Below are 57,671 nucleotides of genomic sequence, written 5' to 3' on the forward strand. Positions count from 1 at the left end.
AATGGCCTTTGAATATGAAGCGGATGCAGTCATTAACTGTCATTTCGAAGAAAAATTCATCGAAAAAGATGGTCGAAAATACGTAGAGATTTTCGCCTATGGAACCGTTGTTCAGTTCACACAGACAACGATTGGATAATACTAAAACGCCCGCTGACAATGACGTCAGCGGGCGTTTTTTATAGAATTAATACCATTTAATCTCATACTCACAGGTCACTCTATGATGAGCAGACCCTATATCATCTGAATCAATTTCGAATTCTGTATCTTTTTCGATTGTCATTATTAATGTCTTCGCTTCTGCCGGAATATTCGTGATGTAGAATATATCATCTCTAACGACTGTATTCACTGCCACACCTGTATTTGTTTTAACCGTCAGCTGTGCATTCGGCTGATTTGCAAAGTGTGTGGAGTAGATAATAGGATTTGCCATTACCAAAGCTTTGTTATTTCTTGAAACACCTATTACACCGCTAGTTGTCGCTTCATCAAAGGTCATTCCTTCAATACTGATTCTTTCAATTGTTGTAACGGAATCGAAAACCGATAAATCAGTCACATTTGTAACCATATGAAAATCCTTCAGCTTTGTAAAACCATCTAAAAAGCTTAAATCTACAGCATTTGCGTAGTCACCACCACTATAGTTATCAATTTTTTCTACACTTTCCTTTGCACCACGTAACGGCCTATAATCAATTACCGAACCAGTACCATTCAAATAAATGGTCTTCACATTTTTCACATAATCCAAGCCCTCTAACGATTGACTAACTCTATCTTCTCCCATAGCAGCATTAATCAATAAATACTCATTATCAATTGTCTCAAGTTGAGAAGCTAAAGGCGTTTGGTTTTCCTCCAAACTCGGATCGAGACCTACACCTTGTAAAATATACTGTCGGACATACGGATCGGGAATGTATACCTTCTGTTCGTCCGCATTTGAAACTCCAGCCAGACCCAGCATACCAACAGCCAACAAACCAACACCTAAAACTTTTTTTATTTTCATATAAATACCCCTTTCTTCAGATAAAAAAAGTATATCATATCATTAGTAGAAAAAATCTATTCAATTGGATTGTTATTTATCATATTTATGGAAAAAAATTACCTTTTATGAACAAAAAAACACCCGATTCATAAAGAATCGGGCTGGGAGAAGCATTGCTGCTTCAACTACTTTATCATCGTATTTGTGTACGCTGATAAGAATGATTTCGTATAAAATATACTTCGTTTAAGCGCTTTTGTCAATGTGTTTCGGGAGAATATCGTGAATATCGAAGATTTAACTTCGTTTATAAGTTTATTCATAGCAACCTCATCCTCCATTTCACCTAGACGAATTCCTCAAGAAGAGGTACGATAAAAGCCTATTAAACAAATCATTCTTTTCGGCAAAACCAACAAGCAGCGTTCAGACTTCATATTTAGAAAATCTTTTACAGGCGCTATAATGAATTAAAACTATTGGAGGGATACGATGTTCAATACGGTAGATATGCACTGTGATACAATCATGAAAATTTATCAAAGCAAACAGCAGGGAACTGCTGAAAGGCTTCGCAGAAATACGTATCAAATCGATCGGGAAAAGCTGGAAAAGGGAGAGTACCTGCTGCAAAACTTTGCATTGTTCATGGATATGAAGGAAACAGACAGTCCTTATACCACCTGCAAAGAAATGATTCAGTGCTTCCATGAAGAAATGGCTGACAACCAAGACTGGATTTCGCCCGTTACTACGTATGAAGAAATTTTGACGAATCAGAAAAACGGAAAAATCAGTGCGCTGCTTACCATGGAAGAAGGGGCACCTATCCAGGGCGAGCTCAAAAAACTAGAGGAATTCTACAAGGACGGGGTACGCATGATGACACTAACTTGGAATTACCCGAATGAAATTGGCTACCCGAATGCAGCCTTTTTTGATGAACAATCAAAGACACTTAGCATAAATCAAAAAGGATTGACGAAGCAAGGAATCGCTGTGGTTCAACGGATGGAGGAATTAGGGATGATTATCGATGTTTCTCACGGCTCCGATCAGCTTGTCGAAGACGTTCTGACATATACGAATAAGCCCTTTGTTGCAAGTCATTCCAATGCTCGGGCAGTCTGTCCACATTTCCGTAATTTATCGGATTTTCTCATCAAAAAAATTGCCGAACGAGGCGGGGTCATTGGTATGAATTATTGTGACCTGTTTATCACTGAAGACGGTAGCGGCTCGTTGATTGAGGGCTTAGTGACACATATCAAGCATTTCCGTGCTATCGGCGGAATCGATTGTATTGGTTTGGGCTCTGATTTTGACGGTATCCCTGTCACACAGGAGCTTATCGATGCCTCCACTGTCAGCAAGCTCCACCAAGCATTGATACAAGCCGGTTTTTCTACTCAAGAGCTGGAAAAAATTTTTTATGGTAATGTCTTACGGTTATATAAAGAAGTTCTTCGTTAAAAAATAGAAGGTGGAGCATTTTCTACTCCACCTTCTATTTTTTATAAACTCACTTATTTTGCAGCTCAAAGCTCCCTATTTCTTCAAGTGAATTGCCCATTCCGTCCGTTTTACTAATTTGGATTTTATAAACAGAGGTTTGATCCAATGCGCTTAGGTCAAAGGAAAAATTAAATTCACCATTTGTAGGATTAAAGATATAGCTAGGTGTTTCTACTTCCACACCATTTCTATAAATTTCAATGCCATAATCAAGAAAAGCCAGCTCCTGTTCATTCGCCGCTTCAACTGGAATATTAAAGGTCACTGTTGTTTGCAGCGCATCACTATTAGCCTTGATATTCTGAATGTTATTTACTTGAGTCACTTGCGGCTCAGCAGTTTGTGTCAGCGGCTCGTAGTCAATAGCAAATTGCCAATCCCCTATATACTCCAATGCATTTTCAACACCGAAAGGACTTCCTGTTTTAGAGGCTTCTGCATAGGCTTTATCCAGTTCCTCTGTATCCACCCAGCTCAACTGATAAATGTGTAGGCTCAATTTTGCATGCTCAGGAATTTTTTCTTGGTCAAAGGTTGATACAACAGAACCATAGAAGGTATCTCCCTCTACCCGAAAGGTTGATTCAGACATCACCCCTCCAAACAAATCTTCCGTACTGCCTTCAACAAATAACCCAAGCCGAATATCCTGCCCATCGCCAGCTCCCTTTTTGAACTGTCTCTCCGGAGAGCTCTTCTTCTGTAATAGTTCTTTAAGCTTTTCATCATCCAACGTAAACTGATAATCAAAGGCAAACTTTTTCTTTGTCGCTACAAATTTGGTCAACTTGATTTCCCGACCGTTTTGCGTACTGCTCAGTTCCAGATTAACTGGAATTTCACTGCTTTCCACCGTTGCCACGCCTGCATCACGACTGATACCCAGGGCCTTTTCAATAGCAGCTCCTACAGGGGTCTGTGTCCAAATAATCAAACAAGCGATAGCTGCTGCAATGAATGTGAAAACCAGCGCTTTTTTTCTACTTCTCTTAGTAACTTTTCCTTCTTGCTTTATCTCCTGATTCAAAATCCGTGCTCGATTATGCTGCAATTTCTCCATGACCTCAACCGGGATTTTTCTTTCACTTTTAAGCTTATCTTCGATTTTCTTACTCATTTCCCTTCACCTCCAAAAGCACCTTCAATTGCTGTCTGCCTCGTGCAAGTCTCGTCTTCACTGTGTTGGTGGAAATCTTTAATTGTCCGGCAATTTCTTTGATACTAAAGCCTGAATAATAATGTAAAACCAGTGGAATTCTATATTTTTCCGACAGCTGACTCAATTCCTGTTCTAAGTTAGAGCTTGTATCGTTTCCTTCTTCCACTTGCCCATGTGTTTCTACAAACTCAATGGTGTCAACTCTTTTCCGTAAGATATCATTGGCGATATTTATCATAATCGAAAATATCCAAGAGTTAAAAGCCGCTTCATTTTTGATATTCCTTATTTTTTGCCACGCACGAATTTCAGTCTCCTGCAAACAATCTGCGACATCTTCATCGTTTAACAACAATTTATAGGCCGAGTTGTATAAAACGAGCTGATACCCTTCACAAAGTGTTACGAAGGCCTGGGCGTCCCCAAGCTTCGCTCTCTTAACCAATTTCACTTTCAACTTCTTCTCCATACATCTCCTTCTTTCCTCCAGACACCCATTAGACGGAAAAATGACCGAAAAGGTTTCAAAAAAATCATTTTTTTCAAAAATTTTTGAGATAGGATTTTGATTTTCTTCTATCAACACGTCCTCTTTACATAATTACAGTAGATGTGGTGATAGAAAAAAACACAGCTATCAGGATTTTTCTGATAGCTGTGCCATTCTCTTAATTAATAGTATTTCTTTACAGGCTCGACAACCAAGTAACGGTAAGGCTCATCACCCTCTGAATGTGTTTTGATATAATCGTCTTTGCTCAAGGTAAAGTGAATCTGTTTTCTTTCAAATGCAGGCATCGGCTCCAAAAATACTGGCTGACCGGTACGTTTCACTTTTTCTGCGGTACGCTCGGCCAAGCGCTTCAAGATAGCTTGACGTTTTTCACGATAGTCCCCTACATTGACCACCACTGACAGCTTATTGGAAGCCGCACGATGAATGAACACCTGAGCCAGATACTGCATCGCATTTAGGACCTTACCGTGCTTCCCAATCAGTATTCCCGGTTTGTCTGTATCCAGATGGAAAATCATATTGTCTGCAGTACGTTCCAACCGAACCATTGCAGGAGCATTCAGCTCTTTGGAAATATTTGTTAGATAAAGTGCTAATTCAGTGATTGCCTCTTCATCAGTCAAATTTTCCAATACTTTTCTCTGTTCCGCCGTTGAAGAAGGTGACACGTCCACTGTTTGCTCAACAGCTTCCTTCATAGCCACTTCTTCTTCTGTTGCTGTGACGGCTTCTACTGTTTCTTCTACAGCCTCTGATACCTGTTCACTGACAGTCGGTTCAATAGAAACCTGAGCTGCCTTTTTCCCAAAGCCAAGGAACCCTTTTTTGGCTTCTGACAAAATTGTGATTTCAACAGCATCTTTTTTTAGCTGTAACGCACGTAAGCCATTAGCGATTGCTTCCTCAGTTGTATTCCCTTCGTATACCGGCATTTCAAAACCTCCTCTATTTTAACGCTTTTTCGTTCTTTTCTTCTTAGGATTTTTTGCTTTTTCCAAAGCTCTTTCAAGATCCTTCTGTTGTTTTATCTTTTCAGCACGTTCTGCTCTAATCTTGAACGGATTATTAAGCAATAAGGTTTGCCCAACTGAAAATGCATTAGAGATTACCCAGTACAATGACAGACCACTCGCCAGGCTGAGACCCATCATGAAAATCATCACAGGCATTACATAATTCATAATTTTCAACGAAGCATTTGATTCCAACTGACTCATACTTGTCAGATAGCTGCTGGCAAAAGTAAAGACAGCCGCCAGAATCGGTAAAATCAGATACGGGTCAGGAGATGCCAGATTCAGCCAAAGGAAGCTTCCCTCTTTCAACTCCGGAACACGTGAGATTGATTGATACAAGGCCATCATAATCGGCATCTGAACCAATAGCGGCAGACAGCCGGCGTAAGGATTTACACCATTTTCAGAGTATAAACGTTGCTGTTCTTCTTTAAACAGACGTTGTGTTTCAGAATCCTTCGATGCATATTTTTCCTGCAAAGCCTTCATTTGCGGCTGCAATTCCTGCGTTTTCCGCATACTCTTTGTTTGGAAATGCATCAACGGCAACAGGATAACCCGAATAACTAAAGTAAAGAGGATAATCCCTATCCCGGTATTCCCGCCAATCGATAGAAACTTAATCGCTTCTGCAAAGTAGTAAACGATGTAGCGATCCCAAATCCCTGTACTGCTTTCACTAATTGGTGCTGTTCCACAGGCGGATAAAACAAAAACTAACATGACCAAGCCGGCCATCAACAATAGACGCTTATACTTTTTCACAAATCTATTCCTCTCTCATTTCAAAATTTTTGCAAGCTTCAACACGTGCTCTAAATTCGTCATTATTTCCTCTGAAGTCAATTCTTCAACACCCTGTCGTGCGATAATGATAAAATCATACGACGGCTCGATATTGTCCTTCAGTGTATAAACAGATGCTCGTATTTTCCGCTTTACAGCATTTCTTGTCACTGCATTCCCGATTTTCTTCCCTACGGAGATCCCCACACGAAAGTGTTTTTGATCCTTTTTCAATACGTAGACAACAAACCTTCGATTCGCGCAGGACTGCTTTTTCAAAAAAACATCTTGAAATTCTTTTTCTTTCTTTACTCTGTAGGATTTTTTCATCTGCATCCCTTGCTTCTCTTCTTTTTACTTACCATACAATGATAGCATATTACTACTTTTTTTTTTAGATTTTCTTCACTGGAAAAAGTCCAAATATATTTAATGACTTCAACTGTATATATTATCATTATCAGCAACTTTTTTCATCTGTTAATTTCATTTAGTCAAGTGAAAAAGAACCCTTTATTATCTCTACATCAACTGTGTTGTATAAGATAATAAAGGGTTCTTTATTTATAAGCGTTATAAAAAGTTGATTTACTATTACGCTGAAATTACTTTTCTACCTTTACGACGTCTGCTTGCTAACACGCGACGACCGTTTTTAGTACTCATACGTTTACGAAATCCGTGTACTTTTTGACGTTTACGTTTATTTGGCTGATATGTTCTTTTCATTCTAATTCCACCTCCTGGATTGCCATCTATCCATCAATAATATAGACATACTTTGATAGTATAACGAATAGGGGGCGGATTTGTCAATAAATCTTCGAGAAATAATTCCTGATTTCTGTTAAAAAAAGCTGGGAAAGTTATCCACATTTTTCAATAGCCCGTGGATAATTTGTGGATATCTTATTTTTCATGTTTTCCTTAACTTGATTTTTCCCTCAGGTTTTACACAAAAAAACAGGCTGTGAAAAAGTTATCCACACGTCTTTTTTTGTCTGTGGACAATTATCCTAATTCATTGATTTTAGTAGCTTTGTTATCCCTACCGTTTTGTGGATAAGTAATTTAAAAGGATGTTTTCCACGATTCATTACGCAGCTGGGGATAACTTTTTTCCCCTTTGTTGATTTATTTTCCACAATTCTTAATTGCCTGTGGAAAAAGTTCCGAAAAAATGCTAAAATCTTATTTGCGAATCATCTATATGGATTCTGTTACTTTCTTAACTTTTAATGGTATTTTACCCATAAATTGAAGTATCAGATGAAAAAAACTTTATTATCCGCTGATTTAGCAGAATTTATATAGTTATACACAAGACATTTCATACCCACTTACGAAGGAGGTCTCATAATGACAGATGTGGAAAGTTTCTGGAAAAGTTTAGAAACCGCCTATCAATCCGTTCTGTCGGCTCCCAGCTTTGATGCATGGATAAAAACAACAAATCCGCTGAAACTGGAAAACAGTCAACTTTGGCTGGAGGTTCCATCAGCCGTTCACAAAGATTACTGGGAAAAAAATCTGGCAGCGAAAATTGTTGAGATTGGTTTTCAACTGACCGGAAGTGAAATTATTCCTCATTTTGTTGTCAGTGGTGACTCAGCCATGATGGCACCTGAACTGGAAGAACCGAAGCCTGAACCAAAAGATTTCAGCGAGCATGGGAAAAAAGCCCTGCTAAATCCAAAATATTCCTTTGATACCTTTGTTATCGGAAAAGGAAATCAGATGGCACACGCTGCAGCACTAGTTGTTGCTGAGGATCCTGGTTCTATCTATAACCCTCTATTCTTTTATGGAGGAGTTGGGCTTGGTAAAACTCACTTGATGCATGCAATTGGTCATCAAATGCTGCAAAACCAGCCGAATGCAAAGGTCAAATATGTCAGCAGTGAAACGTTTACTAATGAATTCATCAATTCTATTCAAACAAAAAAATCAGAGGAATTTCGAAATGAATACCGAAATGTTGATTTGCTGTTAGTCGATGATATTCAATTTCTGGCAGAAAAAGAAGCGACCTTGGAAGAATTTTTCCATACCTTCAATGACTTATATAATGAGAACAAGCAAATTGTACTGACTAGTGATCGCCCGCCAAATGATATTCCGAAGCTGCCGGAACGTTTGGTATCCCGTTTTGCTTGGGGCCTTTCTGTTGATATCACGCCTCCTGATTTGGAGACACGGATTGCTATTTTACGGAAAAAAGCTGATGCAGAACGCCTTGAAATACCAGATGATACACTAAGCTATATCGCTGGGCAGATTGATTCAAATATCAGAGAGCTTGAAGGAGCACTAGTCCGAGTACAAGCCTTTGCGACAATTAACGGTCAGGATATCACAACCAGCTTAGCAGCAGATGCCTTGAAATCTCTGAAAGCAGTTGGCAGTAAGAACGATTTATCGATTCTGCAAATACAAGAAGAAGTAGCAAAGTACTACCATATTCATTTAAAGGATCTAAAGGGGAAAAAGAGAGTCAAATCAATTGTTGTTCCCAGACAAATCTCTATGTTTCTTTCTCGGGAAATGACTGACAGCTCTTTGCCAAAAATTGGTGCCGAGTTTGGAGGAAAGGATCACACAACTGTCATCCATGCCCATGAAAAAATTCAACAGCTGATGGAAAATGATCCAACCATTCAAAAAGAAGTGAATGAAATCAAAAATCTGCTCAATCCTTAATTGTGGAAAACTTTAACAGTTACTAAAAAGTTATCCACAACTTATCCACAGTGGAAAAGTCCTTATTTTATTCCAATTTTCTACTTTTCCACAGAATTAACAGGACCTACTACTTTTATTATCTTTTAATATATAATATAAAAGTAACTACATCTATCTTATTGAAGATTCTATAACCAAAAAGGACCTCTGCACGCAGTGCAGGAAAAGGGCCTATTGTTTATTTTATAAGATTTATGTATGCTATATTTTGATAGCTATTATTCTAATTAAGAAGGAGTGTCGCTAACGATGAAATTAACAATCAAACGTAGTATTTTCCTACAGGAGCTGCAAACAGTTCAAAGAGCTATTTCTTCAAAAACGACAATCCCTATTCTAACAGGGGTAAAAATCGTACTGACAGAAGAAGGATTATCTTTGACAGGTAGCAATGCAGATATTTCTATAGAAAGCTTTTTGAGCGTAGAAGATGAAAAAGCCCAAATGACCATTGAAAAAACAGGGAGTATCGTATTACAGGCGCGATTCTTCGGAGAAATCATCCGTAAGCTTCCTGAAGACACTGTAACATTGGAAGTATTGGAAAATAATCAAGTAGCGATCACTTCCGGAAAAGCTGATTTTACCGTAAATGGGTTGGATGCAGAAAATTATCCACACCTTCCGGTTATTGATGCTAAAAATCAAATTCAGCTGCCTGTCCACCTGTTGACAAAAATCATCAATGAGACAAGCTTTGCTGTTTCCTTACATGAAAGCCGCCCAATCCTTACAGGGGTCCACTTTGTATTGGAAAATCAAAAGCTTTTAGCTGTAGCGACTGACTCACATCGACTGAGCCAACGAATTATTCCAATCGAACAGGCTGTGGAAAACTTTAATATTGTTATTCCAGGGAAAAGTCTGCTTGAGCTTTCTCGTTCATTTACAGATGAAGAAGAAATGGTAGAAATCAGCATCATGGAAAACCAAGTGCTGTTTAAAACCAAGTCTATGTATTTCTATTCCAGATTGCTGGAAGGAAATTACCCTGACACAAATCGCTTGATTCCGACAAGCTTCAATACAGAAGTAGATATCTATGTACCGGAATTTTTATCTGCGATTGAGCGGGCTTCTCTATTATCACATGAAGGCCGTAATAACATCGTTCGTCTGTCTGTTACTTCTGAATCAGTTTTCCTTTATGGAAATTCTCCGGAAGTCGGAAAAGTGGAAGAATCATTAAGCTATGAAAAAGTTTCCGGTGAACCATTAGAGATATCCTTTAATCCGGATTACATGAAAGCAGCTTTACGAGCATTTGGCGATACATCAATAACAATGAAATTCATTTCTCCAATCCGTCCATTTACGTTGGAACCAACCGGTGCGGATCTTGATTTCATTCAGCTGATTACTCCTGTTCGGACTAACTAATCAAAAATCAAACCGACCTTCAAACTTATCGTTGAAGGTCGGTTTTTACTTGTTTATTTTTTCTTCCATAAAACCATAGAAGCGGCTGACCGCTTAAGGTAATGATGCTGAGAATGAGAAAAATTTCTTTGAACTGTTCAAAAGTATAGTGTTCAATCAACAGTCCTCCAATAATCGGTCCTACAGTATTCCCAATTCGGACCATCTCTGATAAGCCAAAATAAAATCCTTTGTTTTCAGCAGTGGAAAATGTATCGACGGTATAATCGAAGTTACTACCTAAAAGGACCTCTCCTAAGCTTAGAGAACCCACCATTAGCCAAAAAATACTCCAACTATGAGTTTGAGGAATCAGCAGCAAGCTAAGACTGAACAAACTATTACTGACCATCAAAAGCTTTAATGGAGAGAATCGTCGAGTCATACGGAGAACAGGAAATTGCAATAGCAGGATTAATAAGGCATTTAAAGAAAGCATCAGACTATATTTCTTAGAACCATCGGAACCAAAAATCTCTGACGTAAAAAATAGGGAAACTGTCGATTGAAATTGCGCATAAGCAAAGTAGGAGAAAGCGATACCTGATAAAAAACAGAGAAATAGCAGAATGCTTTTCTTATCTGTGGTTGGAGCATGACTGCCTACTTTTGCTTGCGTTGTTTCTTCTGCTTGAGGCAGCTCCTTAAAAAAGTACTTATTGAGGAAAGCAGAAGCCAGATAGGTTATTCCAAGAAAGCAATACATATGAGCGGTCGAGTAGTTGGAAACCAAAAGCTGCAGTAATGGTCCAAGAAATGCGCCTATCGCCAAACAAGTATACCTAAGATTGAAAACAAGCTTTCTGTTTTCCAGTGTAGAATTGAAGGACAATACTTTCTTAACTGTCGATTCATAGGTAACATAGCAGATGCCGTTCAGTCCATTTAATACAAGAAAAGTCAAAAAATGGGAAGCAAAAGCAAAGGAAATATAGACCAGTCCCCAGAAAAAAGGGACCAGATAGAGTGTTTTGCTGCGGCTGATACGATCTGTCACACGGCCGCCCAAGGGACCGAAAAGAACAGTACATAGTGGATTAATCCCTACAATCAAGCTAAGCTCCGTAGCTGAAAAATGAAAATCATTCGACAAAAAAATCATTAAAAACGGAACACACATGAACATCATAATTCGTGTAATGATTGTTTCTGAAAGTAATAGAGTAATTTGTTTATTTTGCGTTGTTATCGTACACACCTCCTTTTTCCCTATGGTATCATTGAGAATAAAAAGAGCATTTTTTTGTGAGAATTCTCACTTTCGGAGGAGAGAAAGATGGAGCATTATGGAAAAACACTGAAGCAGCTGAGGATATCCAGAAATATGAGCCAACAGGAAGTTTGTGCGGAAATTATGAGTCGTTCAAATCTTTCTCGTTTTGAGAATCAGGAATACATTCCCGGCTTTGATAAAGTCATTCAGCTGTTGGCTAATCTGGGAGTTGAGATGGATGAGTTTATGTATATTAATAATAACTATCATATCAGTCATTATGAGCGACTGTATGAACAGTTAATCCATGCGGAAAATAGAAGGAATCATAGTGAACTGATAGAAACCGCAGCTAAAATCGCAGTAGAAAAAGGAACGAATCGGGGGTTTTATGAGCTATATCTACTCTCTCAAATGGCATTATTGGAAAATAAATTACCTGCCGCTGTGACAATCCCTCAGATTTCCGATGAGATGAGGACGGTTCTATTAGATACTGAAAATTGGTTGTTTGCGGATTTCAGACGTCTGAATAATTTTCTGAGAATATTTAATTTGGAAGAGGCTGTTTTCTTATATAGACGTGCAGTAAAGGAATTTGAAAAATATGAGGCATTTCCCAGAGAAAATAATATTCGTATTTACCTGGCATTGAACCTTGGACAAATGCTTGCGGAACATGGACAGCAAGCACAGGCAGTTACCTATTTTGATCAGGCAAAAGAATATGCCGATAGAAAGAACAAGCTGTTTCAAAAGCTGACGATTGAAGCCTCATTGGAAAGAGTCGTTCAAGCATCAGCAGAGACCAAGAACAGCAAAGGGTTCAAGGAGCTTTTAGTTGTATTGTCTGAGATGGGCTATACCGATACGGTCACTGCACTAAGAAGATATCAGGAGTAAACAGAGGCAGATAAGTATTGTTAGGTAGTCATACTGCCTTTAGCGTGTATCTCTTTTATTCTTTACTAAAAATGACCATTGCTGATATCAAGCAGTATTGGTTAAGGGAGAGAAAAACATGGGAATTTTTTTATATGTTATCTATATGTCTTTGACCGTTATGCTATTTCCTTTAGCAAATGAATTATTATTTTGGCATAAACTTACTTACAAAAAAATTTTTTTATGGAATAGTTTAGTTGTTTTTACGATTCTAGGCTATCAGTTCATTTTGCATCAAAAAGGTGTTCCATTCAGCTTCTTTACCTATCAGATAGAAAGTGTTCTGATTGCAGGGATTTGCTTTCTTTTTATGTATCATTTTCTTTTTAGGAATATTAGATCAGCGCTGTTTTTTACTCTTGCTTCAGATATTATCAGTAAATTAGTGCAAGTATTAGTGCATAAGCTAGTGTTTCCAGAAAAGCTGATTGGTTTTTTAGATGTCACGACCAATAAGAAAGAGCTTCTGTTTGGAATACTGGTATTATTAGCTTCTTATGTTATCTATGTCTTACTCATTATTCTATTTAAAAAGCATGTTCAGGAAATTGCAGAAATCAATACACTTTTTCTAATTGAACCAAGGGTTGTACAGTATGCAATCCCTGTTTTGCTTTTCTTATTTATTGTACCGGTGTCCAATTATCTGACAACGCAAAGTTTTGGTCTGCTTCCTTTTATCTACGTCCTACTCCTTTTGTTTGCTTCTGCACTATTGACTATTAATCAAATTGTCCAAAATGTAATTATTTTCAAAATCCGTACAATGTATATAACTACATTAGAGGACTATAATGTAAGTGTGGCAGAAGCAGCTAAAAACCTTCTTCTTTTTAAGCATGATTATAAAAATGTGTTGTTGATGTTGAATAGTTTTATTGAAGAAAAAGACATGAAGGGATTGACTCGTTTTTTTTCCGAAGAGTTGCTGCCGGAAAATCAGCAAATCGACGATGAAGACCAGCACTATTTGGTTCTGTCGCAAATCGATAACGCAATCATTCGCAGTCTGATTTTTTCAAAATATTTGGAAGCTAAGAAAAGAAACATTCTATTCAGTATAGCGATTATGGAGCGAATTCCGACAATCTTTGAGCATCCAGTGGTGGTTAACAGAATTTTGGGTAACTTATTGGACAACGCTATAGAGGCAGCTGCTGAAAGCGATGAAAGAAAAATAACACTTAAGCTGTATTATTTTTCTGTCCATGAGCTTCAGGTTGTTATTACTAATACATCTAAAAATACAGAGACTGAGCTAGCACAGTTAAAACAAATGGGCTACTCAAGCAAAGAACAGCATCTTGGCTTGGGACTTACCAGCATTCAAGCATTGAGCACTGATCGCATATATGTCGATTACAAAAAGGAAACAACATGGTTTGAGGCAACAATCCATATCGTTCTTTAATATGTGCTATCATTTTGGGTGATAGACAAAGCTAAGACATTAGTAAATCAAAACTTTTTAAAATTACGAAAAAGCATAACACTTTTCTTCCTGCCTAGCTCATTTGTAATGAGCCTAGGTTGTTTCTTTTAGTAATTGCTGCAGCTTTTCACGATGAATCAGATAATAGGTTCCTCTTTTTTCAATCAAGCCATCGTCCTTGAAGTTTTTCAGCGTATAAAGCAGATGTCTATAGCTGACTCCGAGGTATTCAGCAATTTCGGTGTGTTTCTCCTTATATTGTCCATCAACAGCGACTGTGAGCAGCAGCTCCGCTAAGCGATATTTTAGCTCGAAGGTTTGATTGACAGTAAAATGGTCCATCCGCTTCAGCAGCTTTTGCCCGATATAGCGGCTCAGCATTTTTACAAAGGCCAGCTCATTCATCCATTCTTTTTTTGCATAATTGATAGGAAGCGCAAGGCATATTGTATGACCGATTGCTACCACATCTTTGGTGGCTTCCTCCGCACCAACCAGCGTTAAATCCCCTATAAAATCATGCTCCTCTAAGAATTGAAGAATCACTCGTTTGCCGTTTGCCTGATTTTTCAAAATTTTCGCTTTTCCTTCAAGAATGTAGAAAAGGTAGTGCAGTGTGTCTGTTTCCCGATGAATATACTCATTACGCTCAAATTCGATAATCAAGCTTTGTGCTAAAACTTTTTGCGTAAAAAAACTGTCTGTTGTAATCAGCTGTTTGTGTTCTGAAACAGGATAAGCCGTTTTCTTCATAAATTTTCTCCTCTACTGTGAGATATCTCATCATTTGTTTTCTTCATTTTAGCATATACTGGTTGTAATCAAGGGTTAAGGGGTGTTAAAAGTGGTACTTAAAAAATTTTTGTGGTCTATGTTTTTCTATCTTATCAGTGCCTTTGGAATCAGCTTGAGCATTAAGGCAGCAGTGGGTGTCAGCAGCTTCAATTCGTTGAATGTCGCTCTTTCAGAGGTGACAAGTCTGAAGGTAGGCACGATTACCACTATCATTAATCTAAGCTTTTTACTGATGTGCTGGTTTCTGGATAAAAATAGAAGCTGGAAAGGCTATCTGCTGATGCTGTCTGCCCTGTTATGCTTTGGCTCAGTAATCAATCTCATCTTATATAATATTCTGATACATGTGTCTATTACCACGTATGTTCTGCGACTTCTGCTGTTTGTGACAGGAACGTTAATTGCCGGATTTGGTACGGGGCAGGTGCTCGTATTGAACTATTTGAAATTTCCGATAGAGAATTTCTGTGCTCAGCTTGCGGAGAGAACAACGAAGAGCTTTAAGTATTATCGCTACCTCATTGACATTGTCTGTGTTTCGCTTTCTTTACTGTTGTCCTTAACATTCCGGCTGCCGATTGTCGTAAGGGAAGGAACCTTGATTAGTTTATTTCTGTTATCAAGTGTGATTGCCTGGTCAAGAAAACTGAGGCTCGTACCGGAGAAATTACCGATTGCCGAAGAGCAGGCTGGTTCAAAATAGTTTTTTGAAGAGAAATAATGGATAGGACGATTGCTGTTTGCTGATCGTCTTATTTTTTTGTTCCATGTTTTTTTAAACGAATTAGCGAACACGAAAAAGATAAATTTTAAGGGTGATTTTCATTGATTTTTGAAAAATAGTGAAAATAATTGAAAAGGATTTCTGGGCGGAAATCGATTGTAAAATGCTATTTAAGAGATTTTTTTTCGAAATAATAGATTTTGTCATTTTTACTTAGAATTGCTTAGAGCGAAAATTAGACGGATAAATTTGTTTTATTCCTTAAAAAAGGGTATAATATTAAAGTAAAAGTGAATTTTAAATGAGGGATGAATTTTGAAAAAAACACTTATTTTAGAAACAGATTACATGACGCTTGGTCAGTTTTTGAAAGAAATCAATGTTATCAGCAGTGGCGGTCAGGCAAAATGGTATCTAGCTGACACTAGTGTTTTTGTAGACGGGGAACTGGAGAATCGTCGGGGAAGAAAATTATATCCCGGTATGATGATCGAAGTGCCTGAAGAAGGTACTTTTTTTATGGCAAAAAAAGAAGAGTCAGCTGATGAGGCTGAATAGTATCACCCTAAAGCAGTATCGAAATTATGAAGAGGCATCGTTGGAATTTCCTAAATCATTAACGATTTTTTTAGGAGAGAATGCGCAGGGCAAGACGAATATGCTGGAAAGCATCTATGTACTTGCCATGACGCGCAGCCATCGGACCAGCAATGAAAAGGAGCTAATCGGTTTTGAGCATGATACCGCAAAAATCGAAGGCTCTGTAGAAAAAAATGCCGGAACTGTGCCATTGGAAATCATCATATCGAGCAAGGGTCGTAAAACGAAGGTCAATCATATCGAGCAGAAGCGCTTAAGTTCATATATTGGGCAGCTGAACGTCATTTTGTTTGCGCCGGAAGACCTTTCTCTGGTCAAGGGTTCTCCTCAACTAAGAAGAAAATTCATAGATATGGAGCTGGGGCAGGTCAATCCGATTTACTTATACGATCTGGTCCAATATCAGTCTGTACTGAAACAGCGTAATCAATACCTGAAGCAGCTGGCAGATAAGAGCCAGACGGATACAGTCTATTTGGATATTTTGACGGAACAGCTGGCTGATTTTGGCGGAAAGGTGCTGTTTGCACGGCTTGAGTTCATCAAAAAGCTGGAAAAATGGGCAAATGAACTGCATCGAAGAATCAGCCATGGGAGAGAAGAGCTTTCCATTGAGTACGAATCGAGTATCACGCTTAGTGAGGAAGATACAACAGTGGAAGCCATTCAGCAAGCGATTCTACAGCAGCTTCAAAACAACCGAAAAAGAGAGCTGTTCAAGGCAACAACCTTTATGGGTCCCCATAGGGATGACTTGATATTTAACGTCAATAATCAAAATGTTCAAACATATGGTTCACAGGGACAGCAAAGAACAACAGCTTTAAGTGTCAAATTGGCAGAGATTGATTTGATGTATGCTGAAACCGGAGAATATCCTGTCCTGCTTTTAGATGATGTGATGAGTGAGTTGGACGATGAAAGACAGCTGCATTTGCTGGAAGCGATTGAAGGAAAAGTTCAGACCTTTATCACAACGACTACATTGAACCATTTAACCAATAAAATTACTGTTGAGCCGGATATATTCCATGTTCGACAGGGAGAGATAGCGAGGGAATCATCGAATGACTGAAGAAGAAAAAAGCATGAAAGAACGTGCCAAAGAGTATGATGCCAGCCAGATACAGGTTCTTGAAGGATTGGAGGCCGTAAGAAAGCGTCCGGGGATGTACATAGGCTCGACTAGTTCAGAAGGGCTGCACCATTTAGTATGGGAGATTGTAGATAATTCAATCGATGAGGCATTAGCAGGTTTTGCAACCAGCATTCAGGTAATTATCGAAGCAGATGGCAGTATCACGGTTATTGATGATGGTCGGGGAATTCCAGTCGGCATTCAGGAAAAAACCGGTCGTCCAGCGGTTGAGACCGTCTTTACAGTACTTCACGCAGGCGGAAAGTTTGGCGGCGGCGGATATAAAGTTTCCGGTGGATTGCACGGAGTAGGTTCGTCTGTTGTAAATGCATTGTCGACTACTTTGGATGTAAAAGTATACAAGGATGGAAAAATCCATTATCAGGAGTTTCATCGCGGCGCAGTAGTTGATGATCTAAAGGTAATCGATGAAACTGACCGTCACGGAACAACTGTCCATTTCGTACCCGATCCGGAAATCTTTACAGAAACGGTTGAATTTAATTTCGACAAACTGGCGACACGGGTTCGTGAGCTGGCGTTTTTAAATCGCGGCTTAAGGATTTCAATCGAGGATAAAAGAGAAGAAGCACCGAAACTGAAAGAATACTACTACGAAGGTGGTATTAAGAGTTATGTAGAATACTTGAACGGCACGAAGGAGGTCTTGTTCCCTGAACCAATCTTTATCGAAGGAGAACAACAGGACATCACGATTGAAGTATCTATGCAATATACAGAAGGCTTCCATTCAAATATTCTGAGTTTTGCGAATAATATCCATACGTATGAAGGTGGTACACATGAATCAGGCTTTAAGACTTCCCTGACGAGAGTGATTAACGATTACGCACGGAAACAAAAGATAATGAAGGATAATGATGAGAACTTAACCGGTGAGGATGTTCGTGAAGGACTGACTGCGGTTATCTCTATCAAGCATCCGGACCCTCAGTTTGAGGGTCAGACGAAAACAAAACTGGGAAATTCAGAAGTTCGGACAGTAACAGACCGTCTTTTCTCTGAATACTTCGGCAAATTCCTGATGGAAAACCCAACAGTGGGTAAACAAATCGTAGAAAAAGGGATTCTTGCATCCAGAGCACGTTTAGCTGCGAAGCGAGCGCGTGAAGTAACACGTCGTAAAGGAGCTTTGGAAATCAGCAATCTTCCAGGGAAATTGGCAGACTGCTCCAGTAAAGATCCGGAAAAATGCGAATTATTTATCGTCGAAGGAGATTCTGCCGGCGGTTCAGCAAAGCAAGGACGGAGTCGCGAATTTCAGGCAATCCTTCCTATTCGTGGAAAAATCCTTAACGTTGAGAAAGCCAGCATGGATAAAATTTTGGCAAACGAAGAAATTCGTTCGCTGTTTACAGCAATGGGTACAGGCTTTGGTGGGGATTTTGATGTATCAAAAGCACGCTACCACAAATTGGTTATCATGACCGATGCCGATGTCGATGGTGCTCATATCCGTACGCTGTTGTTGACGTTATTCTACCGCTTTATGCGTCCAATCGTAGAAGCTGGTTATGTTTATATTGCACAGCCGCCATTGTACGGGGTGAAGCAAGGGAAGAAAATCACGTATATTCAGCCTGGTAAAAATGCTGAGGAAGATTTGGCAAAAACAATCGAATCACTACCAGCCTCTCCGAAGCCGACTGTTCAACGATACAAAGGTTTAGGGGAAATGGATGACCATCAGCTTTGGGAGACGACAATGGACCCTGAAAGACGTCTGATGGCACGTGTCAGCGTAGATGATGCGATTGAAGCAGATCAGATTTTTGAAACGTTGATGGGTGATAAAGTAGAACCACGTCGGGCATTTATCGAAGAAAATGCCAGCTATGTTAAAAATCTGGATATTTAAGAGGAGGTTGTGTCACATGCGTTTAGGCTTGAGAATTAAGACGGGATTTTGAAAAATTGTTTTACAAAATATCGACTTAATTCCGAAGAGCCTGCATGTGAAACACCGTTTAAACTAGGAGGTTGGGACACAATGGTGTTCCAGTCCTTGAATAAAGCAATACCAATGGATATCGGATGTCAAAATGTTAAGGAGAAAAATTCATGAGTGAAGAAGTGCAAGAAAATATTCGCGACGTCAATCTGACCAATGAAATGAAAGATTCCTTCATTGATTATGCGATGAGCGTTATCGTTGCCCGCGCATTGCCGGATGTACGTGATGGCTTGAAGCCGGTGCATCGCCGTATTTTATACGGAATGAACGAATTAGGTGTTACTCCGGATAAGCCTCATAAGAAATCAGCCCGTATCGTCGGAGATGTTATGGGTAAATATCACCCCCATGGTGACAGTGCGATTTATGAATCGATGGTTCGTATGGCGCAGCCCTTCAGCTATCGTTATATGCTTGTAGACGGTCACGGAAACTTTGGTTCTGTCGATGGTGACGGAGCCGCAGCGATGCGTTATACAGAAGCTCGTATGAGTAAAATGGCGTTGGAAATGTTGCGTGACATCAATAAAAATACTGTAGATTATCACGGAAACTATGATGATTCAGAGCAAGAACCAGATGTTCTACCTGCTCGTTTCCCAAATCTGCTGGTAAATGGTACAACAGGGATCGCAGTAGGGATGGCTACCAATATTCCGCCGCATAACTTGAGAGAAGTTGTTGCAGCCATTGAAATTTTGATGGAAAATCCTGATGCTACAACCAATGAATTGATGGAAGTATTACCAGGACCGGACTTCCCAACTGGTGGTTTGGTGATGGGTAAATCCGGCATTCGTCGTGCGTATGAAACAGGAAGAGGTTCAATTATTGTTCGAGCAAAAGTTGAATTGATCGATATGCCGAATGGCAAAGAGCGTATTTTAGTTACAGAACTACCATATATGGTTAATAAAGCCAAGCTGATCGAACGTATTTCAGAGCTTCATAGAGATAAACGTATCGAAGGAATCACTGATTTGCGTGATGAATCGTCACGTGAAGGTATGCGTATCGTTATTGATATCCGTCGAGACATGAGTGCTTCTGTTGTTCTGAATAACCTGTATAAGCTGACAGCATTGCAAAGCTCTTTTGGTTTCAACATGCTGGCAATCGAAAAAGGTGTGCCTAAGATTTTAGGCTTGAAACGTATCCTTGAAAATTATATTGAGCACCAACAAATCGTTATCCGCCGTCGTACAGAATTCGAGAAAAACAAAGCGGAAGCACGTGCACACATCTTAGAAGGTCTGCGAATTGCGTTAGACCACATTGATGAAATCATCAAGATTATTCGTGGCGCTTCTTCAGATGATGAAGCGAAAACAGCAATGATCGAACGTTTCGAATTTTCTGACCGCCAAGCACAGGCAATTTTGGATATGCGTCTGCGCCGTCTGACTGGTTTGGAACGTGAGAAAATTGAACATGAATACCAAGAACTTTTGAAGCTGATTAATGAATTGAAAGATATCTTGGCTAAGCCGGAGAGAATCGATGCCATTATTCGTGAAGAATTGCTGGAAATCAGTGATAAATTCGGTGATGATCGTCGAACAGAGCTTTTAGTCGGTGAAGTGTTGAGTCTTGAAGATGAAGACTTAATCGAAGAGGAAGAGGTTGTTATTACCTTAACCAACAACGGGTACATCAAACGCTTGGCTAACAGTGAATTCCGAGCACAACGCCGAGGTGGTCGCGGGGTTCAGGGAATGGGCGTTCACGATGATGATTTCGTGAAAAATCTTGTTTCTTGTTCAACACATGACACCTTACTATTCTTTACGAATACCGGAAAAGTTTACCGCGCGAAGGGCTATGAAATTCCTGAATATGGTAGAACAGCGAAAGGAATTCCGGTTATCAACTTGCTGGGGATTGATTCGAGTGAAAGCATTCAAGCAATCATTTCCGTTACCGGACAAGCTGAGGACGGGCACTATCTGTTCTTTACTACACGAAAAGGTACGGTCAAACGGACAAGCGTTACAGCTTTCTCTAACATCAGAAGCAATGGCCTGATTGCCATTGGCTTGAAGGATGAAGACGAGCTGGTCAATGTTTCTCTAACGGATGGAAAACAGAATATGATTATTGGTACCCATAGTGGGTACTCTGTGACCTTTGATGAAACGACTGTTCGTGATATGGGTAGAAGTGCTTCCGGCGTTAGAGGTATCCGCTTAAGAGAAGATGACTATGTTGTTGGATCAGCTGTTTTAGCTGCTGAAGATGAAGTATTGGTTATTACAGAGCAAGGGTACGGTAAGCGGACGAAGGCGTCGGAATATCCTGTGAAGGGTCGTGGCGGTAAAGGTATTAAGACAGCCAATATCACTGCGAAGAATGGTCCATTAGCCGGACTGACAACCGTTTCAGGCGATGAAGATATCCTGTTGATTACAGATAAGGGTGTTATCATTCGTTTCAACGTAGCGACTGTTTCCCAAACTGGTAGAGCAACATTAGGTGTTCGCTTGATGAGAATGGAAAATGAAGCGAAGGTTGTGACAATGGCTGTCGTTGAGCCTGAGGAAATCGTAGATACTGAAAGCGAAGCTGAAGCTCCATCTACAACCGATGAAACAACTGAGACAACAGAAGAATAAAAATGATATAAAGATATTGTGATAGGGCACCCCACTACTGCGAAAGCTCGCAGCAGTGGGGTGCTTTGTATTATTTGGATAGATAGATTTAAGAAACTCAGCATAGTCGTCACCACGAGGCTTCTTTTTTATGTCAATCATTCATGGTCTCGAATATAAATTGCGTATATTCTTATGAAGGACAAAGTTGAAGAAAAGGGGTAGAAAATATACCGGAGAAGAAGGTGAAGAACAATTTTCCGCTGTCAATTGAAAGCAATCTGTGAGCAATCAATTTTTTTGAAATAGATATTTTAATCGAGATATTTCCGAAAGAAAAAGTTGTAAGTTGTTATTTTTAGAAAGAGAAGAAAACTAGTGAAAACACTTGATTTCATAAGGTTTTACATGTATAATGAAAAATTGTGAGTAGTCTAATTTATTAGATAACTCTCCTTGCTCTTAGCAAACTAAGAGCCTTAAAGTCCACAGGGAGGTGAAAATCAATGAGTCAAGTTACGAATTATGAAATTATGTACATCATTCGTCCGAACATTGATGAAGAAGCAAAAACTGCTTTAGTAGAACGTTTCGACACAATCTTAAAAGATAACGGAGCTGAAGTTATCGAATCAAAAGATTGGGAAAAACGCCGCTTAGCATATGAAATGAACGGATTCCTAGAAGGCATCTATCATATCGTTAAAGTATCTTCTCCATCAACAGCAGGTGCAATCAACGAGTTTGATCGTCTTGCTAAAATCAATGATGATATCATTCGTCATATGATTATTAAAGAAGAAGCTTAAGAATGTTTCACGTGAAACATTTATTAGACGAAAGGAGATGCTAACATGATTAACAATGTTGTACTAGTCGGAAGATTAACGAAAGATCCTGATTTACGATATACTTCCAGTGGTTCTGCAGTTGCTACCTTTACGTTAGCAGTGAATCGTAACTTTACGAACGCAAGCGGAAACCGCGAAGCAGATTTCATTAATTGTGTTATCTGGCGTAAACCAGCAGAAACTTTGGCTAACTATGCTCGAAAAGGAACTTTACTGGGTGTTGTAGGTCGTATTCAAACACGGTCATATGACAATCAGCAAGGCCAACGAGTTTATGTAACTGAAGTTGTCTGTGAGAATTTCCAATTACTGGAGTCTCGTTCAACATCTGAACAAAGACAATCTCAAGATGCACCTTCGTTTAACTCAGGTGGTGGAGGCTTTAATAATAGTAGCCAACCACAGAATAATTTTGCAGGACAAAACAACTTTAATAATAATCAATCATCTCAACCTCAGTCTAACAGCGGTAGTAGTGGTATGCCTGATTTCGATAGAGACTCAGATCCATTTGGTGGATCAGGATCGACTATCGACATTTCAGATGATGATTTACCATTCTAAGAATTTTTGATAGGAGGGAAAAAGAATGGCACAACAAAGAAGAGGCGGACGTAAGCGTCGTAAAGTAGACTATATTGCAGCTAATCACATTGAGTATATCGATTATAAAGATATTGAATTACTAAAGAAATTCATTTCTGAACGTGGAAAAATTTTGCCACGTCGTGTAACCGGTACTGGTGCTAAAAACCAACGTAAATTAACAATTGCTATCAAGCGTGCTCGTATTATGGGATTACTTCCATTTGTAAGCGAAGAGCAATAAAATATATATAATCAACGGACTGGAGCTTCCAGTCCGTTTTTATTTTTGATAAAGAAACAATAGAAGGATTGCGATTAACCGATACTCTAGTGATATCTAAAAGGGAGTATGGGGAAAACCATATTGGACTAAATGCCTGCTAACTAAACATCGTAGTCAACGTTTGGAAAAGCATGTTTTATAAAGAATAGCAGCTCGTGTTAGTATTGAGTATATATTGGATTGGATAACCTCACGAGCGATTCAGTTTTTTTAGTAGTTTAGCTTTCTCGATGGTGCTAAAGGTATTCATTGATAGGTTATATATAGTATGGTTCTACTATTATGTGAAGCACAGATATATAAGAAGGTACATGTAAAGTAAACACACACTTATATTTAAGTGTACTGACCCAATTAGGAACCCATTTACATAGATGCCAGATACTTGGCTGAAGAAAGCTTATTTAAGTCTTTTCAATAATGAATTTGATAAAAAGAGAGAAAGAGTTATAATTAGATGAACAGGTAGCACGGTGTTGGTCATGAATAAAGGAATGTGCCAAACGCTGGAAAAGGATGCATGTTCTATTTGGAGTAGTTAAAATTGGCTATCGAGTATATACTTCTGCTTTTAATAATCATGAGTTTTACCAAGCATTATTTCCAGTATGAATACCCGTTTGATAGAAGGTGTTGCATCTACCTTCCTCATAGTTGGGGTATCTTTGATTGAAGAAACGAAAGCTTTTTAAAGTATAAACCCATCTTTCCGGAAAGATAATCTGAAATTGATAGTCAGAATTTATAATGGGTTATTGGTTGTAGAGTGCGATGTGAAACAGTTGAACTATCTAAGAGCGAAGAGCTTATTTTTAGTGGATAAAAAGGAAAGAAGTAGAGATATCTTAGCAAAAATATTTTTTAGTTGTAGAGGACTGAGCTTTAGAATGTTTCACGTGAAACATTTTGAACTGGGTATGATTCGCCTACATTATGGTAAATGTGGTAAAATAACTAGTATCGTTTTTGATTCACACACTTTGGAGGCAGTATAAATGAAACAGACAAGGCTGAAGAGAGTCTTTCTTTTCTTTGTTTTCCTATTTGCTTTGGAAATGGGGCTAGTCTTTTTTCTTAATAATAAGATAATGATTATTGCTATCTTAGCAGTGATTAATATATACTTAATCAATCGAATCTTGAATTTAATCAGGAGATTAGAACTATCAAACATAGAGAAGATAAGAGAAGCAACAATCAATGCTGAAGACTCAATGGAATTTGCTATTAACGAAGTACCTGTAGGGATTATTACGTATGATGAAACAACGAAGCAACCGATATGGTTAAATCCATACGCAGAAGAAATATTCTATTCACCGGAACAACATCAGCTTAAGCTGACAAAGGAAGATGTTCTATCTTATATCTCTTCTTTTGAAAAAGGGAAAGATACGTTTAAAGTAGGGGATGAACTATTCCGTTTCAAAATGAATATTGAGCAAAAGACGATTACCTTTGAAAATATCACACAAGAGAGTATTCTGTATCAAGAAAAGAAAGCGATGCAGACAGCTATAGGCATAGTCTCTGTCGATAATTATGATGATGTAACAGATAATATGGATGTAAAACAAGTTTCCTATCTGAATAGTTTTTTGACAACAATGATTTCTGATTGGTTGGAAGAATATAAAGTCTTTTATAAACGTCTTAATGCAGAGCGGTACATATTTGTTAGCCAGCTGGAGGATGTCGAAAAGATGATGAGCAGTAAGTTTCAGATTCTTGATAATATTCGAAAACAGACAGCCGAACAGGGAATTGTCGGAATAACACTTAGTATAGGAATATCCTATGGTGGGGATACGCTGGATATAACCGGAACAGCTGCTCAAACAAGCCTCGATATGGCATTAGTAAGAGGTGGAGATCAGGTAGTTGTAAAGGAAGCAAATGGTAATAGCAAGCCAATATATTTTGGTGGAAAATCGGCTTCTGTAGCAAAGAGAACGCGCGTTCGCTCTCGGGCGATGAGTACCGCGATTCAAGGACTAATTAATGAATCTCCGGATGTGTATATCATGGGACACCAGTTTCCTGACATGGATGCAATTGGTTCGGCGTTTGGTGTAGCTAAGCTGGCTAAATCCTATGAAAAGGATGCTTGGGTTATTATAAGTGAAGAACAAAATATTCCTGATATCTATCGTGTAATGGAAGAGCTGAAAGAACACCCAGACCTGCAGCAGCAAATTTTATCGCCGAAAGAAGCGATGAAAAAGATGCGAAGTGATAGCCTATTGATTATGGTAGATTACCACAAGCCATCGCTATCTATTTCCAAGGAGCTGTATGACAAGTTTAATCGTGTGGTGATTATCGACCATCATAGACGCGGCGATGAATTTCCTGATAAATCATTGCTGTCCTATATAGAGTCCTCTGCCTCTTCTGCTTCAGAGCTGGTAACCGAGTTGTTGGAATATCAGGGGAATATGGTCAACAGTAAGTTGGATAAATTTGATGCTACGTTATTGCTGGCGGGGATTGTTGTAGATACGAAAAGCTTTAGTGTCAGAACAACAGCTCGCACCTTTGATGTTGCCAGCTATTTAAGAACTTGTGGAGCGGATTCATCTTTAGTACAATATTTATTAAGCTCCGATTTGACTAGTTACTTGGAAATGAGTCAATTAATCTCCAAGAATGAATATGTCACGGAGGACACAGTAATTGTTGTTGGAGAAGAAGACAAAGAATATGATAGTGTTGAAGCTGCCAAGACAGCAGATACCTTATTGTCCATGGCAGGAATTAATGCGGCATTTGTCATTACAAGGAGATTGGATAAAAAGATTGGTATTAGTGCTCGAAGCAATGGGTCAATAAACGTCCAACTGATTATGGAGGCTCTTGGCGGAGGGGGACATTTTACCAACGCAGCAACTCAGATTTCTTCCGGCAGTATCACCGATGCAAAGACGAAGCTGTTGGAAGTCATTCATAAAAATATTGATGAAATGTATGATGAGGAGTGACAAGGAATGAAAGTAATTTTTTTACAGGATGTAAAGGGTAAAGGAAAAAAGGGCGACATCAAAGAAGTACCGACAGGGTATGCTCAAAATTTCCTAATTAAAAACGGCTTGGCACAGGAAGCGAATAAGGGAAGTATCAGTGCGCTATCCGGACAGAAAAAAGCTCAGGAAAAGCATGCAGCTGAAGTTTTGGAAGAGGCTGAAAAGATGAAAGAGTTTTTAGAGAAGGAAGAAACAGTGATTGAAATCAAAGCGAAGGCTGGGGAAGATGGACGTCTTTTCGGGTCAATCCCTTCTAAACAAATTAATGAGGCGTTGAATAAACAATACAAGGTGAAGCTGGACAAACGGAAAATGGAGTTGTCTCAACCAATCCGTACATTAGGTTTCACTAAGGTACCTGTGAAGTTACACCACGATGTTACTGCTGTATTGAAGGTTCATGTTGTAGAAGAATAACTGAACAAGATATGAATAGTAGAGGAATCATCGATACGGTTAAACATGTATCGATGATTCTTTTTAAAATTTTGAAGAGACGTGGAACATAAAGATTTCCAGTCTCCTAAAACATATACATTTTCAGTGATTCTTGTTAAAATAGAAAGACTAGAGAAATTCATTGTAGGAGAGATAAATAGATGAATGAAGTATGGCAGGATCGAGTACCTCCACAAAGTATAGAGGCAGAACAAGCGGTTTTAGGTTCTGTTTTTTTGGATGCGGAAGTAATCATAGATGCAATGGAATACATAGAACCAAAGGATTTTTATCGCCGTAGTCATCAGTTGATTTTTCAGGCAATGATTACCTTGAATGAACGAAATGAAGCGGTGGATGTTGTCACTGTTAAGAATAAGCTGGAAGAGGATAACTTACTGGAGGATGTGGGCGGACTAAGCTACTTATCAGAGCTGGCCTTGTCTGTTCCAACCGCTGCAAATATTGCTCACTATGCGAAAATCGTTGAGCAGAAATCATTGCTGCGAAACTTGATTCATACAGCGACCGAGATAGTAACCAAAGGATTTGAACAGGGTGAAGATGTTGAGACAATCTTAGACGATGCGGAAAGAAGTATCTTGGAAGTATCTGAGAAGAGAAACCGAAGCGGCTTCTTATCTATCGCAGAGGTATTAAATACGACAATTGCGAATATCGATCAGCTGTACCAGCAAAATGAAGATATTACCGGCTTGCCGACAGGCTATCAGGCGTTGGATAAAATGACCGCTGGCTTACAGGCCGAAGAGCTGATTATTCTTGCTGCCCGTCCAGCCGTGGGTAAGACCGCTTTTGCATTGAATATTGCCCAAAATGTAGGGACAAAGACAGATCGTGGTGTAGCGATTTTCAGCTTGGAAATGGGGGCGGAGTCATTAGTAAACAGAATGCTCTGCGCTGAGGGCTCCATAGAGGCCAGCCACTTGAGAACAGGACAATTGTCAGAAGAAGAGTGGCAGAACTTGATTATCGCCATGGGGAGCCTCTCACGAGCAAATATCTACATTGATGATACCCCGGGGATTAAGATTTCCGAAATTCGTGCGAAGTGTCGAAAGCTGGCACAGGAAAAGGGCAACTTGGGTCTGATTCTTATTGATTACCTTCAGCTGATTGAGGGTTCCGGAAAAGAAAACCGTCAACAAGAGGTTTCTGACATTTCCCGTCAGCTGAAAAAGCTAGCCAAGGAATTAAAGGTACCTGTTATTGCCTTATCTCAGCTTTCCCGTGGGGTAGAGCAGAGACAGGACAAGCGACCAGTTCTTAGTGATATTCGTGAATCCGGATCAATCGAGCAGGATGCGGATATAGTAGCATTCCTTTACCGTGATGATTATTATGAACGTGGCGGTGAAGAGGGCGATGACGATAGGGAGCCACCGGAAATCGATAATGTCGTAGAAGTAATTATTGAAAAAAACCGTAGTGGTGCACGTGGAACAGTAGAATTGTTGTTCATCAAGGAATATAACAAATTTTCTTCTCTTTCCCCACGTGACGAATTCTAAATAACATAGACAGAGAAATCACTTTTTAGAGTGTACAGAGGGCATAATCAAATGTTTTCTGTATACTCTTTTTTTGCTTCCTGGCTAATACGGGGAAGCTGCATTATCCGTTCTTCATTTTATTGTCCGGGTGCCAACTGTACGTGTCAGCAAAAATAGTATAAATGGGTATAAAATTCGTTTTTTTTCTTCTATTTGTTGAAATCGGAAAATATTGTTCGTGTTTTAACTGAAAAATATTTTTAATTTCGGTTAATATTCGATTTTTCGTTGAAAACTTTAAGTATTGTTGATACAATGTACACGGACCAAATAATATAGAATGAGGTGCTTAAATGTCATCTGTAGTAGTAGTTGGAACACAATGGGGCGACGAAGGAAAAGGAAAGATTACGGATTTTCTAAGTGAAAATGCGGAAGTAATTGCACGTTATCAAGGTGGAGATAATGCCGGACATACCATCAAATTTGATGGCACAACCTATAAACTACACCTCATCCCATCTGGTATTTTTTATAAAGATAAAATCAGTGTCATTGGTAACGGAGTTGTTGTAAATCCGAAATCATTGGTTAAAGAATTGGCTTATTTAAAGGAAAATAATGTTGCAACGGATAATCTGAGAATTTCTGACCGTGCGCACGTTATCCTTCCTTATCATATTAAATTGGATCAGCTGCAGGAAGATGCGAAGGGCGAGAACAAGATTGGTACAACAATCAAAGGGATTGGACCTGCGTATATGGACAAAGCGGCCCGTGTAGGGATTCGTGTAGCGGATTTATTGGATAAAGAAATTTTTGAAGAACGTTTGAAAATCAATTTAGAAGAAAAGAACCGTCAATTTACAAAAATGTTTGACAGCGAAGCTATTTCGTTTGATGATATTTTTGAAGAATACTATGCATATGGGCAGGAAATTAAGAAATATGTGACGGATACATCAGTAATCCTGAACGATGCTTTAGATGAAGGAAAACGTGTCCTTTTTGAAGGGGCGCAGGGTGTTATGCTTGATATCGACCAAGGAACTTATCCATTTGTTACTTCATCCAATCCGGTTGCCGGCGGGGTAACAATCGGTAGCGGTGTGGGTCCTTCAAAAATCAACAAGGTAGTGGGTGTTTGTAAGGCCTATACTTCCCGTGTAGGAGATGGACCATTCCCTACAGAATTGTTTGATGAAACGGGTGACCGTATCAGAGAAGTCGGAAAAGAATATGGAACAACAACAGGTCGACCGCGTCGTGTTGGCTGGTTTGATTCAGTTGTAATGAGACATTCAAGACGTGTTTCCGGGATTACGAACCTGTCATTGAACTCAATCGATGTGTTAAGCGGATTGAAGACTGTAAAAATCTGTACAGCGTATGAACTGGATGGAGAGCTAATCTATCATTATCCGGCAAGCTTGAAAGAGCTGAGTCGTTGTAAGCCTGTCTATGAAGAGCTTCCTGGCTGGGAAGAAGATATTACGCAATGTAAGACATTGTCTGAGTTGCCGGTAAATGCACGCAACTATGTGCATCGTATCTCTGAGCTTGTGGGTGTTCGGATCTCTACATTCTCAGTAGGACCTGACCGTAACCAAACGAACGTATTGGAAAGTGTCTGGGCACAGATTTAACTAGAAGTGAACGAAAGAACTGAAGTAAGTGTCATCTTGCTTCGGTTCTTTTTTGTGGAAAAAGTATCAGGAAGGACAAGTCTGTTCTAAAAATAAGGCTGACAGGATATTCCTTTATGGATATTATCCTTTTGTTAGAATAGTAAATAGGCGAGTGTTGTTGGATTTTATGATAAAATGTAATGAGCAAGGAGGGAAAATAAAATGACATTTAAAATAACAACCGATTCATGCTGTGATTTGCCATACGAATTATTGAAAGAAAATGATGTAGCCTTTATCAGTATGACAATTACTGTAGAGAATCAGGAGCTAATAGATGATTTAGGGGAAACCTTTGATTATGATTCTTTTTTAACTAGTATTAAGGAAGGGGCTTTGCCTACGACATCACAGGTGAACGTAGGACGCTATCAGGAGTTCTTTAGACCGTATGTTGAAGCAAAGCAGCCTGTTCTCTATTTGGCGTTTTCTTCCGGGTTGAGCGGCTCATACCAAAGTGCTGTGCAGGCAGTGGAAATGCTGAAGGAAGAGTACGAGCAAGTAGACGTGTTTATTGTGGATACGAAAGCTGCAAGTCTGGGTGAAGGCTTGTTGGTTTACAAAGCAATCGAAATGAAGAAGAATGGGCATTCATTGGAAGAAGTCCTATTATGGATGGAAGACAATAAAATGAAGGTTCAATCTTGGGTAACGGTGGATGATTTAAAACACTTGGAACGAGGCGGAAGAATTTCTAAAACGACAGCCGCAATTGGTGGACTAATGAATATCAAACCAATCATTACCGTAGATAAAGAAGGCAAGCTTCAAAACGTTGGAAAGGTTCGCGGACGCGGCAAGGCGCTCAAGAAAGTAGTTGACGAAACGGTCCAGCGTATCAAGCATCCGTCAGAACAGACAGTGTTTATTGCTTATGCTGGCGACAAGGAAAGTGCTGTGAAGGTCAAAGAAGAGTTGGCGGAGAAAATTCAGCTTAAAGAAATTCTCCTATATCCTTTGGGACCAACAATCACCAGTCATACAGGCTATGGCTGTATTGCAGTATTTTCGTTAGGAGAAACAAGAGAGTAAGTCTAAAAGAGGGGCCAGCTGAAATAGCTGGCCCCTCTTTTTTATGGGGAAATGCGGGAAGAGCCTCATGAGCTGACCAAGCTTATGAGGCTTTTCTGCTTGTCCAGCATCACAAGTCAGCTTAATCGACGATAAGATAACCTATTTAAGTGGCAAAGAATTGTGCTTCTACGAGTCTCGACCTGTAGTTCTCAATTCTCGGCGCAAAGCAATACACTTGGACCGCTTTCCTATATCGCTCATGAGCGATGCGACTCGTTTAGCTTTCCTATCTGTCTAGCTGCACAGAGCAACTTCTTCGACAATAACTCGAGTCAGTCACATGATGAAGGACATTGCCAGTTCTACTAGTGTAGGGGCTACTAGTAAATGGTATGCGAAGCGAAGATGAGAGTAACTGTTAAAAACAGTTACTCCATTAAAAAGGAGCTAGCCATTTAGGAGTCAATCCTATATTGCTTAGAAGTTCCCGCTCTGTTCCGCTTTTCCGATTGCGCAACTTTTTTTATAAGATGATTCGGTTTCTGTTTCGTATAATAAGTTCATCAAGTAAATTGCTAGACGGTTAAGCGACTGCTAAGGCAGTGACAGGTTCGATTCCTGTATTACTTTTAAAGACACGAACAGCAATCAAAAAACTCTATGTGGGATAGCAGAAACCGTGTCTTGTCAAAGGACGTTCACAGCAAACAAACAAACTTTTAATCCAAAAAAGATGAACAGCGTCCTGTAAAAAAAGGAGGTCGGTGGGGATGACAGAGGCTCATCTCCACCGATGAAATGAAGGAGGAAATAATATGTTGAATGAATTGAAAAAGATGTTTAATATAACAAAGACAGAAAATGGTGCATATACACTAAAAAGCTCGTTGAATGCGTTGGTGGACCTATTCGCCTTGGGTGGCTCTTACCGCTTGAAATCAGAACAGGAGGTCTTGGCTCTTTTCTACGAAGCATTCAGACAAGATAAGGATTTGGCAATGAAAACACTGTTTTACTTGCGGGATATTCGCGGTGGACAGGGTGAACGGCGCTTTTTCCGAATCGTGTTGCTGGATTTGGCGGTCAATGAACCGGCAACGGTTCGTCAGCTGTTGCCATACATTCCGGAGTATGGGCGTTGGGATGATGTACTTGCGTTGCTGTCTACGCCGTTGAAGGAAGAGGTCCTGACTGTAGTGACAAGGCAGTTTCAAGAGGATAAAAAACAGTTTGAAGCCGGACAGCCAATTTCTCTGCTTGCTAAGTGGCTGCCGTCGGTTTCTGTCAAAAGCAAGGAACGCAAAGGTCAGCTAATGCTTCTATTGAAGGCTTGGAATATGAATCAGGCTGTCTATCGGAAAATGCTCAGCCGTTTGCGTCAATCGTTGAATCTTTTGGAAACAAAACTGTCAGAGTGCGATTATGAGGCCATCGACTATCAGAAGCTACCTTCCGTTGCAGGAATGAAATACCGTCAGGCTTTTTATCGCAATGACATGGAGCGTTATATGGCATTTTTGGAGCAGCTGAAAACAGGCAGTGCACGAATTAATGCTGCGGCGTTGTATCCAGCGGATATTGTAGGAAAAATTCTTCAATCAAGAGATGTTGCAGAACATAGAGAATTGTATAATGGTATGTGGGCAAACCTTCCGGATTATATTGGTGATCGTACAGAAAATTCATTGGCTGTGGTGGATGTATCAGGTTCGATGACAGGTAAGCCAATGGAAGTGGCTATCGCATTGGGTATCTATCTATCGGAAAGGAATCATGGCGAGTTCAAGGACTATTTCATGACGTTTTCAGAAGAGCCGCAGCTGTGTGCTTTGGAAGGGAAAGATTTTGTTGAAAAGGTTCAAAATCTGAGCCGTGCATCTTGGGGATATAATACAAACCTGGAAAAAGTGTTTACGGTAATCCTTTCAGCAGCGAAAAAGGCACGTTTCTCTCAAGAACAAATGATTGATAAGCTGTATATCATCTCTGATATGGAATTTGATGCGGCTGTTTGTGGAAGGAATCGTAATTACAGTAGAGAAACCCTATTCAAAAAGCTGAAAGCGATGATGAGCAGGGCGGGCTATCAAATGCCGGAGATTGTTTTCTGGAATGTGAATGCACGTCAGCAACAATTGCCGGTTTCGGCTCAGGAAGAGGGAGTGAAGCTGGTTTCCGGATATAGTCCATCATTGTTCAAGGATTTGATAGAGGATGCAACGATTTCGCCGGAGGAGTTCATGCTGAAGGTCATTACTTCTGAAAGATATGAACCAATCAAAGCAGCATAAAAATAGAGTAAGGCAACCACGGAGATATAGTTTCCGTGATCCCTTGCTCTATTTTTTCTGTTAATGGTTATCTTGGCATAACATCCGCTGGAATCGCTGAGCGGTAAGAGTTGCCTACCTTTTGTTCATGCTCTGCTTTGGCCTGTGCCAGCAGCTCAGGGTTGGACAATAGGTCATAGGCTGTTGCTGCAATAACTTTTCCTGCTGAAAGTAGTCCTTTGTGAGCGACAGATGATTTTCCATTTGCTACCCATTGCCAAGAATGTGGTGGTGTTCCTTGAGGTTCACAGCCAATCAGCACTTGTGCTGTAGGTACGACCCAACTAACATCGCCGACATCGGAAGAGCCGGAGGTCTTATCGGAAAAGCTCAGCGGCAGAACGTCATCAAAAATTGGTCGTTTTCCGATAGAAGCAGCTTCTTCTTCACTTAAATCAGGGAAGCAAACTTTTGCCCGCTGAACTAAGCCTTGCTTTGTTGCGTCTGTTAAGCTGTCATAGTAGCGTTGCTCATAAGCTTGGTCTTCTTCAGTGATTCCCATATCTCCAACGGTTGTTAAATTTTTATACATCGCTGTTGTAATCGCCTGGTTAGGAATATAATCTGCACAGGCAGAATCAAAATCGATTTCCAGCTCTGTTTCAGTCATCAACGCTGCGCCTTCGGCAATTTTATTTACTCGTTGATAAATGGCATCTGCCTGGTCCAGTTTAGGTGCTCGGATAAAATAGTATAGGCTTGCTGTTGGCTGAACCACATTGGCAGACTCCCCACCAGCATCCATAAATGCATAATGGACACGTCCCTGGTCGATGATGTGCTCTCTTAGAAACTGTACACCGATATTCATCAGCTCTGCAGCATCTAAAGCACTGCGTCCTTGTTCCGGTGCTGCTGCGGCATGAGCGGAGGTTCCTTTGAAGTTGTAATAGACCTGATACACAGCCAAACTGCTGTCTCCCCAAGCAGAGGTTACATCCATGGGATGCCAAGTCAAGGCAGCATCGATTCCGTTAAACACGCCGTCTCTTGCCATAAAGGCTTTCCCGTAGCCGCTTTCTTCTGCCGGACAACCAAACAGCTTAATTGTTCCTTCCAACTGCTCCTGCTTCATGTATTCTTTGATGCCGATAGCTCCTGCCAAGGCACCAGTCCCTAATAAATTATGTCCACAACCATGTCCATTTCCACCCTCAATCTCAGCCTTTTGCTGACCTAAGTCGGCCACTTGACTGAGGTTACCCAGTGCATCATATTCTGCCAGAATCCCGATTACCGGCTTTCCACTACCATATGACGCAACAAAAGCATGCTCCATATTCGCCACACTTTTTTCAATAGAGAAGCCTTCGTTTTCCAGAATTCGGTAATAATGCTGAACAGATTCCTTTGTAGCAAATCGAGTTTCCGGTGTTCCCCAGATAGCATCAGCAGCTTCGATCAATTCTTTGCGTTTTGCTTCAATCAGTGCAGCAATTTCTTCTTTTGCGTTCATTGTCATTTTCCTCTTCTCCTAGTTCTATTTTTTAGCGTAAATAATCTATAAATACTTTTTCATGTAGCTCCTTTTTTTCCATTAAATCAATGTGGTTCCTTTGATTATATTTGAGCCTATCGATCGATGCCGAAAAGCTCTTTGGCAATTCGTTTTCCGGTAGCCGTTCCAGCCAGGCCCCCAATGCCTGTTTCACGAATATCGGCAGACATGTTTCTCCCTACTCGATACATTGCTTCAATCACCTCATCAGCAGGAATTTCACTTTCTACATCCGCCAGTGCCATTTCTGCTGCTGCAATAGCATTAGCAGTTCCTCCGGCATTTCTTTTAATACAAGGAATTTCCACCAGACCTGCAACCGGATCGCAGGCCAATCCTATCAAATTTTTTAGAGCAATGGCAAAGGCATGCCCCGCTTGGCGAGGCGTTCCTCCCGCCAATTCAACTAAAGCTGCTGCTGCCATCGCTGAGGCTGAACCAATCTCAGCCTGACAACCACCCTCAGCACCGGAAATCATTGCATTATTAGCTACGACAAAACCACAAGCGGCCGAAGTAAACAAGAATTCCAGCATGGCTTCTCGTGAAGCAGTCAGCTTCTCACTAAATGCGAGAAGAACACCGGGCACGACACCGGCAGATCCGGCAGTAGGTGTTGCACAAATCATTCCCATGGCAGCATTTACTTCATTAGTTGCTACAGCATAGCACAGTGCTTTAACAAAGGTAGTATCGGTTAAGACCGTTTTCTTATCTAAGTACCTCTGCAATCTTTTTGCATCATAGCCCGTTAATCCAGAATGTGATTTCACGCCTTGAATCCCTTTTTCTGCCGCGGCTTCCATTGTTTCTAAGTTTATTTCCATTTGTTGCATGATTTCTTCACGGCTACGACCGGACATCTCTATTTCCTGAGCAATCATAATTTCTGCCAGTTTGCAGTGTTGCTCTTCCGCTCGTTGTATTAATTCCTCTATTGATTCAAACAAAAAATCACGTCCTCCAATTAACCTGTTGTCGCCATAACAGTCGTAATACCAGGTAAATTTTTTATTTTTGCCAAAAGCTTCTGGCTGATATCACTCACTGTTTCAACAAAAATGATTGTCTCTTTATTCAATTCCTGAACCTGAATAAACTCAGGATTCTCAAGTGCCTCTCTAACATTCGGCAGGGTAGTCTGCGGCTCGAAAGTAGTCAATAGCAGTCCATTCCCTTGTGAGTGCTCCAACAATGTTGAATGGTGGTTAATCTCGGTCAATTGAATACTGCCTCCACCAATGGAAATCGCTGTGAGGTTGAGTATTTCTGCGTTATCAATCAACTCTAAATTTACTGTGTTGGCATGGTCAGTCGGCGTTCTGCTAACCAAAAATTCCACATGAACACCTTGTTGTTCGGCTATTTCAAGCGAGTCAGGTATTCGTTCATCATTTGTTTCAAAGCCTAAAACACCGGCAACAATCGCTACGGCCGTTCCATGTCCCTTATAAGTTTCAGCGAATGAGCCAAAAAAAGTAACAATCAGTTTACGGGGCGTATGCCTGAATAAATCGCGTGCCATTTTCCCGATACGAACAGCGCCGGCAGTATGGGAACTGGAAGGACCGACCATAATCGGCCCGATAATGTCGAAAGCACTTTTATACTTGAATTTTCTCTTTGTCATGCGTCTTCCTTTTTCACTCCTAACACAGTTAAACCGCAAAGCAAGCTGGCTGCTGCCATGAATCCAAATGCTAAAGTAAAGGAGCCGCCGGCCGATTTGATTAGCTGTCCTAAGATTAATGGTGCTAAAAATCCTCCAAGAGTCCCACCGGTGTTGATGATTCCGATTGATGAGCCAATAATCGAAGGGTCCATAATTTTATGAGGCCAAGTAAAGATTGCTGTAAAGGCACCGACAGAAACCATACTTACCAAAATTAATGAAACCATTGATAGAATCAGGTTATTAGATGTGACGAATACTAGGATTAATCCAGCTGACAGGACGGTTGCACCGATTATAAAAATCCGTTCTTTTCCAAGAAACAGCTTGGACAGCAACATACCGGCAAACATAGTCGCCAATGTTTGAAACACAGCATTAACTGCTAGTAGATAACCGATAGTTTTGATATCTAATGTAAATTTCGTTGCAAGGAAGCTTGGCAGCCATGACATATTGCCGTATAAAAGGAAGTTCAACAGCAACATAGCAATGAAAAGAACCAATACATTTCGATTCGTAAGTACTTGTCGGAAGGTTACTTTTGGTGCGGCGTTACTTGTCTTCTTTTCACTGACTGCTTGCGTTGGAACAAAGATACCCACTAGAACCAAAGCCACTGCAAACAAGGTACCTAAAACAAGATAAGCATAGCGCCAATTGGCATTGATTAAGTTCGCTCCTAAGGTAAAGGCCAAGATGCCACCAATCCCAGATGTTGAAAGGATAAGGGATTGAATGAACGTTCGACGTTCCTGCGGAAAATTATCTGCAATTGATTTGGAACAGCTTGGCGGATAACCCCCATGTCCGATTCCTGCAAAGAAACGAACAGCCATAAAGAGCATCAAGCTGCTGACGGTTCCAAAGGCAAATGAAAAAATTGAAATAATTGCTAACGACAGCATCAAAACTTTTTTTGCACCAATCTTATCAGCTAACCAACCGCCGGGAATCTGCATCAAGGAGTAGCCTAAAAAGAATGCAGACATAATCAAACCTGTCTGACCAGCATCAAGACTGAACTCTTCTGCAATCGGTAGAACAGCAGTAGAAATCATACTCTTGTCCATGTAGACCAGTGAGTAACCGGCCATCAGTGCAAAAATTAAACCAACACTACTTTTTTTAGTACCTTCTTTCTCAATCTGTGTGTCCATTTTTTTCCTCCAATATCTATTTATAGAAAACGTTTCCTTGTTTTCAGTATAAAAAAGATATGGTAATTAAACATTCTCTTTTTTGCGTATTAGAATGAAAATAGTTGGCTGTAAAGAAAAAAAATATCTATTGAGCAAAAACAACAGGGCTGTTTTTGCTCAATAGATAGGTTGGAAGACATAAAGATGGCAGGCGTTCAAGGTTAATGTCGAATCAAGAGTGAAGCCTTCAGGCGAAACAGACTCTCTGGAAAGTTCAAATTTCGGCATGATTTTCTGAGTCAGGTAAGTCAGAAGCTCCAAATCAATTTCCGTTTGACCACCAACACGAATCCAGTCATTGTAAATACCGCCATGGTCTTTATCCAGCACATAGTGTCTTAGTAGATAATCACCGGCGGGCATATTTTTTAAATGAACCGCCATTTTTTTTGATTGATACTGAACTTGATAGGAATCGACGGAATATACCGGGTCAAGATAGCTGGAGTTATAGAGCAGCAGCTGGTAATGATTGTTGTGCTGAGTTAACAGGTAGCCGTCTCCTTTAGAAATCAGTTGTCCGGACATGCGATCCAAAAATGACAGAGAAAAGAATAACGGTCGCCGCAGCTCTTCATAGAGAAATACAGACAGACTGCTGTCTTCTCGACGATGTGTCTGGCGTTCCTTCACTTTGATATTCAACCAGAAGGCCATGCCTGAAATTTGTTCAGACAGTTCAATGATTGATTCCAGAATTAACGCAGAACGAAAGAAAGTTCCGGCTAATGTATCACCTTCGCCGACTAATGTGTTCCAATTTGTTAAATAAATTTCCGGCCGCCAATCGATATCCTTTTCTTCTGATTGAATAAGAGAAATACCGGCAAGAACTCTATTCAAAATATTTTGTTGGTATTCTTTGAAATATAGTGAGTGTTCCTTTTTTATTTGCTGACTGTCATAAGGGTCTGCTTGAAAGCTAATAAATCCGGGAAGACAATGCTGATTCTTCTGCAGCAGCAGAAATTCACAATAAGAAGAATATGTCTGCTCATCTAAAGAAATCAGGGATTGGAAACCAATCGTACACTGCGGGATTAATTGCTTCAATTTCCGATAGAAATAATTATATCCCCAATAATTAGCACCTTTCTGTTGTTCGTTATCAGGATCGGAAAGATGCCATTCCAGAAACCATTGATTCATCTCTTCATAGCCATATCGGTTCAGGAAATGGCGCAGCATTTTCAATTGACGGTCACACCAAACTTGCATCTCATTGCGTTGGAGAAGCTGCTCGGGCGGAATAAGCTGAATCATTGGCTTCAGCTGAATCTGTACTAAAAAATCGAACCATTGATTATTCCTTATATACTCTGAAATCAGATGGACATCACTTTCAAAATTGGACTCTTCACAAAAACCGGTAAATTGAATCAAATCAAAATGACTTTCTTTTTGCAGACTGTTCAGTTCTCGCTGAACAGTATTGGACAGTCCTTCAAACGCTTGTCCGATTTTAATGATTTTTTTTGTCTGTCGATATTCCGGCTGTGCAGTATTTGGAATTGCTAGTGACAGTTCTTGTTTAATGACCACGCTTTCATCATCAATATCGTTTTCTACTAAATATTTGGCAAGCTCCTGTAAAGCGATTGTTCCTGAAAGCTCTTGAAAGTCAGCTGCATCGTCAGTATTTGTCAGCAGGCTTCTGTCAGAAGAATGTTCCTTTCGATAAACGGAGGGTGTTAGTCCATATTTCTTCTTGAACACTTGATGAAAATGTTTAACGCTGGCAAAACCATTATTCAAGGCAATTTTTACGATTGCATGGTCTGTCAGTAAGAGCTCCTCTGTGGCATGAATCAGCTTAATTTGATTTTGATACTCTGTAAATGTCACGCCTACCTGTTTTTTGAATAAACGAGACAGATGGTAATAGGAAAGATCAGCCGCTTTGGCCAGCTGTTCCAATGAAATCGGCTCATCATAGTTTTTTTGGATGTGCTCAATAATAGCATTAATCTTTTCATCGGTTGTCGTGACGCTTAAGGGATGTGCCGAAGTAGTTATCTTTTTAAACTCTTTTATCAAGCAGGTAAGTAGAGTAAACAAATATTGATAGACCTCTAAATCAGTTTCTTCATTTTTCTTGAAGTAAGCGACCATTAAGCGAGCTAAAGTTTCTCTCAGCTTCTTGAACTGTTCCAGTTTAGTTTCGGAGGAATCCAGGGTACAGCAGTCAAAAAAGGGAAGCTCCGTCAATGAAACGTGTTGAGCCATTTGTTCTCTGGAAATTTGTAAATATAAAAATAGGTTTTTTTCTGTCCCAACTATTTTGTACTGTTGAAAAGGATTGATGACCAGAAGATCATCTGTGTGCAGTAAATATTCCTGATCGGGTGTACTGATACTGATTGAACCATTGAGCATCAAAAATAAATTAATGCTGTCATTCATCTGTGTTGGAATAACCGTTGCATTCATCAGGCTCATCCTAAAAGGAAATTGTTTAGACAGCCGCATAGAATCGATTCCTCCTTTTTATTTACTCGTTAGTTGTATCAAAATATAGCATCTATCCCTTTGGTAAACAAGTTTTTCTTTTTTGAACAGTCTTTTTTTTGCCTTTTCAAACAAAACAATCAGGTGTGAACGTTGGATGTTCCCCACCTGATTGTTTATTAATCATTAAAGAGTTTGGGATGTAGATCAGTCAATGAAGTGTTTTTTATATGGTTCAATGTCATTATTTCAAAGCATAAAATAACCGGATCAGGATATTGCAGCACTTTTTTATACTGGTCTAAATGCGTTGAGATGGAGTCATATTTATTAATGGTATCGATTGTCAATAAGCCCTTCAGCAAAAGACTTTCATATGTATCAGACTGAAGCACGCAAAGACTGCCTTTGCTGTTTTTATGTGCATTTTTAACGGTTTGACTGCTTGCGCTTAAGTAAAATTTCATAGAATGATAGCTTTGCCTCATTATCGGGTGAGAAATAATTTTAGAATGAGGGAATCCGGCTTCATCACTTGTGCTCAATATCATGAAATCACTTTGGCATAAGATTCGTTCAGCATCTTTGTTCATATTATTCTCTCCTTTCAAATTATGAGAATAATATATCAGAAATATATTATTAAATATAAAATAATGCGTTCCAAAGAGTTGTTTGAGAGAATTATGTCATTAAATAAAAACAAGGCTTGAGATTCAGCGAATCTCAAGCTTTGTTTACTATTTTTTCTATTAATATTCGCCGCTGAATAATTCATCCAGTTGTTTTTGTACATCCTTGTTTTCAAGGAATGCATCATAGGTTGTATCTGCACGGTCAACCACACCATTATCAGAAACCGCAATGATTCGGTTCGCTAATGTTTGAATGAACTGGTGGTCATGAGAACCGAATAGAATTGCTCCAGGGAAAGCAATCAAGCCATCATTCAGAGCAGTGATTGATTCTAAGTCAAGGTGATTGGTTGGATCATCCAACACTAAAACATTTGATTTAGACAGCATCAGCTTAGAAAGCATCACACGTACTTTTTCTCCACCGGAAAGAACATTCACAGATTTCAGCACTTCTTCTCCTGAGAAGAGCATTCTACCTAAGAAGCTACGCAAGAAGGTATTGTCATCTTCTTCTTTGCTGGCAAATTGACGCAGCCAGTCAAGAATCGTCAAATCAGTATCAAAGTCGCTGCTGTTGTCTTTTGGCAAGTATGCCTGGCTAGTTGTTACACCCCAACGAACAGTTCCGCTGTCAGGCGTGATTTCGCCCATCAGAACTTTGAACAAGGTTGTTGTCACAATATCGTTATCTGCAATAAAGGCTACCTTGTCATCTTTGTTCAAGGTGAAGCTGACTTTATCCAAGATTTTCTTGCCATCTAAAGTGACAGAAACATTGTCGACCTGCAGTAAATCGTTTCCGATTTCTCTTTCCGGCTTGAAGCCGACAAAAGGATAACGGCGAGAAGATGGTTGAATGTCATCTAAAGTGATTTTATCCAACATTTTCTTCCGAGAGGTTGCTTGTTTTGATTTAGATGCATTGGCACTGAATCGTGCGATAAAGTCTTGAAGCTCTTTGATTTGTTCTTCTTTTTTCGCATTTGAATCAGATTGCAGTCTCGCTGCTAATTGGCTAGATTCCAACCAGAAGTCATAGTTCCCTACATAAAGCTTGATTTTTCCAAAGTCCAAATCAGCCATATGCGTACATACTTTATTCAAGAAGTGACGGTCATGGGAAACAACGATAACTGTGTTATCAAAGTTGATCAAAAATTCTTCCAACCATGCGATTGAACGAGTGTCCAGTCCGTTGGTAGGCTCATCCAGTAATAGTACATCTGGTTTGCCGAATAGTGATTGGGCAAGTAAGACTTTGATTTTTTGACCGGCTGTCAATTCACTCATCTTCTGATCGTGCAGGCTTTCAGGGATATTTAGTCCTTGTAATAGGACTGCAGCTTCCGGCTCAGCTTCCCAGCCGTCTAATTCAGCAAATTCACCCTCCAGCTCAGCAGCACGGATACCATCTTCATCAGAAAAATCTTCTTTCATGTAGATAGCATCTTTTTCCTTCATTACTTCATACAGACGTTTATGTCCCATGATAACTGTTTCCAAAACAGTGTATTCTTCATAATCAAAATGATTCTGTTTCAAGGTTGCCATACGCTCATCAGGACCAAGTGTTACCGTTCCTGTTGTTGGCTGGATATCTCCTGATAAAATCTTCAGGAAAGTAGACTTTCCGGCACCGTTCGCACCAATCAACCCATAACAGTTTCCAGGGTTGAACTTAATATTTACATCATCAAAAAGTTTGCGGTCAGAAAACAACAAACTTACATCATTTACAGTAATCAATCTTTTTCCTCACTTTTCTATTATTACTATACAAATCTTGCTAAATAGATGAGCACACCCTTATTTTTTATACAATACAGATAACGGGCAATTTTCGTGCAAGGTATTATTTAACAGAATTTATATAGAGCCTCTCTGCATTATAGCGAGGAACCCCTTATTTTTCAAGAAGTTTCAGCGGATTCTTAGATTGATGAAAGAAGAAGTGGGGAAGTGGGAATGAAAATATGGCAGATAAGGGAAAAATGGTGGAGTAAGTTAGAATATGAAGCCTATACAAAAGGATATTAGTGTACTTTTTTATCGATACACTGTATGATACACATGAGGAAATAGTGTATCGTTTATGGTGAGGGGATAAATGATGAAAAGAATTGAGAAAATCTATTTATATGTAAAAGAAAAGACTGAAAAGCTGTCCTCTTCTGAGCTTGCGATGGGCTTTGGTGTGACCACTACCGAGCTGTCTGAGGCGATGGACATCCAACGGACCAATGCCAGCAAGGACTTGAATCAGCTGGTTCGGGAAGGTCTTTTGGAAAAGATTGATGGGCGACCGGTACGATATGTTGATAAATCAGCTGTTCAGTATCAGCCGTTGAAGGGACATGTTAAGAGCTATCGTGAAAAAGAGTTGAAAACCAAAACAACGGCGGTTTGGTCTAGGGATGAATCTGAAGGCGGTCAAGGTAGCTATCCGTTGGATGATATTTTTCAACAGATGATTGGGGCTTCCGGTAGCATGAAGACACCGGTTGAACAAGCCAAGGCAGCCATCCTGTATCCGCCGAAGGGCTTGAACTGTCTGATTGTTGGGCCTACAGGGTCCGGTAAGACTTATTTTGCTCACGCAATGTTTCAATTTGCGCAAAGAAATAATATTGTACAGGACCAAAAAGAGTTGATTGTATTCAATTGTGCCGATTATGCGCATAATCCAGAGCTTTTAATGTCTCATTTGTTTGGTTATGTGGAAGGTGCCTTCACAGGTGCGAACACAACCAAAGAAGGATTGATTTATGAAGCAGACGGCGGGCTGCTGTTCTTGGACGAGGTGCATCGCTTACCTCCTGAGGGGCAGGAAATGATTTTCTACTTCATGGATCATGGCACGTATTCCCGTCTGGGAGAAACAACAAAGAATAATCATGCGGATGTTCGAATTATCTGTGCGACAACGGAAAATCCGGCTTCAGCCTTGCTTAATACCTTTGTACGGAGAATTCCGATTATTATTCAGCTGCCTCATTTCAACAACCGTCCAGCAAAGGAAAAGGTCGAGCTGGTCAAAATCATGGTAGCGATGGAGGCCAACCGAATTCAACGGAAAATCACTCTTTCCGAGGATGTCGTGAAGGCGCTGATAGGCAGCGTCACTTATGGAAATGTCGGTCAGTTGAAGTCCAATGTTCAGCTGGTGACCGCCAGAGGCTTTTTAAACCATATCGATCAGCCGGAGATGATCATCACGATGGCAGAGCTGACGGATGGGATTAAGGACGGGATGCTGCAGCTGGCAAACAATCGTGAAGCGTTGGCAGAGCTGTCACAGTATTTGGAGCCGAAAATGGTTGTTTCGCCGAACGAATCATTAGTTACCGTTCAATCGGATTCCTATGAGCTGCCATATAATCTATATGAAATCATCGGTGATAAAGCAGCCTTGCTCAAAGCAGACGGTCTGGATCAGGAAGTGATTAACAATTTCATTACCACAGATATCAATGTTCATTTGAAGTCTTTTTATCGCAATCATGGCTTTACCTTTGATACGGAGAAAAAACTGGCCGAAATTATGGACCAGCAAATCATTGATATCACTAGAAAAATTTTCAGCTTTTCCAAAGCGAAGCTGGGGTATGATTTCCAGTCGAACTTTATCTACGCAATGAGTCTGCATATCAGCTCCTTCCTGAAGCGTATTCAGATTGGTGACCAAAGACAACACGATTTGAATGAGAATTTACGGAATATGGTATTGGATTATCCGATAGAATTTGAAACAGCACAGGAAATCAAGGAAATGATTGAAGAAGCTTATCAATTGTCTATTCCTGAATCTGAAACCTATTATATAGCGGTTCTTTTGATTTCATTGAGGGAAAATAAAAGTGCCGGCAGGATTGGTATTGTGGTTGCCGCACATGGTAAAAGTACAGCGACGAGCATGGTTGAGGTTGTAGAGAAGCTGTTGAACGTTGACAATTTGAAGGCTGTTGATATGCCTTTGGAAATGAAGCCGCAGGAAGCCTTGATAGAAATTGTTCAGGCTGTGAAGACTGTAGATGAAGGGAGCGGTGTCATCCTCTTGGTTGATATGGGCTCACTGAGTACCTTCTCAGATGAAATCATCCGACAGACAAATATTGATGTTCGGACAGTTGATATGGTAACGACTCCAATCGTTTTAGAAACAGCTAGAAAAACAACCCTGTTGGATACTCATTTGGATGATCTCTATGATTCATTGAAGAACTTTCACGGCTATGCCGGAATGAATACACTGAAAAATAAAAAAGAACTGGGACTGCCGCCAATCAAGAAAAAGATGATTCTGGCAATCTGTGCATCAGGAGAAGGAACGGCTCAGCGAATGAAGGAGCTGATTGAAAGCTATCTGACACCACAGACCGAACAGCATCTATCGGTTGTTCCGTGCTCGATTCTGGATGTGAAAAAACGGCTGGAGGAGCTGTATCAGCAATACCACATTATTGCGGCGACGGGGATTACCGATCCTAAAATCAATGTTCCCTTCATTCCTATGGAAACCTTCTTTTCCGGAGAAGCCGCTGAAGTCATTGAGCATCTAGTCTATGATGATGAGCTGGCCATTCATGATATGAGCATCGACGAAGAGTCAGCGAAACGAATCTGTGTAGAGTATATGGAGCAGAGCTTTACTTTTATTAATGCCCAGAAGGTTTTACCACTATTATGGCAGTTTGTTCATACCGTTCAAACAAAGTTGAACTTAGAAGAATCGTATACCTTCTATATAAATATGATTATGCACATGGCGGGTGTATTGGAGAGAGCCCTGCGGCAAGACCCTTTAATTGTGGAGGATACACTTTTGGAGGAAATGAAGCAAGATGACTTCTATACAGAAATCGCTAAGGCTGTACTTTTTCTAAACGAATCCTTCAAGCTGAAAATTGCTGAATCGGAGATTTACTATATGGTACACATGGTTCATAACTCACAGAAGGATATACAGAAAAATACAGATGATTTATTCGACTAAATACACAAAAAAGATACACTGTAAAAATAATACAGTGTATCTTTTTTGTTATGAAAACCTTAATATAAAGGGATTTAAAAATCAATACACTAACTTGGCACGATACTTGCTTATAATAAGGTGGATCGACAATCTAAGAATCAAGGGGCTTTATTTTGGTAATATCTTTCAGAACATAGTATTTTTAATATAAGTTGAAAGAAAAGCCTTCTATAATGCCTTCTTCCCCGAGAATAAAGAGGATTGGATAAAAAGGAGTGCAGGTTTAGATGGATATTCGTCTAGCAAGAATTGATGATCGACTGATCCATGGTCAGGTAGCTACAGTTTGGACAAAAAGTATGAATATCAATCGTATTTTGGTAGTGAGTGATACAGTCGCACAGGATATGTTGAGAAAGAAGTTATTGATTCAGGCAGCGCCGCCAGGAGTCAAAGTAAATGTTATCACCGTAGATAAAATGATTCAGGTTTATCCGGATGAGCGTTTTGACAGCAGCTTCAGAGTCATGTTGTTGTTTACAAACCCTGAAGATGTCGAGCGGGTCGTAAGAAATGGTGTTCAGCTGGATACGGTGAACATTGGCGGAATGAGCTTTTCTCAAGGGAAAAAGATGATTACGAATGCGGTGGCAGTGGATGCACAGGATATTGAAGCATTTAAGTATCTGGATTCTCTGGGAATCACGCTGGAGATACGCAAAGTAGTCGCAGACAGTAAGGTTCATTTGATTGAGCTGCTGAAAAAAGAACAATTATTGTGAGAGAGATACTCTGATTTGGAGTTTTCTTATATAGGAAGGTCAATCGTTGACCTTTTAAGCATTGAGAGGATGTGATTCGTTAGAATATTCAGATGAAACGCGTTTATTATTGTATTGTTTCCAAATGTTTTTATTTTCCATTTTTTGTCACTGAACTTTTTATTTCATATGTCTCGGAAGTAAAGCGTGTTGGAAGGAATCAGGATAATAGAAAGAAAGTAAATAAGTATAGGAGGTATACAAATTATGGTAGGGATTATTCTTGCAAGTCACGGAAAATTCGCTGAAGGAATTTTACAATCAGGTTCTATGATTTTCGGCGAACAGGAAAATGTACAAGCTGTGACATTAATGCCTAGTGAAGGACCAGATGATTTAAAGAAAAAATTAACTGAGGCAATCGCAACCTTTGATAATGATGAGGAAGTATTGTTTTTAGTCGATTTGTGGGGTGGTACACCATTCAATCAGGCAAATAGTCTTTTTGAAGAACGTAAAGATAAATGGGCAATTGTCAGCGGACTGAACTTACCGATGCTGATTGAAGCTTATTCTTCTCGTTTTTCAATGAATTCTGCTCAAGAGATTGCGGCGCATGTACTAACGGTTGCTAAAGAAGGTGTGAAAATCAAACCGGAAGAATTAGAGCCGGCTGAAGCACCAAAAGCAGCTGTCGCTGACGGACAGCCGAAAGGCGCATTACCGGAAGGAACAGTCGTTGGAGATGGGAAGATTAAATACGTTTTAGCACGTGTCGACTCTCGTTTACTGCATGGACAGGTAGCAACAGCTTGGACGAAATCAGTACAGCCAAATAGAATCATCGTTGTTTCCGATGCGGTATCAAAAGATGATCTTCGTAAGAAGCTGATCGAACAGGCAGCGCCTCCAGGGGTTAAAGCCAATGTTATTCCAATCAAGAAAATGATTGAAATTGCAAAAGATCCTCGCTTCGGTAATACGAAAGCTTTGCTGTTGTTTGAAAATCCAGAGGATGTTGTAACAGTAGTAGAAGGCGGCGTTGACATCAAGGAATTGAATGTCGGTTCTATGGCACACTCAGTTGGTAAAGTTGTAGTAAGTAAGGTATTATCTATGGGCCCTGAAGATGTTAAAGCCTTTGAAACATTAGAAAGTAAAGGCATTAAATTCGATGTACGTAAAGTACCGAATGACTCTCATGCGAACATGGACGAAATACTGAAAAAAGCGAAAACAGAATTGGCAAACGCATAATTCTATATGAGTACGAAGCAATGAATATGATGGGAGCAAATGCTTTTCTTGTCATGATTGGTTTCGTAAGCCTCATACAAAACAAAATTCATATTTAATAGGAGGTCTATCATGTCTATTATTTCAATAGTTTTAGTAATATTAGTCGCCTTTCTAGCTGGTATGGAAGGAATCCTGGATGAGTTCCAGTTTCACCAACCGCTAGTAGCTTGTACGTTGATCGGTTTAGTAACCGGTAATTTGGAAGCAGGGATTGTTCTTGGAGGAACGCTTCAAATGATCGCTCTTGGTTGGGCAAACATTGGAGCAGCGGTAGCACCGGACGCAGCGTTGGCATCAGTCGCATCAGCAATTATTTTAGTATTAGGTGGACAAGGTGTTAAAGGTGTACCCGCAGCGATCGCAATTGCCGTTCCTTTGGCTGTAGCTGGTTTGGTATTAACAATGATCGTTCGTACATTGGCTGTACCAATTGTCCATTTAATGGATGCGGAAGCTGAAAAAGGAAATATCCGTGGGGTTGAATTGTGGCATATCGTAGCCGTAGCAATGCAAGGGGTGCGTATTGCAATCCCTGCAGCAGCTCTGTTGTTTATTCCGGCAGAAACAGTGCAATCAGTTCTGCAATCAATGCCTGCATGGTTAACAGACGGCATGGCAATCGGTGGTGGTATGGTTGTTGCCGTTGGTTACGCGATGGTTATCAACATGATGGCAACGAAAGAAGTATGGCCATTCTTCGTTATTGGTTTCGTCGTAGCAGCAATTTCACAATTGACACTAATCGCACTTGGTGCATTAGGTGTGGCTCTAGCGCTTATTTACCTGAACCTTTCTAAAATGGGCGGTTCTTCAAATGGCGGCGGTGGCGGAAACCATGGTGATCCGCTGGACGATATTCTTAACGACTATTAACCTTGAAGGAGGAGAAGAAAAATGGCAGAAAAAGCTCAAGTATCAGAAAGAATTGAATTATCTAAAAAAGATCGTTTAGCCGTTGCGTGGCGCTCTACCTTCATTCAAGGTTCTTGGAACTATGAACGTATGCAAAATGGTGGTTGGGCATTCGCAATGATCCCTGCGATCAAGAAATTATATAAATCTAAAGAAGACCGTACTGCGGCGTTGAAACGTCACTTGGAATTCTTTAACACTCACCCATATATTGCTTCACCAATCCTTGGTGTAACCTTGGCTCTTGAAGAAGAGCGTGCAAATGGCGCACCTGTTGATGATGTAGCGATCCAAGGGGTTAAGGTCGGTATGATGGGACCTTTAGCCGGTGTTGGTGACCCAGTATTCTGGTTTACAGTAAGACCGATGTTAGGTGCGTTAGGTGCATCATTAGCAATGGGCGGAAGTATCTTAGGACCAATCATTTTCTTCGTTGCCTGGAATGCGATTCGTTGGGCATTTATGTGGTATACACAAGAATTTGGCTACAAAGCTGGTTCTAAAATCACAGAAGACCTTTCTGGTGGTTTACTGCAAGATGTAACAAAAGGTGCATCTATTCTGGGGATGTTCGTACTGGCGGCACTGGTACAGCGGTGGGTATCCATCAAGTTCCTGCCGGTCGTATCTTCTGTTAAACTGGATGACGGTGCCTACATTGAATGGGACAAGCTTCCAGCTGGTGGTGAAGGAATTAAACAAGCCTTTGAGCAGGTTAATTCCGGATTAGCCCTTTCTTCAGAGAAAGTAACGACATTGCAAAACAACTTGGATCAATTGATTCCAGGCTTGGCAGCGTTACTGCTTACTCTGTTATGTATGTGGCTGCTTAAGAAAAAAGTTTCTCCAATCGTTATTATCCTTGGCCTATTCGTAGTAGGTATTCTTGGACACGTGGTTGGACTTCTGTAAGAAGGAATGAATCGAAGGGGCTGGACAATTGTTTTGTCCCAGCTCCTTCTTGATTTATAGGTACATATCATCCTTTCGTTTAAAATGGCGTATTTACTCAGATAACGGTATAATAAATGAATCAAAATAATGGGAATGGAGTGGGTATGATGGTTCAATCACTGAATACAAAAGTAGACTTGGTAATAGATGCAACTGCGTATACAGGGCTTACTGATTATGGTCAAATCATGGTTGGAGATAATGGCTTTGAATTCTACAACTCACGTGATACACGGAAGTATATTCAAATTCCATGGGAAGAAGTTGAATACGTAATTGCTTCAGTCATCTTTAAAGGCAAATGGATTCCGCGTTATGCCATCGAGACAAAGCAAAATGGAACCTTTACCTTTGCTTCGAAAGAACCTAAAAAAGTGTTACGAGCAATAAAGGAATATGTTCCTTCTGATCGTATGGTCCAATCGCTGGGATTCTTCGATGTTGTGAAGCGAGGCGTGAAGGCTAAATTTAAAAAGAGCTAGTCTTATTCTTAGCTGATTAATCAGGAGCGTGTGCTCTTAGCATCCATGAGTCCGGATGATGTATGGCAATTATTCAATTTTATTTGTAATCGGCTAATGGAAGAAGCTAAGAACAACACAGCGTTTGTTCGAGAGAGTCTTAAGAAAAGAGCCCGCGTGATTTAGAGAAAAGACTAAAATGAAAAGCGACTGAAGTTCATTGGAATTTCGGTCGTTTTTTTATCTGTTTTTTCTGAAAAAATTTTGAAAAATCACAGCGTTATTTTTGACCAATAGTTCTTATCGGAGTACCATAAATATGTAAGAATAAAGAAAGAGGTGGAAAGATAATGGATAGGAGAAAATCCGGTTTGGATTGGGGTTCATTATTATTAGGTGTTCTGTTTGTTATTATTTCGTTGATGTCTTTTCAAGACCCGGCAGGAAATTTGCTGGCGATTGTCATGGTCTTCGCAGTATTTGCCATTATAAAGGGAGTATTTGAAATCTTTGTGCGAAACCGTTTGAAGGAGCTGACAGGATTTAAGTCTTATACACCGCTTATTTTAGGGGTAATCGACATTATTCTAGGTGTCTATCTTCTGTTCAATCTACAGATAGGAATGGCTGTATTGCCTTATGTGTTTGCGATTTGGTTTATTCTTGATTCCTTCTTCAATCTCTTTACATTGGATTTGGCAAAAGCTTTTCATACAGGCTACTATTGGTTGAGTCTGATTGTAGATGTGCTGGGAATTTTATTAGGGGTTATGCTCTTGTTTAATCCTCTATCCTCTGCATTGACATTGAGCTTTTTAGTTGGGTTCTATTTTATGATGTTCGGAATCACTTATATCGTTTATGCGTTTCATTGAGAATCTAACCGCTAGTTGATTCAAGACAATAACAAAAATTCCCCTCCACGATGAATCGTAGAGGGGAATTTTTATGTATCAGGAGGTTGGGAGTAAGGAAAGTAGCGCCTCCTTTATTTATATGAAGTCTTATTATTTGACGTATTTTCCTGTGCTTAATAGTATCTACGACATTTTTTTTGAGGGCTGGCAATCAAGTGTACCAACCATACAGCGATGGCTAAAGGAATCACGATCTTCAACGCTAACCATAGTAGTGTTCCCACAACACTTAATACCATACTGATAGCGATACTTGCGATAATAAAAAGTCCAACTAATTTAAATACATTTCCTACCAAACTATTATTCATTTTATATTCTCCGTTCTTTGTTTGTTTTCTATACTAAGAGTATAGCAAGAAGCGAAAAAGCGAACATCGACCTCAAGACTGATTTCCCCTCCATCTTTAGGAGGGGAGTGAACGAGTATGGGAGCCAAAGGAGACTCTAGCAGCGTAATGTACGGAAATCGGAGTTAGTCTGTCAACGTTTTTTACACGTCAATTATCAATCAAGTAAGAATGCTAGTCAAAGCATGTAATACTTAACGGCGGAAAAAAATGGAAGAATACATATTAATTGTTTTTGTAGTAAAAGTCAGTAAAATGAAGTTAAATGGGGTGTGGGAAATGTCAAAAACAAGGATAGAAGCTTTTACCGACGCAGTTATTGCAATTATCATGACAATTCTGGTATTGGAGCTGCTGCCGCCGAAAACAGATAGCTGGCAGGCACTATATGATATCGGACATAAGATTTTTATCTATATTATCAGCTTTGTGATGCTGGCTATTTATTGGAATAACCATCATCATATGTTCCAAATGGTCCATAAAATCAATGGCAGAGTGCTGTGGGCAAATAATTTCTTCATTTTTACCCTGACCTTAGTACCGTTTGCTACTGCCTGGGTGGGAGATTTTCTTGATAGTCTGGTGCCGGAGCTGCTATACGGGTTTGTTATTTTGCTGGCAGATGTTGCATACTACATCTTGATGCAGGAGCTGATTCGGGCTGAGAAGAGCAATTCAAAATTAAAGACAATTCTTACAGGGTACTATAAAATGTATCTTTCGATTGGGTTTAATCTTCTAGGGCTGCTTTTAGGCTGGTTGATTCACCCTTACCTAGTCCTGATTGTTAACATTGGTATTTTGATTATGTGGATTGTTCCTGAAAAGAGGATAGAGCAAGAGTACAAAGGCCAATAAAGCACTACTTAATTGTAAAAAGGAGTAAGCGGATAACTGCTGCTTCGATAGAAAAGCTTAATGACACGGAAATTGTTGATTATTTCCGTGTCATTAAGCTTTTATTTATGTTTTTGCCTATCTACTGTACATGAAAGTCTCTCTGAGCGCTTTTTACCTTAAGCTGTTGTTGAGTTGAGGAGACAAATAATATAAAATAGGAGTTATATATCATTTTGCTGATTAGCAGAATAGTCAATGCTGCCTTCTAAAAAAAGTAGGATTCTCAAATTTTTTTGGAACTTCATCATTTTCTGAAAAGAAACTTCTTTTTTTTGGTGTAAAATGAATAGTGGGTAATAACGCAGAAATTTAATACATAATAATGAGATGAATATCTAGATTGGGTACAACAATAGACAGAGTAGATATGAAGGGATCACTAATCGATTATGGAGAAATTAAATAGACAATCATTGGGGAGCAAGAAAATCTTTTTAAGAAAAGAGATAGAACAGGAACGTTTGGGAGAAGAAATCTATGTAGAAGATATCTTATGCCAGTATTCTGTCTATTTAGTGAGAAAATTTGAGGAAAAAGAAGATTATTTGGAATTATCACAGATGGAGCTGCTATTGACAGACCTGCCGGAAAGATTTAATCAGGATTTCAAGGATGCAGTCGTTAAAAGCCTTTACGTCCGTACGACAGCCAAGGCCGTTTATGTGACATTACTTCTTGCTTTACCACAGCCATTGAGTAAATTTCAAATTACTGAGCTGAAAGGCTGGATGGGAAATGTAACCGTACCGCCGCTTGCCTTAGAGCATACATCGAACTTTACCGGTGCAGAAGGTCAGGATAATGGAATGGTACGAGAATGGCAGGAGACAACTAGTGAGGTTCTGCTGTTGACGGAAATGATGAACCAGTTCAACGAGAGTCTGACAGAAGTATATGCAGAGCTTCAGGTGATGAAGAATAAGAAAAATCCGCCGAAGATGCGTATTGTTCAAAGTGAAGCAGCGGTTAAGAATGTTCTGGAAAAGGAAAATGAAAATAGCAAACGACTAGATGAAGCAACAGTTAAAGTCGATAAGCTGAATGAAGCCTTTGAAGCGTTCCAAAAACAAGTCCTGGAGCAGGTGGAGGAACTCAAAAAAGTTGAGGTAAAACCAGCTGAAACGAAGACACCGCCAAAATTCAAAATATATTTTGATGGGCAAAGAGAAGAAGGAACAAAGCTTGAACAACAATTGAAGCAAATGCTTGAACGTGTAGAGACACTGGCCGACCGGACGGATTTCTCGCAAAAAGAAATTGAAAAACTGGGAATGAAAGTCGATAAAGAATCACGTAGATCCAGAGAGCTGTATCGAACACAGACTGAGAGCCCTAAACCGGTAGGGGAACAGTCGAGGCTGGAAGAGAAAATGGCCTTGACCAATAAGGATATACTGACTATTTCCAGTCAACTGAAAGAAATCAATAAGAAGCTGAGTACTGTAGAGACAAAGGTTTCAGAAGCGGAACAGTCACCGGAGGAGATTGCTCAAATTGAAGAGGATCATGATCGACTTCACGAAACAGCCTCTGAGACACAGAAGCTGAATCAGGTAATCAACCAGTTGACGGAGAAGGTTCAAAGTGTGCAAAGTGAATTGACGGATGTCAAACAGAATAAAAAGAAGGCTCCTGTGATGAAGCTTAAAAAGAGCGAGACACAGCAAAAGCTTGATGCACAGCATCAACAGGATCAAGAGCAGCTGAAGGCGAATGCGGTGGAAATTAAGAAGTTAAGCCAGACAGTAGGCAAGGTGGATGTTCAGCTGATACAAGCACATCAGAAAATTGCAGAGCTGGAGCAGAAGCTTCGAACAAATGAACACCTTACCGTGAATCGCAGAAGAGAGCTTGAGTCGACGATGATTTATCAACAGGACACTATGCCTAAGACGGAACAGATACCTGCTGCACCACCGATTCAATCGCAACCGAGCAGACCGCCGCAGCCAGTACAAACACAGCAGCAACCTGCAGCTCAGGCGTATCATCCTGTTCAACCGCCGCAGCAACAGCAACAACAGCCAATGCCGGCACAGCCAGCGAATCATAACCAAAGCAATAACCAAGAGGTACGACCTGTTTCAAGGGAGTTTCCTTCAAAAGCAGATTTTCTGCAGGCATCCAGACCGATACCGCGTCAGCCGCAGCCTGTTCCGGTACAACAGAATATACCTGCTCCAAGCGCTGAAGAGCCATCGACAGTGACACTTTCGATTGAAGAAATGCTGAATCGCGTGTCCGACCATCCGAAGCAGCTGTCTGCTGTTACTCCGGCAGGCTCGGCGCAGAATAAAGCGACACCAACCTCTTTGAGACGATTGAAGAAGCTGGAATCAGATATTACAGCCTGCTTCAAACGCGTGAAAGGTGGGATTGGCAGTCGAGGGATGATTGCTAAAGAAGATGTTTATGCGAACATTCGTCAAATTGAAGTTATCCCATACCTTTGGTCAATGATTCATACAGGTGATAATCCTCAGGATATTCGCTTGAACAATGAAATCAGCTGTCAACAGCTGGTTAAGGGTGTCCCGCAATTCCTGCGAGAAGTAGAAGAAGTTGCTTCCAAGAGGAAAGTAATGGGGAAATGGATTTATGCACCAAAAGAGTTGGAGCAGAAGATGGAAGGCTACAAGCTGTTGAATGAATACTTCGAGTTATACCTTTCTAATACACCAAGCTGATTATTAAAAATAAAAGAACAAGCAAATCAAAAGCACTGCTCATCCAACAGGAATATCTGTTGTGTGAGTAGCGCTTTTTTGTTTTAAGCTAACCATTCCATCAGTTTGTCGAAGACGGTGATTACCTGTTTGTCCTGAGTTTCCTTTAGAAAATCGTGGTTCAGATAATAGACAGGAACGAACAGATCGCTGGTCTGTTTCCGAACAAGCTGTTTACTGTATTTGAAGGGAATCTCCTGATCGGCTGTACTTGCTGTACTGAAGAGCGGCGGAAAGACTTGTAATGCTTCCTTGTTTATCGTAAACGAGTCCTGATTTTGTTCAGTCAGTCCATAGTAGCTTTTGAGCAGCTGGTTCTGCACGCCATAAATGTATAGAAGATATCGTTGTAGAAAAGGATCATCCCAGACGGGTAATACAGTATCCGTTTTTTCAATCATCTGCTTGGTGACAGCTACATCCGATAGACTTCGCTCAGTATCAAGAAAAGAAAAATCTGTATAGCCGTAGAAGTTAATCAATTGCTCCGGCAGTGCTGCTGATTTTTGCTCAAGGAGATGATTTGTCAGCAGCAGCATTAAATAGCTGCCGGCGGAACGTCCGCAAAAGCTGAAGCTGTGTTGTCCAATCAATTCTTGGATAGCATGAAAGCTTTGGGTTAGGGCAGAAAAAATTTCCGGTAGTGTATTGTTAGGCGCTAATAGATAATCGACAGTAACTACCGTGTATTCTTTAGCTAGAAATAGCTGCTTCAGCTCGTTGGGCAAATCGCTTTTACTACCATAAACAAGCCCGCCGCCGTGAAAATAAATCATATATTTTTGTACTTGTGTGTCCGGCCGGAACAGCTCGATTGTTCCGCCATTTGGTAATTGTATTTTTTCAGACATACCGTCGTCTCCTTTATATTCCTTCCAATCGTTCATTTCTTGAACAGTATACGCTTTATTTTCATTTAGGCAATCGTTTAGTCGGTTTAAGATTTTTTCATTTTCAATAAATAGGTCCCAATTTCAAAGTTCAAAACCTGTGTAGGGTTGGCTAGATCAATTTCCAAGTAGTCTTCGATTTTACTTAGACGATAGCGAATGGTTTTGGCATGGAGAAACATGGTTTCAGCTGTTTTTTTATAGTTACGATTACTTTTGAAAAAGGTATAAAGTGTTTCAAAGAGGTCATAATTTTCTCGACACAATGCTGTTAGTTTCGGCGAAATCAGTTTTTCAATCTCCCCCAGCTGCTGTTCATTCATAAAGTAGCGGAATATCCCGAGCTCTGCAACTTCAACGACATGATCGATATAAAATTCCTGATTGAAGCGAATGGTATCCAAACATTCGATTAAGACAGCTTTCAATTCTTCCTTCCTTTTGACTGAGCTTACGGCAAAGGTTAATTCTTTGTGTTCTTCAAATACCTCCGCGAAAATCCGTTTCAGCTCACTTTTCGTAATCGATAAATCCGGTGCAGCTAAATTGTAGAGGAGCACCAAATAATTATGATGTTCAAAGAAAATCACATGCTCCTTCATTGTCCGGAGTGTATTCCGTATTTCTTTTTGCAGAAGCCTACTCGTCAAAGTATTCGTTGAAAAGGCGATACCTTGATAGTATGGATAATTGTTCATGTCTGCTTCATTCAATAGGCTGTTCAGTTCATCAAGATTTCCCGGTGTATTTTGTAGAATAGCATCTGCCAGATTGTTGAGGCGAGTAAAACGATCCTTTTTAATCAAATACTCCATTTGCAGCTTTTCCTGTAGGATATCGATGGCGTTTTCAATAATCATTAAGTCGGTTTCCTTAAAATCGGCATCCTTTTGATAAACTAATAAAATACATTTGTCCGTGTACTGGTTGAGTATTTCTGCTTTTAAAGCAGTGATTTCCTGGGCACTTTTTTGGGAAAAGAGCGTCAGCAGCTCGTAATGATTTTTGGTAAATTCAGTATTTTTCATCGTTGTTTGACGTGTGACGACCAGCTCCTCGTTAAGAGCGCCATAGGTGATATCTATCTCTCGGTCTGGAATTTTCAGGGAGCAGTCCTTTTTTATCAGCAAATGAAATTCGCGCATAATTTGATCGAAGGAAGAAAGGTTTCGTTCGATTTTTGTAAAGCGTTGGCGGACATCGTAATAAGTACGCAGGACATGCGATTGGTAATTAAGCATCGGTTCATAGATGGCCAGCATGATTTTTTCATAGGTTAAATCCTGTTCAACCTTGATTAAAGGAATTTGAAATTCAAAGCAAAGGTCAATGAGCCATTCAGGAATCATTTTTATCAGTCGATCCATTTTTACCACTAGCCCGCTGATACCTATGTTGTGCATTTTCTCAAAAAAATCTGTCAGCTCTTTTTGCTCAACATTGTTGAAGGCGTAAAAGGAAGTCAGGATGAGCTGGTTCTGTTTACTCCATTTTTCTATGTCGATTGCTTCAAGCACCATGGCTGAATCTACTTCATTCTCCAGACCAATCTCACCGGTTAGTAGTTTACTGGATTTGAAAATTTCAAGAGACATCAATTCTTTTATTCTCATTATTTTCTCCTTTTTCCGCTTTTTGGATAAAAACTTTCCCTTTATTTTAGAATATCATCTAATGTAAACGCAAACAAGACGATTTAAAATATAACTGTAAAGAATACGGAGGAGGAGAACGATGTTAAAGACAGTTATTTTAAAAAATAATTA

49 protein-coding genes (2 of these 49 only partly in view) are annotated in these 57,671 nt (G+C 40.0%); 30 read left to right on the top strand and 19 right to left on the bottom strand.

All coding sequences use genetic code 11. The features are described 5' to 3' along the window. Window positions 1-139: the 3' end of a heavy metal-binding domain-containing protein gene (locus IW510_RS10150; RefSeq protein WP_202059223.1), read on the top strand. 209 nt of this gene lie to the left of the window's left edge; the window shows 139 of its 348 coding nt (coding positions 210-348); the start codon falls outside the window, past its left edge; the stop codon is at window positions 137-139. A gap of 48 nt (window positions 140-187) precedes the next feature. Here the strand turns inward: IW510_RS10150 and IW510_RS10155 are convergent, their stop codons facing one another. Continuing rightward, window positions 188-1,021 carry a hypothetical protein gene (locus tag IW510_RS10155; protein WP_202059225.1) on the bottom strand — a complete coding sequence of 278 codons (834 nt, stop codon included), beginning with the start codon at window positions 1,019-1,021 and terminating at the stop codon, window positions 188-190. A 474-nt stretch (window positions 1,022-1,495) separates the two neighbouring features. On the opposite strand from IW510_RS10155, the gene IW510_RS10160 reads away from it, so the two are divergent. Then, window positions 1,496-2,476: a dipeptidase gene (locus IW510_RS10160; RefSeq protein WP_202059227.1), complete on the top strand. Its 981-nt coding sequence runs from the start codon at window positions 1,496-1,498 to the stop codon at window positions 2,474-2,476. A 49-nt stretch (window positions 2,477-2,525) separates the two neighbouring features. Here IW510_RS10160 and IW510_RS10165 read toward each other — a convergent pair whose 3' ends face one another. The 6 genes from IW510_RS10165 to rpmH form a co-directional block, all read right to left on the bottom strand. After that, entirely contained in the window at window positions 2,526-3,635 is a 1,110-nt protein-coding gene (locus tag IW510_RS10165) for a hypothetical protein (RefSeq protein WP_202059229.1), read from the bottom strand. Next, window positions 3,628-4,146, bottom strand: coding sequence for an RNA polymerase sigma factor (locus IW510_RS10170; protein ID WP_202059231.1), 519 nt, complete (start codon window positions 4,144-4,146; stop codon window positions 3,628-3,630). The genes IW510_RS10165 and IW510_RS10170 overlap by 8 nt, the downstream gene beginning before the upstream one ends. A 203-nt stretch (window positions 4,147-4,349) precedes the next feature. Beyond that, window positions 4,350-5,126 (bottom strand): RNA-binding cell elongation regulator Jag/EloR, encoded by a 777-nt coding sequence (gene jag, locus IW510_RS10175; protein WP_202059233.1) that lies wholly within the window; start codon window positions 5,124-5,126, stop codon window positions 4,350-4,352. An 18-nt stretch (window positions 5,127-5,144) separates the two neighbouring features. Then, window positions 5,145-5,975, bottom strand: a complete 831-nt coding sequence (locus IW510_RS10180) for a YidC/Oxa1 family membrane protein insertase (protein ID WP_202059235.1) — start codon at window positions 5,973-5,975, stop codon at window positions 5,145-5,147. Between the two features lie 15 nt (window positions 5,976-5,990). Further along, entirely contained in the window at window positions 5,991-6,326 is a 336-nt protein-coding gene (gene rnpA, locus IW510_RS10185) for a ribonuclease P protein component (RefSeq protein WP_202059333.1), read from the bottom strand. Window positions 6,327-6,590: 264 nt separating this feature from the next. Next, the gene (gene rpmH / locus IW510_RS10190; protein WP_002356012.1) at window positions 6,591-6,725 is read right to left on the bottom strand and encodes a 50S ribosomal protein L34; all 135 of its coding nucleotides are present in this window, start codon (window positions 6,723-6,725) and stop codon (window positions 6,591-6,593) included. A gap of 630 nt (window positions 6,726-7,355) precedes the next feature. Here rpmH and dnaA point away from each other — a divergent pair. Both dnaA and dnaN read left to right on the top strand, forming a co-directional pair. Further along, window positions 7,356-8,696, top strand: a complete 1,341-nt coding sequence (gene dnaA / locus IW510_RS10195; RefSeq protein WP_202059237.1) for a chromosomal replication initiator protein DnaA — start codon at window positions 7,356-7,358, stop codon at window positions 8,694-8,696. Between the two features lie 291 nt (window positions 8,697-8,987). Continuing rightward, entirely contained in the window at window positions 8,988-10,118 is a 1,131-nt protein-coding gene (gene dnaN, locus IW510_RS10200) for a DNA polymerase III subunit beta (RefSeq protein WP_202059238.1), read from the top strand. Window positions 10,119-10,143: 25 nt separating this feature from the next. On the opposite strand, the gene IW510_RS10205 is transcribed toward dnaN, so the two are convergent. Further along, entirely contained in the window at window positions 10,144-11,355 is a 1,212-nt protein-coding gene (locus IW510_RS10205; protein ID WP_202059240.1) for an MFS transporter, read from the bottom strand. Window positions 11,356-11,433: 78 nt separating this feature from the next. On the opposite strand from IW510_RS10205, the gene IW510_RS10210 reads away from it, so the two are divergent. Further along, complete coding sequence (locus IW510_RS10210; protein ID WP_202059242.1) at window positions 11,434-12,273, top strand: Rgg/GadR/MutR family transcriptional regulator; 840 nt, start codon at window positions 11,434-11,436, stop codon at window positions 12,271-12,273. 118 nt (window positions 12,274-12,391) lie between these two features. Further along, window positions 12,392-13,726 carry a GHKL domain-containing protein gene (locus tag IW510_RS10215; protein ID WP_202059244.1) on the top strand — a complete coding sequence of 445 codons (1,335 nt, stop codon included), beginning with the start codon at window positions 12,392-12,394 and terminating at the stop codon, window positions 13,724-13,726. A 114-nt stretch (window positions 13,727-13,840) separates the two neighbouring features. On the opposite strand, the gene yeiL is transcribed toward IW510_RS10215, so the two are convergent. Continuing rightward, window positions 13,841-14,500, bottom strand: coding sequence for a transcriptional regulator YeiL (gene yeiL, locus IW510_RS10220; RefSeq protein WP_202059246.1), 660 nt, complete (start codon window positions 14,498-14,500; stop codon window positions 13,841-13,843). Window positions 14,501-14,618: 118 nt separating this feature from the next. On the opposite strand from yeiL, the gene IW510_RS10225 reads away from it, so the two are divergent. The 14 genes from IW510_RS10225 (at window position 14,619) to IW510_RS10290 (ending at window position 33,260) form a co-directional block, all read left to right on the top strand. Beyond that, complete coding sequence (locus IW510_RS10225; RefSeq protein ID WP_202059335.1) at window positions 14,619-15,245, top strand: hypothetical protein; 627 nt, start codon at window positions 14,619-14,621, stop codon at window positions 15,243-15,245. 336 nt (window positions 15,246-15,581) lie between these two features. Further along, on the top strand, window positions 15,582-15,824 hold the full coding sequence (gene yaaA / locus IW510_RS10230) for a S4 domain-containing protein YaaA (RefSeq protein ID WP_202059247.1): 243 nt from the start codon (window positions 15,582-15,584) through the stop codon (window positions 15,822-15,824). Beyond that, the gene (gene recF, locus IW510_RS10235) at window positions 15,811-16,941 is read left to right on the top strand and encodes a DNA replication/repair protein RecF (protein WP_202059249.1); all 1,131 of its coding nucleotides are present in this window, start codon (window positions 15,811-15,813) and stop codon (window positions 16,939-16,941) included. Before yaaA ends, recF begins: the two co-directional genes overlap by 14 nt. Beyond that, the gene (gene gyrB, locus IW510_RS10240) at window positions 16,934-18,883 is read left to right on the top strand and encodes a DNA topoisomerase (ATP-hydrolyzing) subunit B (protein WP_202059251.1); all 1,950 of its coding nucleotides are present in this window, start codon (window positions 16,934-16,936) and stop codon (window positions 18,881-18,883) included. Before recF ends, gyrB begins: the two co-directional genes overlap by 8 nt. A 203-nt stretch (window positions 18,884-19,086) precedes the next feature. After that, complete coding sequence (gene gyrA / locus IW510_RS10245) at window positions 19,087-21,591, top strand: DNA gyrase subunit A (RefSeq protein WP_202059253.1); 2,505 nt, start codon at window positions 19,087-19,089, stop codon at window positions 21,589-21,591. A 485-nt stretch (window positions 21,592-22,076) separates the two neighbouring features. Next, window positions 22,077-22,379 carry a 30S ribosomal protein S6 gene (gene rpsF, locus IW510_RS10250; protein ID WP_202059255.1) on the top strand — a complete coding sequence of 101 codons (303 nt, stop codon included), beginning with the start codon at window positions 22,077-22,079 and terminating at the stop codon, window positions 22,377-22,379. 45 nt (window positions 22,380-22,424) lie between these two features. Then, window positions 22,425-22,985: a single-stranded DNA-binding protein gene (gene ssb / locus IW510_RS10255; protein WP_202059257.1), complete on the top strand. Its 561-nt coding sequence runs from the start codon at window positions 22,425-22,427 to the stop codon at window positions 22,983-22,985. A gap of 25 nt (window positions 22,986-23,010) precedes the next feature. Then, window positions 23,011-23,250, top strand: a complete 240-nt coding sequence (gene rpsR / locus IW510_RS10260; protein WP_086348452.1) for a 30S ribosomal protein S18 — start codon at window positions 23,011-23,013, stop codon at window positions 23,248-23,250. Between the two features lie 1,037 nt (window positions 23,251-24,287). After that, the gene (locus IW510_RS10265; RefSeq protein WP_202059259.1) at window positions 24,288-26,273 is read left to right on the top strand and encodes a DHH family phosphoesterase; all 1,986 of its coding nucleotides are present in this window, start codon (window positions 24,288-24,290) and stop codon (window positions 26,271-26,273) included. A gap of 6 nt (window positions 26,274-26,279) precedes the next feature. Beyond that, window positions 26,280-26,732 carry a 50S ribosomal protein L9 gene (rplI, locus tag IW510_RS10270; protein WP_202059261.1) on the top strand — a complete coding sequence of 151 codons (453 nt, stop codon included), beginning with the start codon at window positions 26,280-26,282 and terminating at the stop codon, window positions 26,730-26,732. Window positions 26,733-26,914: 182 nt separating this feature from the next. Then, entirely contained in the window at window positions 26,915-28,285 is a 1,371-nt protein-coding gene (gene dnaB / locus IW510_RS10275) for a replicative DNA helicase (protein WP_202059263.1), read from the top strand. A 335-nt stretch (window positions 28,286-28,620) separates the two neighbouring features. After that, window positions 28,621-29,913 carry an adenylosuccinate synthase gene (locus IW510_RS10280; protein ID WP_202059265.1) on the top strand — a complete coding sequence of 431 codons (1,293 nt, stop codon included), beginning with the start codon at window positions 28,621-28,623 and terminating at the stop codon, window positions 29,911-29,913. A 204-nt stretch (window positions 29,914-30,117) separates the two neighbouring features. After that, window positions 30,118-30,987, top strand: a complete 870-nt coding sequence (locus IW510_RS10285; RefSeq protein WP_202059267.1) for a DegV family protein — start codon at window positions 30,118-30,120, stop codon at window positions 30,985-30,987. A gap of 797 nt (window positions 30,988-31,784) precedes the next feature. Then, window positions 31,785-33,260 carry a DUF2828 family protein gene (locus IW510_RS10290; RefSeq protein ID WP_202059269.1) on the top strand — a complete coding sequence of 492 codons (1,476 nt, stop codon included), beginning with the start codon at window positions 31,785-31,787 and terminating at the stop codon, window positions 33,258-33,260. 67 nt (window positions 33,261-33,327) lie between these two features. On the opposite strand, the gene IW510_RS10295 is transcribed toward IW510_RS10290, so the two are convergent. The 7 genes from IW510_RS10295 to IW510_RS10325 all read right to left on the bottom strand — a co-directional run bounded on the left by IW510_RS10295 (window position 33,328) and on the right by IW510_RS10325 (window position 42,503). Beyond that, window positions 33,328-34,755, bottom strand: coding sequence for an amidohydrolase (locus tag IW510_RS10295; protein WP_202059337.1), 1,428 nt, complete (start codon window positions 34,753-34,755; stop codon window positions 33,328-33,330). Between the two features lie 116 nt (window positions 34,756-34,871). After that, complete coding sequence (gene sdaAA, locus IW510_RS10300; protein WP_202059271.1) at window positions 34,872-35,747, bottom strand: L-serine ammonia-lyase, iron-sulfur-dependent, subunit alpha; 876 nt, start codon at window positions 35,745-35,747, stop codon at window positions 34,872-34,874. A gap of 17 nt (window positions 35,748-35,764) precedes the next feature. Then, window positions 35,765-36,427: an L-serine ammonia-lyase, iron-sulfur-dependent subunit beta gene (gene sdaAB, locus IW510_RS10305; RefSeq protein ID WP_202059273.1), complete on the bottom strand. Its 663-nt coding sequence runs from the start codon at window positions 36,425-36,427 to the stop codon at window positions 35,765-35,767. Further along, window positions 36,424-37,629 (bottom strand): MFS transporter, encoded by a 1,206-nt coding sequence (locus IW510_RS10310; protein WP_202059275.1) that lies wholly within the window; start codon window positions 37,627-37,629, stop codon window positions 36,424-36,426. The genes sdaAB and IW510_RS10310 overlap by 4 nt, the downstream gene beginning before the upstream one ends. A 159-nt stretch (window positions 37,630-37,788) precedes the next feature. Beyond that, window positions 37,789-40,140, bottom strand: a complete 2,352-nt coding sequence (locus IW510_RS10315) for a helix-turn-helix domain-containing protein (protein WP_202059277.1) — start codon at window positions 40,138-40,140, stop codon at window positions 37,789-37,791. A gap of 158 nt (window positions 40,141-40,298) precedes the next feature. Then, window positions 40,299-40,712: a pyridoxamine 5'-phosphate oxidase family protein gene (locus IW510_RS10320; RefSeq protein ID WP_202059278.1), complete on the bottom strand. Its 414-nt coding sequence runs from the start codon at window positions 40,710-40,712 to the stop codon at window positions 40,299-40,301. Window positions 40,713-40,871: 159 nt separating this feature from the next. Further along, on the bottom strand, window positions 40,872-42,503 hold the full coding sequence (locus IW510_RS10325) for an ABC-F family ATP-binding cassette domain-containing protein (protein WP_202059280.1): 1,632 nt from the start codon (window positions 42,501-42,503) through the stop codon (window positions 40,872-40,874). Window positions 42,504-42,867: 364 nt separating this feature from the next. Between IW510_RS10325 and IW510_RS10330 the strand changes: the two genes are divergently transcribed. The 7 genes from IW510_RS10330 to IW510_RS10360 all read left to right on the top strand — a co-directional run bounded on the left by IW510_RS10330 (window position 42,868) and on the right by IW510_RS10360 (window position 50,994). Beyond that, entirely contained in the window at window positions 42,868-45,750 is a 2,883-nt protein-coding gene (locus IW510_RS10330) for a sigma-54-dependent transcriptional regulator (RefSeq protein ID WP_202059339.1), read from the top strand. Window positions 45,751-46,019: 269 nt separating this feature from the next. Next, entirely contained in the window at window positions 46,020-46,514 is a 495-nt protein-coding gene (locus IW510_RS10335; RefSeq protein ID WP_202059281.1) for a mannose/fructose/sorbose PTS transporter subunit IIB, read from the top strand. A gap of 246 nt (window positions 46,515-46,760) precedes the next feature. Further along, the gene (locus IW510_RS10340; protein WP_202059284.1) at window positions 46,761-47,750 is read left to right on the top strand and encodes a mannose/fructose/sorbose PTS transporter subunit IIA; all 990 of its coding nucleotides are present in this window, start codon (window positions 46,761-46,763) and stop codon (window positions 47,748-47,750) included. Between the two features lie 111 nt (window positions 47,751-47,861). Beyond that, window positions 47,862-48,665: a PTS mannose/fructose/sorbose transporter subunit IIC gene (locus tag IW510_RS10345; protein WP_202059286.1), complete on the top strand. Its 804-nt coding sequence runs from the start codon at window positions 47,862-47,864 to the stop codon at window positions 48,663-48,665. A 21-nt stretch (window positions 48,666-48,686) separates the two neighbouring features. Further along, window positions 48,687-49,616, top strand: coding sequence for a PTS system mannose/fructose/sorbose family transporter subunit IID (locus tag IW510_RS10350; RefSeq protein WP_202059288.1), 930 nt, complete (start codon window positions 48,687-48,689; stop codon window positions 49,614-49,616). A 149-nt stretch (window positions 49,617-49,765) separates the two neighbouring features. Next, window positions 49,766-50,140 carry a DUF956 family protein gene (locus IW510_RS10355; RefSeq protein WP_202059341.1) on the top strand — a complete coding sequence of 125 codons (375 nt, stop codon included), beginning with the start codon at window positions 49,766-49,768 and terminating at the stop codon, window positions 50,138-50,140. A 329-nt stretch (window positions 50,141-50,469) separates the two neighbouring features. Then, window positions 50,470-50,994, top strand: coding sequence for an HdeD family acid-resistance protein (locus tag IW510_RS10360; RefSeq protein WP_202059290.1), 525 nt, complete (start codon window positions 50,470-50,472; stop codon window positions 50,992-50,994). A 155-nt stretch (window positions 50,995-51,149) separates the two neighbouring features. On the opposite strand, the gene IW510_RS10365 is transcribed toward IW510_RS10360, so the two are convergent. After that, complete coding sequence (locus IW510_RS10365; protein ID WP_202059292.1) at window positions 51,150-51,347, bottom strand: hypothetical protein; 198 nt, start codon at window positions 51,345-51,347, stop codon at window positions 51,150-51,152. Window positions 51,348-51,665: 318 nt separating this feature from the next. Between IW510_RS10365 and IW510_RS10370 the strand changes: the two genes are divergently transcribed. Next, the gene (locus IW510_RS10370; protein ID WP_202059343.1) at window positions 51,666-52,247 is read left to right on the top strand and encodes a TMEM175 family protein; all 582 of its coding nucleotides are present in this window, start codon (window positions 51,666-51,668) and stop codon (window positions 52,245-52,247) included. A 431-nt stretch (window positions 52,248-52,678) separates the two neighbouring features. After that, window positions 52,679-54,976 (top strand): hypothetical protein, encoded by a 2,298-nt coding sequence (locus tag IW510_RS10375; RefSeq protein WP_202059294.1) that lies wholly within the window; start codon window positions 52,679-52,681, stop codon window positions 54,974-54,976. 83 nt (window positions 54,977-55,059) lie between these two features. On the opposite strand, the gene IW510_RS10380 is transcribed toward IW510_RS10375, so the two are convergent. Both IW510_RS10380 and IW510_RS10385 read right to left on the bottom strand, forming a co-directional pair. Further along, on the bottom strand, window positions 55,060-55,866 hold the full coding sequence (locus IW510_RS10380) for an alpha/beta hydrolase (protein WP_202059296.1): 807 nt from the start codon (window positions 55,864-55,866) through the stop codon (window positions 55,060-55,062). Window positions 55,867-55,952: 86 nt separating this feature from the next. Next, on the bottom strand, window positions 55,953-57,518 hold the full coding sequence (locus IW510_RS10385) for a PucR family transcriptional regulator (protein WP_202059298.1): 1,566 nt from the start codon (window positions 57,516-57,518) through the stop codon (window positions 55,953-55,955). A 121-nt stretch (window positions 57,519-57,639) separates the two neighbouring features. On the opposite strand from IW510_RS10385, the gene fdrA reads away from it, so the two are divergent. Next, window positions 57,640-57,671 carry the 5' portion of a DUF1116 domain-containing protein gene (fdrA, locus tag IW510_RS10390; RefSeq protein ID WP_202059300.1) on the top strand. The gene runs 2,980 nt beyond the window's last position, so the window shows 32 of its 3,012 coding nt (coding positions 1-32); it begins with the start codon at window positions 57,640-57,642; its stop codon lies beyond the right edge, outside the window.

Origin of the sequence: Enterococcus sp. BWR-S5 (assembly GCF_016745255.1) — a bacterium.
Classification (GTDB): Bacteria; Bacillota; Bacilli; order Lactobacillales; family Enterococcaceae; genus Enterococcus_L.

Coding starts and splice junctions, on each gene's coding strand:
- IW510_RS10155 (WP_202059225.1), bottom strand. CDS start 1,021: ATGAAAATAAAAAAAGTTTTAGGTGTTGGTTTGTTGGCTGTTGGTATG.
- IW510_RS10160 (WP_202059227.1), top strand. CDS start 1,496: ATGTTCAATACGGTAGATATGCACTGTGATACAATCATGAAAATTTAT.
- IW510_RS10165 (WP_202059229.1), bottom strand. CDS start 3,635: ATGAGTAAGAAAATCGAAGATAAGCTTAAAAGTGAAAGAAAAATCCCG.
- IW510_RS10170 (WP_202059231.1), bottom strand. CDS start 4,146: ATGGAGAAGAAGTTGAAAGTGAAATTGGTTAAGAGAGCGAAGCTTGGG.
- jag (WP_202059233.1), bottom strand. CDS start 5,126: ATGCCGGTATACGAAGGGAATACAACTGAGGAAGCAATCGCTAATGGC.
- rnpA (WP_202059333.1), bottom strand. CDS start 6,326: ATGAAAAAATCCTACAGAGTAAAGAAAGAAAAAGAATTTCAAGATGTT.
- rpmH (WP_002356012.1), bottom strand. CDS start 6,725: ATGAAAAGAACATATCAGCCAAATAAACGTAAACGTCAAAAAGTACAC.
- dnaA (WP_202059237.1), top strand. CDS start 7,356: ATGACAGATGTGGAAAGTTTCTGGAAAAGTTTAGAAACCGCCTATCAA.
- dnaN (WP_202059238.1), top strand. CDS start 8,988: ATGAAATTAACAATCAAACGTAGTATTTTCCTACAGGAGCTGCAAACA.
- IW510_RS10210 (WP_202059242.1), top strand. CDS start 11,434: ATGGAGCATTATGGAAAAACACTGAAGCAGCTGAGGATATCCAGAAAT.
- IW510_RS10215 (WP_202059244.1), top strand. CDS start 12,392: ATGGGAATTTTTTTATATGTTATCTATATGTCTTTGACCGTTATGCTA.
- yeiL (WP_202059246.1), bottom strand. CDS start 14,500: ATGAAGAAAACGGCTTATCCTGTTTCAGAACACAAACAGCTGATTACA.
- IW510_RS10225 (WP_202059335.1), top strand. CDS start 14,619: ATGTTTTTCTATCTTATCAGTGCCTTTGGAATCAGCTTGAGCATTAAG.
- recF (WP_202059249.1), top strand. CDS start 15,811: ATGAGGCTGAATAGTATCACCCTAAAGCAGTATCGAAATTATGAAGAG.
- gyrB (WP_202059251.1), top strand. CDS start 16,934: ATGACTGAAGAAGAAAAAAGCATGAAAGAACGTGCCAAAGAGTATGAT.
- gyrA (WP_202059253.1), top strand. CDS start 19,087: ATGAGTGAAGAAGTGCAAGAAAATATTCGCGACGTCAATCTGACCAAT.
- rpsF (WP_202059255.1), top strand. CDS start 22,077: ATGAGTCAAGTTACGAATTATGAAATTATGTACATCATTCGTCCGAAC.
- ssb (WP_202059257.1), top strand. CDS start 22,425: ATGATTAACAATGTTGTACTAGTCGGAAGATTAACGAAAGATCCTGAT.
- rpsR (WP_086348452.1), top strand. CDS start 23,011: ATGGCACAACAAAGAAGAGGCGGACGTAAGCGTCGTAAAGTAGACTAT.
- IW510_RS10265 (WP_202059259.1), top strand. CDS start 24,288: ATGAAACAGACAAGGCTGAAGAGAGTCTTTCTTTTCTTTGTTTTCCTA.
- rplI (WP_202059261.1), top strand. CDS start 26,280: ATGAAAGTAATTTTTTTACAGGATGTAAAGGGTAAAGGAAAAAAGGGC.
- dnaB (WP_202059263.1), top strand. CDS start 26,915: ATGAATGAAGTATGGCAGGATCGAGTACCTCCACAAAGTATAGAGGCA.
- IW510_RS10280 (WP_202059265.1), top strand. CDS start 28,621: ATGTCATCTGTAGTAGTAGTTGGAACACAATGGGGCGACGAAGGAAAA.
- IW510_RS10285 (WP_202059267.1), top strand. CDS start 30,118: ATGACATTTAAAATAACAACCGATTCATGCTGTGATTTGCCATACGAA.
- IW510_RS10290 (WP_202059269.1), top strand. CDS start 31,785: ATGTTGAATGAATTGAAAAAGATGTTTAATATAACAAAGACAGAAAAT.
- IW510_RS10295 (WP_202059337.1), bottom strand. CDS start 34,755: ATGAACGCAAAAGAAGAAATTGCTGCACTGATTGAAGCAAAACGCAAA.
- sdaAB (WP_202059273.1), bottom strand. CDS start 36,427: ATGACAAAGAGAAAATTCAAGTATAAAAGTGCTTTCGACATTATCGGG.
- IW510_RS10310 (WP_202059275.1), bottom strand. CDS start 37,629: ATGGACACACAGATTGAGAAAGAAGGTACTAAAAAAAGTAGTGTTGGT.
- IW510_RS10315 (WP_202059277.1), bottom strand. CDS start 40,140: ATGCGGCTGTCTAAACAATTTCCTTTTAGGATGAGCCTGATGAATGCA.
- IW510_RS10320 (WP_202059278.1), bottom strand. CDS start 40,712: ATGAACAAAGATGCTGAACGAATCTTATGCCAAAGTGATTTCATGATA.
- IW510_RS10330 (WP_202059339.1), top strand. CDS start 42,868: ATGAAAAGAATTGAGAAAATCTATTTATATGTAAAAGAAAAGACTGAA.
- IW510_RS10335 (WP_202059281.1), top strand. CDS start 46,020: ATGGATATTCGTCTAGCAAGAATTGATGATCGACTGATCCATGGTCAG.
- IW510_RS10340 (WP_202059284.1), top strand. CDS start 46,761: ATGGTAGGGATTATTCTTGCAAGTCACGGAAAATTCGCTGAAGGAATT.
- IW510_RS10345 (WP_202059286.1), top strand. CDS start 47,862: ATGTCTATTATTTCAATAGTTTTAGTAATATTAGTCGCCTTTCTAGCT.
- IW510_RS10350 (WP_202059288.1), top strand. CDS start 48,687: ATGGCAGAAAAAGCTCAAGTATCAGAAAGAATTGAATTATCTAAAAAA.
- IW510_RS10355 (WP_202059341.1), top strand. CDS start 49,766: ATGGTTCAATCACTGAATACAAAAGTAGACTTGGTAATAGATGCAACT.
- IW510_RS10360 (WP_202059290.1), top strand. CDS start 50,470: ATGGATAGGAGAAAATCCGGTTTGGATTGGGGTTCATTATTATTAGGT.
- IW510_RS10365 (WP_202059292.1), bottom strand. CDS start 51,347: ATGAATAATAGTTTGGTAGGAAATGTATTTAAATTAGTTGGACTTTTT.
- IW510_RS10370 (WP_202059343.1), top strand. CDS start 51,666: ATGTCAAAAACAAGGATAGAAGCTTTTACCGACGCAGTTATTGCAATT.
- IW510_RS10375 (WP_202059294.1), top strand. CDS start 52,679: ATGGAGAAATTAAATAGACAATCATTGGGGAGCAAGAAAATCTTTTTA.
- IW510_RS10380 (WP_202059296.1), bottom strand. CDS start 55,866: ATGTCTGAAAAAATACAATTACCAAATGGCGGAACAATCGAGCTGTTC.
- IW510_RS10385 (WP_202059298.1), bottom strand. CDS start 57,518: ATGAGAATAAAAGAATTGATGTCTCTTGAAATTTTCAAATCCAGTAAA.